This window comes from Undibacterium sp. RTI2.2 (assembly GCF_035018705.1).
Taxonomy (GTDB): domain Bacteria; phylum Pseudomonadota; class Gammaproteobacteria; order Burkholderiales; family Burkholderiaceae_D; genus Undibacterium.
On sequence record NZ_JASJXN010000030.1, the window covers coordinates 1 to 54270 of the forward strand.

General features: G+C 44.6%; 50 protein-coding genes and 1 tRNA gene. 44 read left to right on the top strand and 7 right to left on the bottom strand.

Annotation, left to right across the window (positions count from 1 at the left end):
- Window positions 1–295 precede the first annotated feature (295 nt).
- The 14 genes from gspG (at window position 296) to QN395_RS15335 (ending at window position 13990) form a co-directional block, all read left to right on the top strand.
- Window positions 296–775: a type II secretion system major pseudopilin GspG gene (gspG, locus tag QN395_RS15270; RefSeq protein ID WP_322119108.1), complete on the top strand. Its 480-nt coding sequence runs from the start codon at window positions 296–298 to the stop codon at window positions 773–775.
- Between the two features lie 8 nt (window positions 776–783).
- Window positions 784–1257 carry a GspH/FimT family pseudopilin gene (locus QN395_RS15275; protein WP_322119107.1) on the top strand — a complete coding sequence of 158 codons (474 nt, stop codon included), beginning with the start codon at window positions 784–786 and terminating at the stop codon, window positions 1255–1257.
- A 2-nt stretch (window positions 1258–1259) separates the two neighbouring features.
- Window positions 1260–1664 (top strand): type II secretion system minor pseudopilin GspI, encoded by a 405-nt coding sequence (gene gspI / locus QN395_RS15280; RefSeq protein WP_322119106.1) that lies wholly within the window; start codon window positions 1260–1262, stop codon window positions 1662–1664.
- A complete protein-coding gene (locus QN395_RS15285; RefSeq protein WP_322119105.1) occupies window positions 1654–2358 on the top strand; it encodes a PulJ/GspJ family protein in 705 nt (234 codons plus the stop codon). The genes gspI and QN395_RS15285 overlap by 11 nt, the downstream gene beginning before the upstream one ends.
- Window positions 2355–3416 carry a type II secretion system minor pseudopilin GspK gene (gene gspK, locus QN395_RS15290; protein ID WP_322119104.1) on the top strand — a complete coding sequence of 354 codons (1062 nt, stop codon included), beginning with the start codon at window positions 2355–2357 and terminating at the stop codon, window positions 3414–3416. The genes QN395_RS15285 and gspK overlap by 4 nt, the downstream gene beginning before the upstream one ends.
- A gap of 50 nt (window positions 3417–3466) precedes the next feature.
- Entirely contained in the window at window positions 3467–4798 is a 1332-nt protein-coding gene (gspL, locus tag QN395_RS15295; RefSeq protein ID WP_322119103.1) for a type II secretion system protein GspL, read from the top strand.
- Window positions 4795–5298, top strand: coding sequence for a type II secretion system protein GspM (gene gspM / locus QN395_RS15300; RefSeq protein ID WP_323492674.1), 504 nt, complete (start codon window positions 4795–4797; stop codon window positions 5296–5298). Before gspL ends, gspM begins: the two co-directional genes overlap by 4 nt.
- Window position 5299: 1 nt before the next feature.
- Window positions 5300–6079 (top strand): type II secretion system protein N, encoded by a 780-nt coding sequence (locus QN395_RS15305; protein WP_322119101.1) that lies wholly within the window; start codon window positions 5300–5302, stop codon window positions 6077–6079.
- 29 nt (window positions 6080–6108) lie between these two features.
- On the top strand, window positions 6109–8262 hold the full coding sequence (gene gspD, locus QN395_RS15310) for a type II secretion system secretin GspD (protein WP_323492675.1): 2154 nt from the start codon (window positions 6109–6111) through the stop codon (window positions 8260–8262).
- Window positions 8263–8266: 4 nt separating this feature from the next.
- The gene (gene gspE / locus QN395_RS15315; RefSeq protein ID WP_322119099.1) at window positions 8267–9697 is read left to right on the top strand and encodes a type II secretion system ATPase GspE; all 1431 of its coding nucleotides are present in this window, start codon (window positions 8267–8269) and stop codon (window positions 9695–9697) included.
- A gap of 6 nt (window positions 9698–9703) precedes the next feature.
- Complete coding sequence (gene gspF / locus QN395_RS15320) at window positions 9704–10924, top strand: type II secretion system inner membrane protein GspF (protein WP_322119098.1); 1221 nt, start codon at window positions 9704–9706, stop codon at window positions 10922–10924.
- Window positions 10925–11062: 138 nt separating this feature from the next.
- Window positions 11063–11647: a type II secretion system protein N gene (locus QN395_RS15325; protein WP_322119097.1), complete on the top strand. Its 585-nt coding sequence runs from the start codon at window positions 11063–11065 to the stop codon at window positions 11645–11647.
- Between the two features lie 65 nt (window positions 11648–11712).
- On the top strand, window positions 11713–12510 hold the full coding sequence (locus QN395_RS15330; RefSeq protein ID WP_322119096.1) for a uracil-DNA glycosylase: 798 nt from the start codon (window positions 11713–11715) through the stop codon (window positions 12508–12510).
- Window positions 12511–12721: 211 nt separating this feature from the next.
- A complete protein-coding gene (locus QN395_RS15335; protein WP_322119095.1) occupies window positions 12722–13990 on the top strand; it encodes an HD-GYP domain-containing protein in 1269 nt (422 codons plus the stop codon).
- Between the two features lie 394 nt (window positions 13991–14384).
- On the opposite strand, the gene QN395_RS15340 is transcribed toward QN395_RS15335, so the two are convergent.
- Window positions 14385–15365: an NADPH:quinone oxidoreductase family protein gene (locus tag QN395_RS15340; RefSeq protein ID WP_322119094.1), complete on the bottom strand. Its 981-nt coding sequence runs from the start codon at window positions 15363–15365 to the stop codon at window positions 14385–14387.
- Between the two features lie 108 nt (window positions 15366–15473).
- Here QN395_RS15340 and surE point away from each other — a divergent pair, with 108 nt between their 5' ends.
- The 22 genes from surE to trhA all read left to right on the top strand — a co-directional run bounded on the left by surE (window position 15474) and on the right by trhA (window position 38582).
- Window positions 15474–16223, top strand: a complete 750-nt coding sequence (gene surE / locus QN395_RS15345) for a 5'/3'-nucleotidase SurE (RefSeq protein WP_323492676.1) — start codon at window positions 15474–15476, stop codon at window positions 16221–16223.
- The gene (locus tag QN395_RS15350) at window positions 16220–17107 is read left to right on the top strand and encodes a protein-L-isoaspartate(D-aspartate) O-methyltransferase (protein ID WP_322119092.1); all 888 of its coding nucleotides are present in this window, start codon (window positions 16220–16222) and stop codon (window positions 17105–17107) included. Before surE ends, QN395_RS15350 begins: the two co-directional genes overlap by 4 nt.
- A 43-nt stretch (window positions 17108–17150) precedes the next feature.
- Window positions 17151–18128 carry a peptidoglycan DD-metalloendopeptidase family protein gene (locus tag QN395_RS15355; RefSeq protein ID WP_323492677.1) on the top strand — a complete coding sequence of 326 codons (978 nt, stop codon included), beginning with the start codon at window positions 17151–17153 and terminating at the stop codon, window positions 18126–18128.
- 126 nt (window positions 18129–18254) lie between these two features.
- The gene (gene rpoS / locus QN395_RS15360) at window positions 18255–19304 is read left to right on the top strand and encodes an RNA polymerase sigma factor RpoS (protein ID WP_322119091.1); all 1050 of its coding nucleotides are present in this window, start codon (window positions 18255–18257) and stop codon (window positions 19302–19304) included.
- A gap of 165 nt (window positions 19305–19469) precedes the next feature.
- Window positions 19470–20804 carry a 23S rRNA (uracil(1939)-C(5))-methyltransferase RlmD gene (rlmD, locus tag QN395_RS15365; RefSeq protein WP_322119090.1) on the top strand — a complete coding sequence of 445 codons (1335 nt, stop codon included), beginning with the start codon at window positions 19470–19472 and terminating at the stop codon, window positions 20802–20804.
- Between the two features lie 349 nt (window positions 20805–21153).
- Window positions 21154–21579 (top strand): nucleoside-diphosphate kinase, encoded by a 426-nt coding sequence (ndk, locus tag QN395_RS15370; RefSeq protein ID WP_322119089.1) that lies wholly within the window; start codon window positions 21154–21156, stop codon window positions 21577–21579.
- Between the two features lie 65 nt (window positions 21580–21644).
- Window positions 21645–22802, top strand: coding sequence for a 23S rRNA (adenine(2503)-C(2))-methyltransferase RlmN (gene rlmN, locus QN395_RS15375; RefSeq protein WP_322119088.1), 1158 nt, complete (start codon window positions 21645–21647; stop codon window positions 22800–22802).
- On the top strand, window positions 22799–23599 hold the full coding sequence (pilW, locus tag QN395_RS15380; protein ID WP_322119087.1) for a type IV pilus biogenesis/stability protein PilW: 801 nt from the start codon (window positions 22799–22801) through the stop codon (window positions 23597–23599). The genes rlmN and pilW overlap by 4 nt, the downstream gene beginning before the upstream one ends.
- Window positions 23592–24611, top strand: a complete 1020-nt coding sequence (locus QN395_RS15385; protein WP_322119086.1) for a RodZ domain-containing protein — start codon at window positions 23592–23594, stop codon at window positions 24609–24611. The genes pilW and QN395_RS15385 overlap by 8 nt, the downstream gene beginning before the upstream one ends.
- Window positions 24612–24613: 2 nt before the next feature.
- Window positions 24614–25879 carry a flavodoxin-dependent (E)-4-hydroxy-3-methylbut-2-enyl-diphosphate synthase gene (ispG, locus tag QN395_RS15390; protein WP_322119085.1) on the top strand — a complete coding sequence of 422 codons (1266 nt, stop codon included), beginning with the start codon at window positions 24614–24616 and terminating at the stop codon, window positions 25877–25879.
- Between the two features lie 38 nt (window positions 25880–25917).
- Window positions 25918–27279, top strand: coding sequence for a histidine--tRNA ligase (gene hisS, locus QN395_RS15395; RefSeq protein WP_322119084.1), 1362 nt, complete (start codon window positions 25918–25920; stop codon window positions 27277–27279).
- A gap of 12 nt (window positions 27280–27291) precedes the next feature.
- Complete coding sequence (locus tag QN395_RS15400) at window positions 27292–27957, top strand: tetratricopeptide repeat protein (protein WP_322119083.1); 666 nt, start codon at window positions 27292–27294, stop codon at window positions 27955–27957.
- A 12-nt stretch (window positions 27958–27969) separates the two neighbouring features.
- Window positions 27970–29118, top strand: a complete 1149-nt coding sequence (gene bamB, locus QN395_RS15405; protein ID WP_322119082.1) for an outer membrane protein assembly factor BamB — start codon at window positions 27970–27972, stop codon at window positions 29116–29118.
- Window positions 29119–29124: 6 nt separating this feature from the next.
- Window positions 29125–30468 (top strand): ribosome biogenesis GTPase Der, encoded by a 1344-nt coding sequence (der, locus tag QN395_RS15410; protein ID WP_323492603.1) that lies wholly within the window; start codon window positions 29125–29127, stop codon window positions 30466–30468.
- 142 nt (window positions 30469–30610) lie between these two features.
- The gene (gene hfq / locus QN395_RS15415) at window positions 30611–30847 is read left to right on the top strand and encodes an RNA chaperone Hfq (protein ID WP_322119080.1); all 237 of its coding nucleotides are present in this window, start codon (window positions 30611–30613) and stop codon (window positions 30845–30847) included.
- 38 nt (window positions 30848–30885) lie between these two features.
- On the top strand, window positions 30886–32010 hold the full coding sequence (gene hflX / locus QN395_RS15420; RefSeq protein WP_322119079.1) for a GTPase HflX: 1125 nt from the start codon (window positions 30886–30888) through the stop codon (window positions 32008–32010).
- 62 nt (window positions 32011–32072) lie between these two features.
- Window positions 32073–33362, top strand: a complete 1290-nt coding sequence (gene hflK, locus QN395_RS15425) for an FtsH protease activity modulator HflK (RefSeq protein ID WP_322119078.1) — start codon at window positions 32073–32075, stop codon at window positions 33360–33362.
- Entirely contained in the window at window positions 33362–34273 is a 912-nt protein-coding gene (hflC, locus tag QN395_RS15430; protein WP_322119077.1) for a protease modulator HflC, read from the top strand. The genes hflK and hflC overlap by 1 nt, the downstream gene beginning before the upstream one ends.
- 133 nt (window positions 34274–34406) lie before the next feature.
- A complete protein-coding gene (locus QN395_RS15435; protein WP_322119076.1) occupies window positions 34407–35558 on the top strand; it encodes an ATP phosphoribosyltransferase regulatory subunit in 1152 nt (383 codons plus the stop codon).
- Window positions 35559–35561: 3 nt separating this feature from the next.
- Window positions 35562–36875 (top strand): adenylosuccinate synthase, encoded by a 1314-nt coding sequence (locus QN395_RS15440; RefSeq protein ID WP_322119075.1) that lies wholly within the window; start codon window positions 35562–35564, stop codon window positions 36873–36875.
- Between the two features lie 37 nt (window positions 36876–36912).
- A complete protein-coding gene (locus QN395_RS15445; RefSeq protein WP_322121577.1) occupies window positions 36913–37452 on the top strand; it encodes a phosphoribosyltransferase in 540 nt (179 codons plus the stop codon).
- Window positions 37453–37964: 512 nt separating this feature from the next.
- A complete protein-coding gene (gene trhA / locus QN395_RS15450) occupies window positions 37965–38582 on the top strand; it encodes a PAQR family membrane homeostasis protein TrhA (protein ID WP_322119074.1) in 618 nt (205 codons plus the stop codon).
- Between the two features lie 383 nt (window positions 38583–38965).
- On the opposite strand, the gene QN395_RS15455 is transcribed toward trhA, so the two are convergent.
- Window positions 38966–39050, bottom strand: a tRNA-Leu gene (locus tag QN395_RS15455).
- 175 nt (window positions 39051–39225) lie between these two features.
- Here QN395_RS15455 and rnr point away from each other — a divergent pair.
- The 3 genes from rnr to cysE all read left to right on the top strand — a co-directional run bounded on the left by rnr (window position 39226) and on the right by cysE (window position 43580).
- Window positions 39226–41700: a ribonuclease R gene (rnr, locus tag QN395_RS15460; protein WP_322119073.1), complete on the top strand. Its 2475-nt coding sequence runs from the start codon at window positions 39226–39228 to the stop codon at window positions 41698–41700.
- Window positions 41701–41922: 222 nt separating this feature from the next.
- A complete protein-coding gene (rlmB, locus tag QN395_RS15465; RefSeq protein ID WP_322119072.1) occupies window positions 41923–42666 on the top strand; it encodes a 23S rRNA (guanosine(2251)-2'-O)-methyltransferase RlmB in 744 nt (247 codons plus the stop codon).
- Between the two features lie 170 nt (window positions 42667–42836).
- Window positions 42837–43580: a serine O-acetyltransferase gene (gene cysE / locus QN395_RS15470; RefSeq protein ID WP_323492604.1), complete on the top strand. Its 744-nt coding sequence runs from the start codon at window positions 42837–42839 to the stop codon at window positions 43578–43580.
- A 239-nt stretch (window positions 43581–43819) separates the two neighbouring features.
- Here cysE and QN395_RS15475 read toward each other — a convergent pair whose 3' ends face one another.
- From QN395_RS15475 to QN395_RS15495, 5 genes are all read right to left on the bottom strand, one after another.
- Window positions 43820–44629, bottom strand: coding sequence for a UDP-2,3-diacylglucosamine diphosphatase (locus tag QN395_RS15475; RefSeq protein WP_322119071.1), 810 nt, complete (start codon window positions 44627–44629; stop codon window positions 43820–43822).
- 29 nt (window positions 44630–44658) lie between these two features.
- Window positions 44659–45147: a peptidylprolyl isomerase gene (locus QN395_RS15480; protein WP_322119070.1), complete on the bottom strand. Its 489-nt coding sequence runs from the start codon at window positions 45145–45147 to the stop codon at window positions 44659–44661.
- Window positions 45148–45205: 58 nt separating this feature from the next.
- Window positions 45206–45877 (bottom strand): peptidylprolyl isomerase, encoded by a 672-nt coding sequence (locus QN395_RS15485; protein WP_322119069.1) that lies wholly within the window; start codon window positions 45875–45877, stop codon window positions 45206–45208.
- Window positions 45878–45893: 16 nt separating this feature from the next.
- A complete protein-coding gene (locus tag QN395_RS15490; RefSeq protein WP_322119068.1) occupies window positions 45894–47078 on the bottom strand; it encodes a L,D-transpeptidase family protein in 1185 nt (394 codons plus the stop codon).
- A gap of 83 nt (window positions 47079–47161) precedes the next feature.
- Window positions 47162–48142 carry a tetratricopeptide repeat protein gene (locus QN395_RS15495; protein WP_323492605.1) on the bottom strand — a complete coding sequence of 327 codons (981 nt, stop codon included), beginning with the start codon at window positions 48140–48142 and terminating at the stop codon, window positions 47162–47164.
- 260 nt (window positions 48143–48402) lie between these two features.
- Between QN395_RS15495 and cysS the strand changes: the two genes are divergently transcribed.
- From cysS to dnaQ, 5 genes are all read left to right on the top strand, one after another.
- Window positions 48403–49794, top strand: a complete 1392-nt coding sequence (gene cysS, locus QN395_RS15500) for a cysteine--tRNA ligase (protein WP_323492606.1) — start codon at window positions 48403–48405, stop codon at window positions 49792–49794.
- Window positions 49791–50447 (top strand): DNA-3-methyladenine glycosylase 2 family protein, encoded by a 657-nt coding sequence (locus QN395_RS15505; RefSeq protein WP_322119065.1) that lies wholly within the window; start codon window positions 49791–49793, stop codon window positions 50445–50447. The genes cysS and QN395_RS15505 overlap by 4 nt, the downstream gene beginning before the upstream one ends.
- A gap of 72 nt (window positions 50448–50519) precedes the next feature.
- Window positions 50520–51494, top strand: coding sequence for an acetyl-CoA carboxylase carboxyltransferase subunit alpha (locus QN395_RS15510; RefSeq protein WP_322119064.1), 975 nt, complete (start codon window positions 50520–50522; stop codon window positions 51492–51494).
- Window positions 51491–52888 carry a tRNA lysidine(34) synthetase TilS gene (tilS, locus tag QN395_RS15515; protein WP_322119063.1) on the top strand — a complete coding sequence of 466 codons (1398 nt, stop codon included), beginning with the start codon at window positions 51491–51493 and terminating at the stop codon, window positions 52886–52888. The genes QN395_RS15510 and tilS overlap by 4 nt, the downstream gene beginning before the upstream one ends.
- A 326-nt stretch (window positions 52889–53214) precedes the next feature.
- On the top strand, window positions 53215–53943 hold the full coding sequence (gene dnaQ, locus QN395_RS15520) for a DNA polymerase III subunit epsilon (RefSeq protein WP_322119062.1): 729 nt from the start codon (window positions 53215–53217) through the stop codon (window positions 53941–53943).
- Window positions 53944–54270 lie beyond the last annotated feature (327 nt).

Genomic DNA, 54270 nt, shown 5'->3' on the forward strand with positions numbered 1-54270 from the left:
GGCCGCTCCTTTCTCATCTATTTTGCGCTTCTCGCAATAAAATTACTCTCCGGTGTTTCGTTTTGCAAGAACCTCATATATTTGACGTAATATGCAATACTTTTGAGGTACAGTAAATTCGCGTAAATAAATGTGACAAATCTAGGTGCATTGATTTTCGTGACGCATAATGTATTTTTGAAATTAGTCTTGGCAGTAATCAGCAGTATTGATTGCTCTCAAAATTTTGATCGATTTAATTTATTGCCAATGCGCTAAAGCATTAGCAAGTAGAAATGAGTTATCTTTATATAACATGAGCTATTCATCTTCGTCCCAACAAGTTCAAATTCGCCAAACTAGTCAAGTTCGTAAAGTCATTGTGCGAGGCTTTACGCTGATTGAAATCATGGTTGTTGTTGTCATCATGGGGATCTTGGCAGCTTTAGTAGTACCTAAATTAATGGGACGTACAGATGACGCTCGCATTGCAGCTGCCAAGCAAGATATTTCGACCTTAATGCAAGCCCTCAAACTATATCGCCTTGATAACCAACGTTACCCAACCACTGAGCAGGGCTTGCAGGCTTTAATCGTAAAACCAACTTCCGGCCCCGCTGCCAACGGCTGGAAAACCGGTGGTTACATCGATAAACTCCCGAAAGATCCTTGGGGTAATCCTTACCAATATCTATCGCCCGGCATTAGAGGGGAAGTCGATATCTTTTCCTTAGGTGCAGATGGTCAGCCTAACGGTACAGGTAACGATGCAGATATCGGTTCGTGGGATCTGTAAGTTTTTCTGTGTCGCGCTCTTCTCGCTACAACTCTGGTTTTAGTCTACTAGAGTTGCTGGTGGTGCTAGTGATCGCTGGCATTATGTTAGGTGCCGTGTCATTTAATGCGATGCAAAGTAGCCGTCAGCGGTTGCAAACAGACGCACAACGTATTGCTTTGCTATTGCAATTAGCCCGGGAAGAAGCAATTGTCCGAAACCGTCCTATTGCATTCGAGGCAGATCAAAATCGGTACCATTTTTTAGTGCGCAACGATCTGACATGGGAACCAATCCTTGATGTTGATATGTTGCGCGAACGCGAGTTCGCCATGAGTCCAGTCCAGCTAGCTATCGATCCAGTATCACTCGCCAGCACGACCGACCTGCGCATTGTATTTGGTCGCGAACCAGTCGATAAGCCATTTGTCCTGAGCATGATTGTCGGGGAAGACAAGATAGTTATACGTGCAGATGGCATTGGCCATTTTGTGGTGGAGTAGGTATGAAGTTGAGTACGTATTGCGCGACGCCATATCAATTGAAAAAAACTTCAGGCTTTACTTTGCTTGAGGTTCTGGTTGCGCTAGTGATTGTCGGGACTGCATTGGGCGCAAGTTTGCGTGCGATAGGAAGCCTGACTCAAAATAGCAATGATTTACGGGCTGCAATGATGGCTAGCTGGTCAGCAGAAAACCGATTGGCGCAAATCCGGCTTGGTTCTGAATGGCCTGCAGTTGGTGAACGTTCTTTCCCTTGCCCTCAGGGTGAATTGAATCTGGTTTGCGAAGAGCACGTATTGGCAACGCCAAATCCTTTGTTTAGACGAGTGGAAGTGTATGTATTTGATGCCAATCATCCAGAACGAAGGATTGTTAAATTAACGCAGGTGGTGCCCAATGCCATCTAATAAAAATCGCTTCAAAATTTCGACCAACATTGCTACTAATGGCAGACCAAAACAAGTAAAGACAATAGTTGGTTTTACTTTGGTTGAACTACTCGTTGCAATTACTATTTTGGCGATTGTCGCTGTTCTGGGCTGGCGTGGTCTAGACAGTATCGTCAGGGCGCGTATTACTTTGACCAACGAGCTAGAGCAATCTCGCGGTACGCAGATTAGTTTTGCTCAGCTAGAAAACGACAGTGCTCATCTTGCAGGGACGGATTTGCTTGCTACCCATGAGAGTCTGCGAGCATCACCTCAAGGCCTGTACATGATACGTACAGTGTTTGATGATAACCAACCTTTGCGCTTGCAAATCGTCGCCTATCGCCTGAAAGAAGGCATTTTGAGTCGCCGGGAATCTATCGCTACTCGAGACCTAAAAACGATTGACGCTGATTGGCAAAATGCTCTTAACGAGACCGACAGTATGCCCATCGTTGTACTCCAAACGGAGGTCGCATCCATTTCTATGCGTACCTGGACTAAGGACGAGAATACTTGGCGGGTGGCAGGCACTGATATTGATACATCACAAAATGCCAAAACGGGTTCTGCAAGTAAGCCTATTCCTCTAAAAAGTGGGCTTGAGGTGTCACTCCAGCTATTGGGGCGCGAGAATGTCATCTTAAAAGTATTCTTGCTGGGGGCGGCGTGAAAAAACTGCCACAGCATCAATCTGGCGTCGCCGTTGTGACCGCGCTATTGCTAACGACGCTTGCTATTACGATTGTTGCTAGTTTATTTTGGCAACAGCAAGTTCAGGTTCGCTCAATTGAAAATCAACGACTTCAACTGCAAAAAAAATGGGTGCTTCGTGGCGCATTGGATTGGGCTCGTCTGATTTTGCGCGAGGACGGTCGTGGACGTAAAGTTGATCATCTTAAAGAGGCTTGGGCGACGCCTTTGGCAGAAACTAGACTTGACGAATATGTAGAGAACGGTCGTGCGGATACAGAGGCTTCTGACGCGACTTTATCCGGCCAAATTACGGATGCCCAGTCGCGTTTCAATATAAATAATTTGGCTACGAACGGTATCGTCAACCCGAAAGAGGTACTCGCGTTTGAGCGCTTGCTGACCAATGTAAAGTTAGATCCCTCTCTCGCTGCTGCGACAGCCACAGCCGTTGCTAATTCTCAAACAAAAAAAGTCTCTGCTAATGCAAGCGGGCCTGCCACTGTGATCGGTGCGGTAAGCGGTTCTAATGCTACGGATGCGTCTATTCCGACTGTACCCAATACAACAGATGCTTCAAAAAGTACGAGCAATGCGAATCAGGCGTCAACTGACACAATTCCTGAAGTACAATTCCTGCGCTTTACTCAGATCGACGATGTGTTGTCGGTGCCAGGATTTACTTCAGATATGTTGTTAAAGCTGAGGGACTTTGTGACGGTGCTTCCGCATGCCACGCCCATCAACGTGAATACTGCATCGGCAGAAGTACTATCGGCAAGAATTACTGCGCTCTCTTTGTCAGATGCAGCCGCAATTATTGCCAGTCGTGACCGGGCAGAGTTTTTGGATATAGCTGATTTTAAGCAGCGCTTCCCTGATAAATTAACGGATATCTCTGCTAACGACGTATCGGTTGCAACTGACTACTTTATTGCGGCAGGTAAAATAAAATTAGGAAGATCAACACTGAATTTTAGTGCTTTGATCGAGCGAATCGATATAGTGACAAAAATTATCTGGATAAGAGAGCTTTGATAGTCGTCATACAGGTAAATTTTGTATCGCACTAAAATAGAAAATTGAATATGGCAAGTACACTATATATACTATCACCGTCAAAAATCACTGTCCAAAATGGTAACGATTGGACGACTCAAGCTCGTCCATTTGCATTGGTTTCTAATAATGGCACAATAGAGCAACAAGGCCATCAAACGCTAGTTCAATTAAAAACTATGATTAGCATGGCGCGCCAAGTCATATTGTTGTTGGCCGCTAGCGACGTAAGTGTGTTGCAAGCTAAAGTGCCACCAATGTCAGCCGCAAAACTGCGCCAGTCTTTACCAAATTTATTAGAAGATCAGTTGGCAACCGATGCTTCAGATGTAATTCTGCAATCGACTATGGTCATTAATGGCATGTGCTCAGTTGCTGTGGTTGACAAAAGTTGGATGGAGTCACTTGCCAAAAGTATGCTGCAACTTGGTGCAAAAAAAATCTCTGCATACCCCGTGCAAATGGCGATGGAGCACAACAACGATAGTGCCACCGTCATGTACGAACAAGATGGCAATATGCTGGAGTTTGCAGCCTGCTGCCTTGACGGTAATTTTTTAGGTTTAGGTTTGAGTGTTGACGAGATAGCTCAGCGCTCTGATGTGAATGAGAAATTGGACGTTGAGCTAAACACGGTTTTACAGACTTTGAAGTTATTTCTGTCAGAAGATAGTGTTGTTGTTTATCTTGAGCCTAAAAAAATAGAGGCTTATCAACAAGCCATACAAAAAGATATAGAGCTTGCCCAGAGAATTACCTTGCAGCCAATTCAATGGAAAAACCGGATTGCTGGTCTGACTCCGGCCAGCCCAGATCTGATGGCCGGCGTAGCTTTGGCAAATCCGTCGGCGATTGATTTGTTTGCATGGCGTTGGCCAATAGGTTTAGCTGCTGCGGTTCTAATCATCAATTTGATTGGCATAAATTTTGAGTGGTTTTCGCTCAAGCGCGAGGCTCAGCAACTGAGTTCGTCACTAGTGCAATCTTATCGTGCCGCTTATCCTAAAGAAACCGTCATCATTGATCCGCTAGCGCAAATGCAGCAAAAAATCAGTTTATCTAAAAAACTAGCTGGACAATCGGTGCCAGACGATTTTGTTGTTCTCGCTGCCCAGTTCTCTCAAATATGGGACAGAATCAGTGGTGCTTCCCCAGGAGCTAGCGTGCTCAGTATGGAATACCGCGAACATAGTTTGTTTATAAAAACACGCTCGTTTAATCAGCAGGATCAGCTTAAAGCTGCGTTACAAGAGCAATCTTTGACTTTAGTATCCTCTAAAGATGGTTTGTTACAGGTCAAGACTGGTCTTAGTCTTGATGCTAAAAACAATACTGCCGCAAACTCAGGGGGCTTGAAATGAAAAACTCGATTCTGGTAGAAAGCTTATCTTTGTTTTGGCAGCAGCGTGTGCCGCGGGAGCGCTGGATGTTGTCGTTAGCCTTGCTTGCGATAGTTTGTGCTTTAATTTATGTGATTGGCATTAATCCCGCTTTATCAGGTAAGCAGAGTTTACAAAAAGCCATACCGCAATTAAGACAGCAAGTTGCAGAAATGGATTTAATGAGTAAGCAAAGCGCGCAACTCGGCAACGCTATGTCTGAAAATATAGATACTGTGTCGCGTGAATCGATTGAGACATCTTTGGCTCGCCGTAGCATTAAAGCGCAAAATTTATCTGTGAATGACGATGTTGTCAGATTTCAGATTGCTACCGTTGCCTATGCCAATTTGATGGAATGGTTACTCGAAGCGCAAAAATCAACGAGATTAACGGTCGAAGAAGCGAAGTTAGCAGCGTTGCCAGAGAGTGGTCAGGTCAGTGTAACGATCACCTTAAAGCAGCAAAAGAATAATCTCTGATATGTTTAAGATTAGTCGATTGCTTTGGGTTTTTGCAGCTATTCTCAGCATGGTATTTACAGTGTTAATTTTTTTGCCGGCAAGTTGGTTAGCTCTGTTGGTTGAGAAGCAAACGATGGGACGTATTAGTTTAGGGGATGCCCAAGGTAGTTTTTGGCGCGGCTCTGCATTTATTGGAGGGGCTCCGAATGGAAATGCTCCGCTAACTCCCTTGCTTCCAGGACGTTTTACCTGGCGTATTTCACCCTCAATAATATTGGGGCAGCTTGATATAAATTTGGATAATCCGACATCTTTATCTCAAGCTATAAAATTAGAAGGTAATCTGGGTCAATGGAGCGTTAGTGGTTCAAGTTTGATTGTGCCGCCGGAGCGGTTGGAGGGGCTGGGAGCTCCGTTAAATACGATAGGTCCGTCCGGTCAATTGCGTTTGTCTTGGAATAGTTTGCAGTTCATAAGACAGGGCGTGAAATTGGATATTATTGGCACCATGCGTTTAGAAATGAATGAAATGGCGTCGCGTTTATCACCCATAAAACCATTAGGTAGTTATTTGCTGACGATGGATTGGAAAGGCTCTACAGCGAACATTACATTGACCAGTATCAAGGGACCAATGTTGCTAAGTGGAGCGGGGAATTTGCATGATGGACATATGCAATTTTCTGGGCGGGCAATGGCAGAGGCAGGGCAAGAAGACAGGTTGGCAAATTTATTGAATTTGCTTGGACAGCGCCGTAGGGACGGCAATAAAGATGTGATAGCGTTAGAGTTCAAATGAGAAAAAATCTATTGAAAGTAAGATCTGCCATGAGCGTATCAGTACAGAATGTGTTGCATCCCCAACAGAGTCGGCAAACTAATTTGAAGCGATTGCCGATAGCCGCATTCATAACGGCCGCCTGTTTTACGCTAAGTTTGTGTCCCGCGTATGCGCAAGATCCATCGCAAAATACTGCTGCGCTTAATTTTGTCGGCGCAGATATTGAGTCTGTGATCAAGGCAATTGGTCACTATACTGGTGTGACATTTATTATCGATCCACGAGTAAAGGGACAAATTAACTTAGTCTCCGAAAAGCCTTTAAGTAAGGATCAGGCGTTCAAACTACTGACTTCTAGTTTGCGCTTGCAGGGATATTCGGTAGTCACCGGGGACGGTTATACAAAAGTGGTTCCTGAGTCAGATGCCAAGTTGCAAGCGGGACCAACACAAGCTGAATCGCTAAAAGGTGATCAGATTGCTACTCAGATTTACCGCTTAAATTATGAGTCGGCAAATAATATCGTTACTGTTCTGCGTCCATTGATTTCACCCAATAACACGATCAATGCCAACCCTGGGAACAATTCCGTAGTTATTACAGATTACGCTGATAATTTAAAGCGTCTTACAAAAATAATTGGCGCATTAGATGTGCCCGCATCAAATGATGTCGACGTCATTCCAGTTAAAAATGCAATTGCTAGTGATATCGCAACGATGGTCACTCGTTTAACTGAAAGTGGTGGCGCATCTGCTGAAGGTGGAAAAGCTGTTCTGTTGGCAGATTCGCGTACTAACTCCATTATGATTAAAGCGCCTTCAGCAGCGCGAGCCAATTTAATCAAATCCTTAATCGCTAAATTGGATCAGCCGACTACTTTGCCAGGTAACGTGCATGTGGTTTATCTGAAGAACGCAGAGGCAGTGAAGTTAGCTCAAACCTTGCGTTCGATTATTACTCAAGACAGCTCATTGCCGTCCAGCGGAAATTCTTCTCTATCTTCAAGTAGTAACGGCGCGAGTTCTTTGGGTAGCAGCACTAACTCTAATGCTAGCCTTGGCGGGTCATCGACGAGTGGCTTATCCTCTGGATCGTCCACTGCTAGCTCTTCTCAAAGTAGCTTGTCGAGTGGTGGTGCAGGTGGTTTTATTCAGGCAGATGCAGCAACTAATACTTTGATTATTACTGCAAGTGAGACCGTTTATCGAAATTTGAGAACGATTATTGACCAGTTAGATGCACGCCGTGCCCAAGTATATGTTGAGGCTTTAATCGTTGAAATTAAAGCGAGTAAAGAGAACGATTTTGGTATTCAATGGTTGGGATTATCTGGTAATAGCAATAGCGATTATCGCGTTGGCGGCGGTACGTCATTTCAAACTACCACGAGCAATAACATTGGTGCGCTAATCGCAGGCAATGGATCGGCACTGCCTGGCGCTGGTTTGACCTTGGGATTGTTTAAACAGGTAAATGGCCAGCTTGGCTTAGGTGCGCTGGCGCATGCTCTTGAATCCAATGGCAATGGGAATGTTCTCTCAATTCCAACTTTGATTACTCTTGATAATGAAGAAGCGAAAATTATCGTTGGTCAAAACGTTCCCTTCATTACTGGTCAATATGCGACATCTGCTTCTGCTGGCGGTAGTGCTGGCGTAAATCCATTCACTACGGTGGAGCGTAAAGATGTGGGTTTGTCTTTAAAAGTCAAACCACAAATATCTGATGGTGGCTCAATCAGAATGTCGATTTATCAGGAAGTATCAAGCGTAGACAACACGACGACGAATAGTGCAGGTCTAATCACAAACAAGAGCGTGATCGAATCTAATGTGTTGGTCGATGATGGACAAATTATCGCACTTGGTGGTTTGATGAAAGACTCGATCGAAGATTCTAGCGAGGGCGTACCTCTGCTAAGTAATATTCCTGTACTAGGTAATTTATTCAAATATCAAACTAAGACCCGCGGTAAAACAAGTCTGATGATTTTTATACGGCCAGTCGTGATTCGTAATGCAGAACAAAGCGGCAATGTATCCTTGGATCGCTACGACTATATGCGTACGCAGATTGCCCCGGTAAAAGGAACTGATATGAATAGTCTGTTGCCGGAAATTGAAAAAGGTAAGTTATTTAAAACGCCTGTTGTAAATCCGGGTGATAAATCTGCGACGGAAAGCAAAGAGAGTAAATAACAGCATGCTAGAGAACCGATTATTGTCGTATGCGTATGCCCGTGACTTTTCAGTACTTGCTTGTCGTGATTTGAACGATTCAGCGGCATGTGTAGAACTAGCTGTATCCACCGAAACTAAACCTGCCGCTATTGCTGAAGTAGGGCGCCGTTTTGGCCGCGTTAAATTAAACGTGATGCCGCATGCAGACTTGCTGGAAATGATCGCCAGAACCTATGCAGGATCTGGTGGTGATGCTGCTGACGTAGTTGGTGAAGTAGAGTCTGATCTAGATTTGGCGAAGCTGATGCTGGATATGCCAGCGATTGAGGATTTGCTGGAGTCTGCCGATGATGCACCAGTCATTCGAATGATTAACGCTCTGCTGACGCAAGCATTGCGGGACGGTGCATCAGATATTCATATTGAGCCGTTTGAGCAAATTTCGATAGTGCGTTTTCGTATTGATGGTTCATTGCGTGATGTAGTGCGTCCGAAAAAAGCGATTCATGCCTCATTAGTATCGCGAATTAAAATCATGGCGCAGCTAGATATTGCCGAAAAGCGATTACCACAAGATGGACGTATTACTTTGCGTATTGGTGGTAAACCGGTTGATGTCCGCGTCTCCACCTTACCAACAGGGCATGGCGAACGCGCAGTATTACGTCTGCTTGATAAAGAGGCAGGTCGGTTAGATCTGAGTACCTTAGGGATGAGCCCCGATGTGCTGCCACAGTTTGATAAATTGATCGCGCAGCCACACGGTATCGTGCTGGTCACCGGGCCTACTGGCTCAGGTAAAACGACTACGCTGTATGCGGCATTGTCACGTTTAAATGCGGGTAAGACCAATATCCTGACAGTAGAAGATCCGATTGAATACGAACTTGCTGGCGTGGGACAAACTCAGGTTAATGCGCGTATTGATATGACGTTTGCCAAGGCACTTCGCGCTATCTTGCGACAAGATCCCGACGTCATCATGATCGGCGAGATTCGCGATTTAGAGACAGCGCAAATCGCGGTGCAAGCGTCGTTGACTGGGCATTTGGTGTTAGCGACTTTGCATACGAATGACTCTGCGGCAGCAGTCACTCGCTTGCTTGATATGGGCATAGAACCGTTCTTGCTGTCATCGTCTTTACTCGGTGTTATCGCACAACGATTAGTGCGTAAGCTCTGCACCCGTTGCAAACGTTTTGATGGTCAGGACTGGCATTCAGTCGGCTGTGAGCATTGTGGTCATACCGGGTATCAAGGACGAGTAGGGGTTTATGAATTGTTGCTGACGACAGAAGAAATTCGCTCGCAAATTCATCATCAGGCTTCCGAGGCAGAAGTCCGCACGGTAGCGCAGCGTGATGGCATGAAAACGATGCGTGAAGATGGCGATCGTTGGTTGACGGCAGGCGTTACCACCCGGGAAGAATTATTGCGAGTAACGAAAGAGTAAACCATCGTGCCAGCATTCAGATATGAAGCCATTGATCCAGATGGACTAAGCAAAAAAGGTGTGGTCAACGCAGATAGTGCGCGCGCAGCGCGTGCCGATTTGCGTAGCCAGAATTTTTTACCCATCACTGTTGAACTGATTGCCAATCAACTCGATGCGGAAGGTAAGAAGCGACGCAGTATTTTTGGCGAGCATTTATCTACAGTAGAACTTGCGCTATTTACCAGACAGTTAGCGAGCTTGTTAGAAGCAGGCTTACCCTTAGAGCAATCGTTGTCAGCCTTGTTAGAGCAATCAGAACGCAGTTATATCCGTGATTTGATTGCATCTATTCGCTCAGAAGTGATGGCCGGCGCGTCTCTGTCTGATGGTCTGAAACAGCATCCAAATGACTTTGCCGATATCTATTGCGCACTGGTTGCTTCCGGCGAGCAAATCGGTCATTTGTCGCGTGTATTATCGCGCTTGGCAGATTATATTGAGCGCCGCAATGCCTTGGTGCAAAAAGTCAAATTAGCCTTTACTTACCCGGCCATTGTCACGGTCGTTGCGTTTGCGATTGTGATATTTTTGTTGACCTATGTGGTGCCGCAGATCGTCTCTGTTTTTGCCAATACAAAACAAAAATTACCTTTCTTAACCGTGATGATGTTGGCGATATCTGATTTTGTGCGTAGCTATGGATTGTTCGTCGGAATCGTGATTGCAGTTGCGTTCTGGAGCTGGCGCATGGCGCTTAAGAATCCAGATGTCAAAATGCGCTGGCATACCTGGTTGTTAACGGCACCCTTATATGGCAAGTTTGAACGTAGTTTGAATACCTCACGCTTTGCCAGCACTCTGGCGATTACTACTGGCTCTGGCGTACCTATTTTGCGTGCTTTGCAAACCAGTCGGGAGACCTTGTCTAATGTCGCAATGCGCCAGCAAGTGGAAGATGCGACCGCCAGCGTACGTGAAGGTGTGGGCTTAGCGCGCGCGTTGTCAGCACATAAGCACTTTCCTCCTATGTTAATTCATATGATACGTGCAGGCGAAGTCACCGGTGAGCTGCCAGCGATGCTGGAGCGTGCATCTAATGCACAAGAACAGGATTTAGAGCGCCGTGCATTGACGATGGCAGGTCTGCTGGAACCCGCATTAATTCTGGCAATGGGTGTAGTTGTGCTACTGATTGTACTTGCCGTGTTGATGCCAATTATTGAAATTAATCAACTGGTTCGCTGACAACTTAATCACCAATATTGCAAACACTACCAAGCTATTGATCCTGACTAATCAGGCCAATTTATTGGGTAGATTAATCAAGGCGATTAACTTAGATGATTAACTAAGTTGAGTTATCTGCCATAAGCAAGGAATGAAATGAAGCGTGCCCCATTAATAGTCAGTTTTTTGATGTTTATTGCCTTATGTATGTCCCTTAGTTTTTGGGGTATCCATCTATTTAAACCGCAAGCACGTGCTGTAGCCGTACCGATGCAGTCTGCTGCATTTGAGCCAGGTGCTGGCCAGTGGGGTAGTGTATTTGGTCAAAGTCAAGTAGCACAAGCGGCTAGTAATTATCAATTAAAAGGCGTGATACTCGCTGTTCGACAAATAGAAAGTGTCGCCATCATCAGCGCCAATGGCAGGCCAGCTCAAGCTGTTGGGATTGATCAAGAGTTATCTCCAGGGGTCACGCTGAAGGCCGTTTATGATCAATATATTTTGATTTCTGAAAACGGTATTTCCAAGCGAGTTGAGCTGCCACCATCAGCAACTATTACCAGCGCACCGATCAGTCCAAATGGTGCTGCTACCATGGCTCCGCCAAATCCAATTGCGTTCCCATCAAACAGTCGTCAGGTTTTTAGTGGAAATAATCCTGGTATTTCTATTAGTGGTGGCGTACCTGTTTTAACGCCGCAACCAGCCTCTACACCAACGCCTCCAGATAATCAGCAATAACTGAAGATTAGTCTCAATACGGCTCAATCAGGCCGGTAAGTCTTCTAAGTCTATTAAGCCTATTAGTGAATACACTTCCTCAATTTTTACAAGATGCCTTGGCTCAGGCTCATCCATCCTGGCATCCAGCTTTGCACCAAGGTTTGGCCGCAGTAAAAGCGGCAGATCCAGAGTATTTGAGTAATCTGTCAGGCTCCCATTTTTTACCTACCGCGGGACGTTTATTTGCTGCATTTGCCATACCTATTGATGCGGTACGTTATGTGCTGGTAGGTGAGGGTCCTTATCCTCGGGAAGACAGTGCTACCGGATTTTGTTTTATGGATGGTGCCGTCACAGATTTATGGTCGCAAGAGACTGGCGGCGGCTTATCCAAAAAAGTGAATCGTGCAACATCGCTACGTAATTTCATCAAAATGTTATTGGTTACGGGCGGCTATTTGACGCTAGAAAACACTTCTATTTCTGCGGTTGCTGAGGTCGCAAGCAAAGCGAGAGCGACTGATTCTGTCTTCATTCAATCTCTGCCAGAGTTGCAAGATAATTTGCTCGCACAAGGATTTTTGTTATTGAATGCGTCATTGGTGTTTCGATCCGATGTTGCACCTGCCAAAGATGCAAAAGCCTGGCTGCCATTTCTTCAATCCATTTTTTTGGCATTGAACGATCAACAGCAAACGACAGTAAAGCCCACCATTCTGGTCTTATGGGGCAAAATTGCTGAACAGTTACAGCAGATGTCAGTGGTATCTTTATTTCAACAACAGATTGCTGAGCATCCGTACAACTTGTCATTTATTGGGAATAAAAATATGCAAGATTTTTTTGCCCCGATGAACTTGTTGCATAAACGTCTTGCATAAATACCTCTACTCATTCTGATCGTTAGCTAGATTTACCATTACGATAAATAACCGTAATAAAAATACTTAGGATACTGATTCAAATCTTCAATTGTGGAATAAACTAAGAACTGAAAATTTGTTGCTTTGTATCGCATAAAATTGCTTCAGTCTAAGCTACCGAAGATAAGGTCATCGCCAGTCGAGATAATCAGTGTAACTAAGATCAAACATGCTGAAAAAAATAGAAACTAATCAACTGCGAGTCGGAATGTACGTGCAGGAGTTATGCAGTTCCTGGATGGACACTCCATTTTGGCAAAAATCTTTTTTGCTAGAAGATCAAAATGTATTAAATAAGGTACTCAGCACAAAGATCAAAGAAGCTTGGATTGATACGATAAAAGGACTTGATGTTTTTCATCCCGCGGAAGATAGCGATGAAGAGCCTGAAGAAATTGTTGCAGAACCAACAGTTGCTAAACCAGTTGAGCCGGCTGAAGCCGTCCAGATGCAGTCGTTTAAAGAGATACGAAGTGTCTCAATGGATGAAGAGCTAGGACGTGCAGCAAAAATTGTTAGCAAATCGAAGCAAGCTGTTTTTTCGATGTTCCACGAGGCACGCATGGGCAATGCTGTTGATGTCGAGAATGCCTTGCCATTAGTTGAGGAAATTGCCTCTTCAGTCATGCGTAATTCTGGTGCTTTAATCGGCTTGGTTCGCCTCAAAACAAAAGACGATTACACCTACATGCATTCCATCGCGGTGTGTGCATTGATGATCGCGTTATCTAAGCAACTCGGGTTGAGTGATGCCGAAATACGCGATGCTGGTCTGGCCGGTTTATTACACGATATCGGCAAGATGATGGTTTCGTCTGATATTTTAAACAAGCCAGGCAAATTGACAGACGATGAATTTATATCGGTGAAGGAACATCCGGCAGCTGGTTATAAAATGTTGTTAGAGGTAAAGGGAATTAGCGACGTTGCTTTGGATGTTTGTCTGCATCATCACGAAAAAATGGACGGCAGTGGTTATCCCGATCGTTTATCGGGTGAGCAGATTAGCTTGTTTGCGCGTATGGGCGCTGTGTGCGATGTCTATGATGCCATCACATCTAATCGCCCCTATAAACAGGGCTGGTGCCCGGCGGAATCGTTGCGGAAAATGGCGGAGTGGAGCAAAGGTCATTTTGACGAAAAAATATTCCAGGCTTTCGTAAAAAGTATTGGCATCTTCCCAGTCGGAACATTAATCCGGCTGGAGTCTGGACGGCTTGGCGTGGTGGTCGAGCAGCAAGTCGGTAAGTCTTTGTTGTTACCTAAAGTGCGCGTTTTTTTCTCCATCAAATCTCTAGGTTATATTGTGCCGGAATTGATTGATTTAGCCCGGGCTGGTTCACAAGATAAAATTGTAGGCCGTGAGGATGCTAGTAAGTGGGGTTTAAAAGACATAAGTCGTTATTGGCTTGGTGATGCGACTTCCCCCACTGCTTGATTGGCATTTGAAAAGACGATTCTTAATGGTTGTTGCGACATGAATAAGCACTCATTTTGATTGCTTTTTTATTTGGATTGCTATTCAAGGTAAATATAATACTCATGATGAGTATATTTTAGTCGTCCAGAGATTAACTGGGCAATAAGGCATATTTTTTAAAAATATTGGGGAGTATATTGATTTTCGGCGTATTGAACTTGCGCTAGATTAAGCGGGGAATCTTATCCGTCTCTTTTATGATGGATGAGTTTTGCACAAGTTCTGCGTCGATATCTTTAATTAAGACTTACACAAAATTGTCCCAGTAAAGCGCAGCAACGAAGAAATTACTTTAGTGCTGCAAGAAGCTGGGCGGCTTTGCGTAAGTCTTATGCATGCAAAAAACTGAAAATTACTTCTCTGGCTGTATAACAACTTTGCCGGTAACTTTGCGAGCGGCTATATCGTTCAACGCAATCGCCGTATCTTTTAATGCATAGCGCCCAGAAATTCGTGGTTTGATTTTGCCTTCAGCTAACCAGCCAATTAATTCGCGCATTGCTGCCAGATTTGCTTTAGGTTCGCGTTTGGCAAATTCTCCCCAAAACACACCGACTAAAGAAGCACCTTTGAGCAGCGTTAAGTTTAATGGCAATTTCGGGATTTCACCATTTGCAAATCCCACGACCAGATAACGTCCGCGCCAAGCAATGGAGCGGAATGCAGGTTCTGCATAGATGCCACCAACCGGATCGTAAATAACATCTGGCCCTTTACCATCTGTTGCCGCTTTGATTGCCTCACGCAGGTCTTGTGTACTGTAGTTGATCGTCAGATCGGCGCCATGTTCTTTGCAAATAGCGAGCTTCTCATCGGACGAGGCCGCGGCGATTACGCGTGCCCCTAATGCTTTGCCGATTTCAATCGCTGCCAGGCCAACGCCACCGGCAGCGCCTAGCACCAACATCGTTTCTCCGGCTTTTAACTGAGCACGATCGACTACCGCGTGATGCGATGTGCCATAGGTGAGAGTAATCGCTGCTGCAGTATCGAAATCCATTCCAAGTGGCATAGGCATCACCGCTTGCGCAGGTGCTACGACCTGCTGTGCGAATGCGCTGTGACCGATGAAGGCAATTACTTTATCGCCGACCTTGATATTGCTGACTCCATCACCGACGGCCCTCACCACTCCAGACAATTCGCTGCCCGGGGTGAAAGGCAATTCTGGTTTAAATTGATATTTGTTTTGGATGATCAGAACATCTGGGAAGTTAACCCCGGCGGCTTTTACATCAATCACCACTTGTCCAGCGCTTGCAACAAGATCTGGCAACTCTTCTACGACCAAGGTATCTGGTAAACCCCATGCTTTGCAAAGTACGGCTTTCATGTATTTGTCTCCTCTTTAAAATAGTACGACCGTTTGATTTTGTGATTATGCCGCAAAAATCCGACGCTTGTCTCAAATTACAATGTTGCATCGGTTAAAATGTTTCTTATGAAAATCCTGATCAGTAATGACGATGGTTACCTCGCTCCTGGCATTGTCGCTTTGGCCGATGCTTTAGCATCTATTGCCGACATTGTCGTGGTCGCGCCTGACAGCAATCGCTCCGGTAGTTCTAACGCCTTGACATTGGATCGACCCTTGTCAGCTCAGCGCGCGTCGAACGGTTTTTATTTTGTGAATGGCACTCCCTCTGATTGCGTGCACATTGCGCTGACATCAATCATGCAGGAGAAGCCTGATTTGATCGTTTCTGGTATTAATCAGGGACAGAATATGGGGGACGATACTTTGTATTCCGGTACGGTAGCCGCCGCGACTGAGGGATATTTATTTGGCATACCCGCCATCGCTTTTTCGCAAGTCGATAAAGGATGGTCACATCTTGAGGATGCGGCAAAAATAGCACTGAACATGGTCAAGCAAGGTTTTACCGCGCTGCCCATACCCTATTTGTTGAATGTGAATATCCCTAATTTGCCTATGCCGGATATTAAAGGGATCCGTGCTGCGCGCCTGGGCAAGCGCCATATGTCCGAGCCTGTGATTAAAGCGCAAGATCCACATGGTCGTGATATTTATTGGATAGGCCCACCAGGTAAAGCAAAAGAGGCAGGCGAAGGCACAGATTTTTTTGTGACAGCGCAAGGCTATGTATCGGTCACGCCTTTGCAAATTGATCTGACCAATACAAAACAACTATCGCAATTGCAAGACGATTTTGGTGTGGGTGAAGCATGACCAAAAATGAAAAACGTTTTCCCTTGCAATTGTCTTCCGTGATGGATAGCGCTAAGCAGCAAACGCATCGTCAATCTACTTCAGCGCATTTGGTAAAAACGGCGACACCCCAGACCGCGACGCAAAATGCCGCCAAACATGGAGCCACTAAACAAAATGCCGCAAAAAATTCGCTCCGGTCATCGTCGCTTAATCCTAATCCAACGACAAAATCTGATCAGACATCGTCCAGCGTAGTGAGCTCTCGTCCTTTAGTCTCGGACGGTGTGCGGCGTGCAATGGTGGCACGTGTTGCTCAGCAAGGTGTTAAAGATCGCTTAGTATTAGCTGCGCTGGAGGCAATTCCACGCCATCTTTTTATTGAGCCTGGTATGTCAAGTCAGGCCTATGTTGATGCTTCGCTTCCTATTGGGCATCACCAAACGATTTCACAGCCTTATATCGTGGCGCGCATGATAGAAATTATGCGTAATGATGGCAAACTCAATCGTGTTTTAGAAATCGGAACTGGCTGCGGCTATCAGGCTTCCGTATTGTCCTTGGTGGCAAAAGAGGTGTATTCGATTGAACGGATTAAAGCGCTGCACGAACTCGCTAAAAACAACCTGCGCCCCATGCGAATTGCGAATATTCGATTGCATTATGGCGATGGTATGTTGGGCTTGCCTCAAGTTGCGCCATTTGACGGTATCATCTTGGCTGCCGCAGGTATGGAAGTGCCAAAGGCATTATTGGAGCAGCTAGCAATTGGTGGCCGCCTGATCGCACCAGTGGGTGGCGCTAAACAAGTTTTACAATTAATTCAGCGTACCGCAAAACATGAGTGGCAAAGTTCGATACTTGAGCAATGTCATTTCGTCCCTTTACATCAAGGCGTCATCTAAATTTGATGAATCCATTATTTAATTAATTGAATCTGCAATGAGTATGAAGAAATTAAAGTTATTAATCACATTAGTCCCCGCAGTTGCTCTATCAGGTTTTATCACTGCGTGTAGTACCACGCCCAATAATGCCCCGGTGATTGATCGCGGAAGTGACAGCATAAAAGCAGACTCCAAAGGTGTTACGGACGTATCAAAAGTCGCGCCAAAACCAGCCGATACTCGCGGGACTTATGTTGTTAAGCGTGGTGATACTTTATTCAGAATTGCGTTAGACAATGGGCAAAGTTATAGCGATCTGGTCGCATGGAATAACTTAAAAAATCCTAATGACATTAAAGTAGATCAAGTTTTGCGCGTAGCGCCGCCAGATGGAACCGCCTCTGTGCAAACAGGCAGTGTCAACACCAGTGGCGTAGAAGTGAGATCGCTTACGGCGGCACCAATAAATCCATCAACCAATAAGACCAGTCCACGCGGTGATAAGCGTCCATATTCAGACGCCAATTTAGCTGAGCTACAAAAGCTTGATTCGACTGGTGCAGTGAGTCCTGCCACTCCGGTTGTTGCTAAATCAGATGTCGTGCCTCAGGCTGCGGTAGTTGCTGTTCCTAAGCGAGATAAACCAATTGACGCTGCAACTCCAGACAGCGATGTGGTGGATTGGATCTGGCCAGCAGAGGGGAAAGTAATCGCCGGATTTGATGATGCAAAAAATAAGGGCCTCGATATTTCAGGCAAACTGGGACAGAGTGTCATGGCTGCTGGCGCTGGCAAAGTAATGTATGCCGGTAACGGTATTCGTGGATATGGTAATCTTGTGATCATCAAGCATACAAGCACCTTGCTCTCTGCATATGCTCACAACAAAACCATTTTGGTCACTGAAGGACAGACTATTGCAAAAGGGCAGAGAATTGCCGAGATGGGTGATTCTGATAGTGATACTGTGAAGTTGCATTTTGAAATCAGGCAGCAAGGCAAGCCAGTTGATCCGTCTAAATTTTTGCCGCATCAGTAATTAGTAATCGGTTACTAGAAACAATGCTAGAGCCAACGCTAGAATCAAGAGCAATCATTATTTAATTTTGGTTAGAAAATAATTAGTCAGTAAGTTCAAAATAGGATAAGTCGTTTAACTCACACTATGCCCAATACTTCAACTAAACATCAACTGCAATCGCCTGAAACGGACGACGATCAAGATCAAGATGGTCTGGTTGATGCCAACGCTGAACGATCCAACTCATCAGATTTTTCTGAAGATGAGGTTGAAGAGGCTGAGGATGGGCAAAACGATAATCCGATTTCTTTAATCGTTGCTCCGATTGATGAGCTGAAAACAGTATTAGCCGCTGAGTTGTCGACCGATACGACGCAGCATTATCTGAATCAAATCGGCACTCGCCCATTGTTCTCTGTCGCAGAAGAATTGCACTATGCAACTTTGGCCAAGCAAGGTAATTTTGAAGCACGCCAAAAAATGATCGAGCACAATTTGCGGCTCGTCGTTTCCATCGCTAAGCATTACATCAATCGCGGCGTCGCCTTGCTCGATATGATAGAGGAGGGTAATCTGGGGTTGATGCATGCGATTGATAAGTTCGAGCCTGAGCGCGGCTTCCGTTTTTCGACTTACGCCACATGGTGGATACGCCAGAGTATTGAGCGCGCCATCATGAACCAAGCGCGCACTATCCGTTTGCCTGTGCACATGGTGCGTGAACTGAACCAGATTTTACGTGCCAAATATCATCTGGAATCACAGCAGCATGATGGTCGTGATGCTGCGCTAGAAGATATCGCCCATTTGGTCGACAGACCGCTGGATGAGGTGCAAGATATTCTTGCTTTGTCTGAGCATGCAACATCGCTCGATACGCCTCTGGATAATGATCCGCAATCTAGTTTGATGGACATGCTGCCAGGTGATAGCGATGACACACCGGATATTCGTGCAGAGCAGCATGAGATGACTATTTTGGTCAGAGATTGGTTGTCTAAGCTGCCGGACAAGCAACGTATCGTCATCGTGCGTAGGTTTGGCCTTGATAATGATGATCCCGCAACGCTAGAGACCTTGGCGGATGAAATGGGTATCACGCGTGAACGTGTGCGACAAATCCAGCAAGAGGCGCTGATTAAGCTCAAGCGATCCTTCTCGTCGCGCGGCGTAGAACGTGATGCACTACTGTGATTTACCTGACTGATGTGCTTTGGGCTGCACTGTAAGTAAGGTAATTTCTAGCTGGTTGTGAGCCTGCTCCCAAGTTTCTACGCGCTTTCTCCGTAGTTTCTCCTATAATCCCGTTTTCTGAATTAAACCTGATCGGCGTGATCTGTGCATCACGCCGCAATTATTATGAATACTATTAATATCCGTTCTTTCGACATGGACGCACGTGGCGTTGGTCATCTGGAAAATGAAGATGGCACTCCAGGAAAAGTTGTTTTTGTTGAAGGAGCTTTGCCAGGTGAGGTAGTTGGCTTCAGTACATTCAAAAAGAAGGCGACCTGGGAAGCTGCCAATATGACGCACTTGGTGCGCGAGTCGTCACAACGGGTTAAGCCTAAATGTGAATTTTTTGGCGTATGCGGCGGTTGCTCTATGCAGCACCTGGAGTCAAATGCACAAGTGGCGATGAAGCAGCGCGTGCTGGAAGATAATCTCTGGCATATTAGCAAGGTGAAAGCAGAGACGATGTTGCGACCGATTTATGGTCCGACTTGGGGCTACCGTTATCGCGCCCGGCTTTCTGTGCGTAATGTACATAAAAAAGGCATAGTCTTAGTCGGTTTTCATGAGAAAAAATCTCGCTATGTCGCCAATATGGAAACCTGCGAGATTTTACCGCCGCATGTGTCTGCAATGCTCATGCCATTGCGTGATCTGATTTCGTCTTTATCGATTATTGAGGCGTTACCACAAATCGAGCTAGCGATAGGCGAGGACGTAACCGCAATGGTATTACGCATCATGGAGGCACTGACTGCCGAGGATGAAGTAAAGCTGAAGGCTTTTGCAGATCAATATCAAGTCCAATGGTGGTTGCAAACCAAAGGGCCAGAAACAGCCACCCCGTTTTATCCAGAGCAAAGTGAATTGCATTATTTATTGCCCGAGTTTGGTATAAAAATGCCATTTAAGCCGACTGATTTTACTCAGGTTAATCATCATATCAATCGAGTTCTGGTCGAGCGTGCTCTGCGTTTGCTGGATGTGCAAAAAGACGAACGCATTGCCGACTTGTTCTGCGGTTTAGGCAATTTCACGCTGCCGATTGCAACTTTAGCAAAAGAAGTTGTGGGGATCGAGGGTAGCTCCACGTTGACAGAGCGGGCAATGGAGAATGCTCGTGCCAACGGATTAGAGGCGACGACTTCATTTGGTACGCGTAATTTGTTTGAAGTTACTGCGCAAGATTTCGTTGCCTTGGGTAAGTTTGATCGTTTTTTGGTCGATCCCCCACGCGATGGTGCGATGGCAGTTTGCCAAGCCCTGATCGATTTGGGCAGCTTAGCGCCAGAGTTGAAGCCTAAGCGTATTGTGTATGTGTCATGTAGTCCATCCACGCTAGCACGTGATGCTGGCATGTTGGTCAATCAGGCCGGCTATCGCTTGAGTTTTGCTGGCGTCGTCAATATGTTCCCACATACTTCTCACGTAGAATCGATGGCAGTTTTTGATTTGGATTAGTTTAATACTGGGCGGGTGTATTTAAAATTATCCATAGAAATGCTGGATAATACGGCTAATTATGCATATACTCCCCGTAATTCAGAAAAATTTCTAGATTAAATGTTGATTTAGTTAACCGGGCTGATCGTCGCATATACCATTTTGCAGTTTTTACACTCGCGTTTGGAGATAAACAACTGATCTGATTGGTGCTTTCGGCGACCAAGTACTTATTTAAAAATAATTCTTGCAAGTAATTGTCTTTATTGGCAACTTACCTCAGATTGGTCGCTTTTATGATAAAATAGAGGGTTAGACGAATTATTGAAATTTTGTCTTAACCCTTTCATTTTATTGGAGTTTTTAGATGGCTATCGAACGTACATTGTCTATTATTAAGCCTGACGCAGTTGCAAAAAACGTTATCGGTCAAATTGTTAGCCGCTTTGAAGCTGCTGGCTTGAAAGTAGTCGCTGCCCGCTTGACACAATTGTCCCGCGCTGAAGCAGAAGGTTTTTATGCAGTTCACGCTGCACGCCCATTCTTCAAAGATCTGGTTGATTTCATGATTTCTGGCCCAGTTTTTGTTCAAGCATTAGAAGGCGAAGGCGCGATTTTGAAAAATCGTGATCTGATGGGTGCAACAGATCCAAAGAAAGCAGAAAAAGGCACAATTCGTGCAGATTTCGCAGAATCAATCGACGCAAATGCAGTACACGGTTCCGATGCAGCTGAAACAGCCGCCATCGAAATCGCTTACTTCTTCCCAGCGTTGAACGTGTACTCACGTTAATCACAGTTTGTAATATCGTCTTGTTTTGATAGTGATACTTAAGCAGGATGTGAAGGAGGATGCATATGACGGCTCTCACCAATTTGTTGGACCTAGATCCCTTGCAACTCGTCGCTTATTGCGGTGAGTTGGGTGAGAAGCCGTTTCGCGCCAAGCAATTGCAGCGCTGGATACACCAGTTCGGTGCCAGTAGTTTCGAAGAGATGAGCGATCTCGCAAAATCGCTAAGAGAAAAATTATCTACGCGAGCCTTTATTGCCGCTCCTGCGATCATTAGCGACCATACGTCAACAGACGGGACGCGCAAATGGTTGTTGGATGTGGGACAGGGCAATGCTGTAGAAGCAGTATTTATCCCCGAAGAGAATCGTGGAACCTTGTGTATCTCCACCCAGGCCGGTTGTGCAGTCAATTGCCGCTTTTGCTCAACGGGTAAGCAAGGATTTAATCGTAATTTAAGCGTTGGTGAAATTATTGGTCAACTTTGGATGGCTGAGTTTTTATTACGTAAAACTAAAGGTATAGCGCCGGGACCAAAAGGCGAACGTCAAATTACTAACGTAGTAATGATGGGGATGGGCGAACCTTTATTGAATTTTGAGCCAACGGTCACCGCTTTGCGTCTGATGTTAGATGATAATGCCTATGGTTTATCACGTCGTCGTGTTACGTTGTCTACCAGCGGTGTGGTGCCGATGATTGATAAGTTGTCCCAAGAGTGTGCAGTGGCGTTGGCAGTGTCTTTACATGCCTCAAACGACACTCTGCGCGACAGCTTAATACCATTAAATAAAAAACACCCGTTGCATGAATTAATGGCGGCTTGCAAGCGGTATTTGGATTATGCTCCACGTGATTTCGTGACATTTGAATACTGCATGTTGGATGGCGTAAATGATACCGATCAACATGCTCGTGAGCTGGTGCAATTAGTTAAAAATGTTCCCTGTAAGTTTAACTTGATCCCGTTTAACCCTTTTCCGGAGTCGGGTTTAAAACGTTCGGCCAATCCTCGTATAAAGGCTTTTGCCCAAGTGCTGATGGATGCGGGATTAGTGACAACCATACGTAAGACGCGAGGCGATGATATTGATGCCGCCTGTGGGCAGTTAGCAGGTGAGGTTCAGGACCGAACACGAGTGCAAGAACGTATGCAAAAAATGGCGGAATATCAAACCAAGTTCGGTAAAAATTTTGGCAAGATCGTGGAGATCACTCAGTGAAAATTTTTGGATTGCACTATCGTTTTTTATCCGGCGTCGTACTGGCGCTGATGTTGTCCGCATGTGCAAGCAAAAAACCTGAGGGGTTTAAGCCTGAGAGTAACCCGCCAGCTGAAAGCGTCGATTTGCAAAAGAGAGCAGCTATTCGCATGGAATTGGCGATTGGCTATTATCAGCAAGGACAATATAAAGTCGCACTGGATGAAATTAGGCAGGCGTTGATCATGTCCCCTGATTTAGTTGATGCCTATAGCGTCAGAGCTTTGATATACATGGATACTGGTGAGAAGCAGCTGGCGGAAGATGATTTTCAACGTGCTTTAAAATTGACTCCCAATAATTCGGATATAGCAAATAACTACGGTTGGTTCTTGTGCCAAAATGGAAAAGAAAAACAGGCAATGACTTACTTCGATAAGGCATTGAAAGATCCTACGTACTCGAATCCGATTAAGGTGCTTAACAACGCTGGTGTTTGTAGTTTGCGGCTAAAAGATACTGCCAAAGCAGAGGGATATTTTATGCAGGCATTTCGGGCTGACCCATCTAGTCCAACCATAAATGCAAATCTTGCAAAAATTTACTTTGATCGGGGTGAGTACGAGAAAGCCAAGTTTTATATAAACCGTGTACTCAAAGCGGATGTATTTGCTGCAGATGTCCTTTGGTTGGCTATTAAAATAGAAAATAAACTGGGTGATCAGTCGGCTGTCAACGGTTTGGGCGTGCAATTGCGGCGACGTTACGCCAATTCTAAAGAATACGCTCTGTTTCAGCAGGGAGCTTTTAATGAATGATGCTGGTGTGAGTTTGCCTGAAGATCAATTAAATTTATCTATAGTTGCCGATGATGTAGTAATTGACACATCTACAATCAAGTCTGCAGGAGCTTTTCTTGCATTGATGAGGCAACAAAAAGACTTTACTGTCCAGCAAATAGCGGATCAGTTAAAGCTTTCTGCAAGGCAGATAATTGCATTAGAAGCTGATCAATTTGATGCTTTGCCAAAAATGGTAATAGTTCGAGGTTTTATACGGTCTTATGCTAAGTTACTTAAAATAGACGGAGAACCAATTTTGGCATTGTTGCCGAAAAATTTGGAACCTCCAGTGCAGTCCGCGTATTTGAGACCTGCACTGACAACTCCGTTTCTTGAATCCAGATTGCCTTTAATGGGACGTCAGGACGCAAATAACAAAAAATACGTGTGGGGAGCCATTGTTCTTGCTGTGTTGGCGATTAGTTTTTTTGTGATGCAAAAATATGAACGCATCAGTTTTATTCAAAATTTAATATCTTCTAAATCCTCATCCAGTTTGGGGACAACGACCAGGATCGCGATCCCGTCAGATTTGGCGCCCCCCGTTGCCTTAGACACTCTAACCACTCAAAAGAGCTCAGATGGACAACTTCAAATCCCGTCTTCTGATACGGCGCGGGCTAAGGTTGCGCAGTCTGATCAAGGCACAGTTGCGGATGTCTCTCCAGTGCCACCTTTAAATACTAACGTGTCTGATCAGCAAGCAACTATTTCCGCTCAATCTACCCTGCCTGCGGTAGTTAATTCACCAAATAATTTAATAAAATTTAAATTTCGGCAAGATTCTTGGATACTACTAAAGCGTGAAAACGGTAGCGTATTAACGTCCCACATGGCAAAGGCCGGAACAGAAGAGAGTTTTGATGTAAAAGAAGTTTTGCAGATAAAAATTGGCAATGCAGCTGGTGTTGATGGGACATTACGTGGCGTTTCTCTAAATATTGCGCCGACAAAAGAAAGCAACGTTTTTAACCTAAGTGTGAAGTAAGTATGACATCTTCTTTTTCTGGCATAGCATCTGGACCATTTATACGCCGCTTGAGCCGGAGTACAAAAATTGTATATGGCTCGCGTCAAGTTATCGTTGGTGGTTCTGCGCCAGTTGTGGTTCAGTCGATGACAAACACGGATACCGCTGATGTAATCGGTACTGCCATTCAAATTAAAGAGTTAGCAAGAGCTGGTTCTGAACTTGTTAGGTTGACTGTTAATAATGCGGAAGCTGCGGCAGCAGTGCCAGCGATTCGTGCGCAATTGGATAAGATGGAAATAGATGTTCCCTTGGTTGGGGATTTTCATTACAACGGACATACGTTGCTAAAAGACTTTCCTGATTGTGCCCGGGCTTTATCCAAGTATCGTATCAATCCAGGCAATGTAGGGCAGGGCGCAAAACGCGATACTCAGTTTGCACAGATGATAGAGATGGCATGTTTCTACGATAAGCCTGTTCGTATCGGAGTGAACTGGGGGAGTCTCGATCAAGCTTTACTCGCGCGTATTATGGATGAAAACGCACAGCGTGCAGAGCCGTGGAGTGCGCAAACGGTGATGTATGAGGCGTTGATTACATCTGCAATAGAAAATGCACAACGAGCTGAAGAGCTAGGTTTAGCTGGCGATAAGATTATTCTGTCTTGCAAGGTTTCAGGAGTGCAGGATTTAATTGCTGTGTATCGAGAACTTGCGCAGCGCTGTGACTTTCCTTTGCATTTAGGCTTGACAGAAGCAGGTATGGGCAGCAAAGGTATTGTGGCATCGACAGCCGCACTATCTGTGTTGTTGCAAGAGGGGATTGGCGATACGATTCGTATTTCTCTTACTCCTGAGCCAGGCGGTGATCGTTGTAAGGAAGTCGTAGTTGGGCAAGAAATTTTACAGACGATGGGTTTAAGAAAATTCACTCCTATGGTGATTGCTTGCCCAGGATGCGGGCGTACTACTTCTACTGTATTCCAAGAATTGGCAGATAGTATTCAAACCTTTTTACGCGATCAGATGCCTGTTTGGAAAAAACAATATCCCGGCGTGGAAAGCATGAATGTTGCGGTGATGGGCTGTATCGTAAATGGTCCCGGAGAATCCAAACATGCCAATATTGGGATTAGCTTGCCTGGTACCGGCGAGTCTCCTGCCGCACCCGTTTTTATTGATGGAGCAAAGGCGCTCACTTTGCGAGGCGATAATATCTCAGAAGAATTCCAAGCTATCGTATTGGATTATGTGAAGAATCATTACACTCCCTCTAATGTGTAACCAACGTATGCGGCTAATAAATAATTAGGTTGTAAAGTATGTCTGAAAATAAAAAAATAGAAAAAATTGTTGGTGTGAAGGGGATGAATGACCTTCTTCCAACCGATTCTCCCTTATGGGAATTGTTTGAAAATACGGTGCAGTCTGTTTTGAAGAGTTATGGCTTTCAACAAATTCGTACGCCTATCGTTGAGCCTACGGCCTTATTTGCTCGCGGTCTTGGTGAAGTTACTGATATCGTTGAGAAGGAAATGTACTCCTTTGAAGATGCAATGAATGGGGATAAATTAACCCTGCGTCCAGAGAACACGGCCGGCGTTGTGCGTGCAGCACTAGAGCATAATTTGACTTACGAAGGTCCGCGACGTCTTTGGTACAACGGACCCATGTTTAGGCATGAAAAGCCGCAACGTGGACGCTATCGTCAATTCCATCAAGTAGGGGCTGAGGCTTTAGGCTTTAGTGGCCCTGATATCGATGCAGAATTAATCATTATGTGTCAGCGTCTTTGGGATGATTTAGGTTTGCAAGACGTACGTCTTGAACTAAATTCGATTGGTGACGCAGAAGAGCGTATTCAGCATCGTGTAGCATTGATTGCCTACTTTGAACATCATAAAGATATTTTAGATGCCGAGGCGCAGCGACGCTTGCATAGCAATCCTCTGCGTATTCTTGACACTAAAAATCCGGCAATGCAAGAAATGGTAAATGCTGCACCTAAGCTGCTTAGTTATCTTGGTGAAGAGTCTATGTCACACTTCTTAGGTGTTCAAAAAATATTGCGTGACAATAGTATTCCATTCACGATCAATACACGTCTGGTGCGCGGCATGGATTATTACAACCGTACAGTTTTTGAGTGGGTAACTGATCAATTGGGTTCACAAGGTACAGTGTGTGCAGGTGGTCGCTATGATTCCTTATTTAGTATTTTCGGTGGTAAACCTACTCCCGCTTGTGGCTTCGCAATGGGGATTGAGCGATTGTTGGAGTTAATGAAAGCATCTGGCGAGACACATGCGCCAGCCCAATGCGATATCTATCTTGTGCATCAAGGTAGCAAAGCACAAGAACAATCTTTCGTATTAGGCGAGCGTTTGCGCGATGCGGGGCTAGATGTTGTGTTACATTGCGCAACTGCAAGCGGTGTAGGTAGTTTTAAATCGCAAATGAAAAAAGCAGACGGTAGTGGAGCAGCCTACGCAGTCATCATCGGTGAGGATGAGTCCGCATCGAATACTGTCAGTATCAAAGCAATGCGCACGGAAGATATGGAGAATAACCAAGTCACGGTGCCGTTTGATACTGCTGTTGATTATTTGGTTGACCAGATCGCTGGGATCGGTGATGCAGGCGAATGCTGTGACGATCCAACTCATATTCATATTCATCACTAGACTTTATACAAAATGGCATACGATCTCGAAGAACAAGAGCAATTAGACACTCTCAAAGCATGGTGGAAACAATACGGCAACCTAGTTACTTGGCTGTTGGTAATCGCTTTATCTGCTTACGCTGCATGGACGGGCTGGACCAGCTATCAGCGTGATCAGTCAAGTCAGGCGTCACAATTGTATGACGTGCTACAAAAGGCGGTGCAAGCTAAAGATAATGCAAAAGTGCAGCGAGCGGCTAATGACGTCGTTCAAAAATTTTCTAAAACACCATATGCGGCAATGTCCGCAATGACAGCAGCTAAGAGTGCTTTTGATGCTGGAGATATCAAAGTAGTCAAAGCCCAATTACATTGGGTCATTGATCATAGTAGTGTGGAAGAATATAAAGCGATCGCAAAAATTCGTTTAGCAGGTATTGCCTTGGATGAACGAGCTTACGATGAAGGACTAGCTTTTTTGTCAGGTGATTTTTCGCCAGAATTTGCTGGAGATATTGCTGATCGGAAAGGCGATATTTATCTCGCTCAAAATAAACCTGTAGAAGCCCGCGCTGCATTTCAGAGTGCATTAGAAAAGACAAAAGAGAAAAATCCTGCGCGTCAGTTAATCCAAATAAAGCTCGATGCTCTTGGTGGTGCCGAGGCTAAGCTTGCAAGTAATTCAGCTAGTAAATAATAGGAGTAGTTCATGCATTTTTCTGGCAAATTGCTGGCCTCATTAGTATTGCTTTCCCTCGCGGCTTGTTCCTCTATGAATCCGTTTGCGAGTAAGTCTGAAACAAAAAATATTCCGGCTACCTTGCAGGATTTTACTGTGACCATGCCAGTGAAGACTCTTTGGTCAAGCTCGGTTGGCTCATCAGGTGAATATGTATTTACGCCTGCTCAAGTTGGTGCAGACGTATATGCGGCTGCAGTGGATGGTACTGTAGTTAGATTGGATGCTGCTAATGGTCGGGCGGTCTGGCGTATCAATGCAGGCTCTTCTTTGACTGCTGGAGTTGGTGCTAGCGCTTCTGTAATAGTTGTTGCAGGGCGAAAAGGTATGTTATTCGCTTTTGATACCGAGGGTAAGTTGCACTGGAGTGTACAAACTTCCAGCGAGATACTTTCCTCTCCAGCTGTGGCCAAAGATGTTGTGGTTGTTCGTAGTATGGATAACAAAATCGCGGCGTACGATATAGCAACAGGAACAAAAAAATGGTCTATCGAGAGACCACTGCCAATTTTGACCTTACGTACCATTCAAGGCATCGCAATCGCGGATCAGTGGGCTATAGTCGCATTGCCTGGCGGTAAGCTAGCATCTTTTTCTTTAGCTAATGGAGGTTTGCGTTGGGAGGTTGCTGTTGCAGATCCTAAAGGTGCGACTGAGCTTGAGCGAATTACCGATGTTTCTGGAACTCCGTTTATTATTGGAAATGAGGCTTGTGTTTCTGCTTATCAAGGACGTGTTGGTTGTTATGACTTAACCACTGGTGCTGCGCGCTGGGCGAAAACTTTATCCAGCGAAGTTGGTGTAAGTGCAGATGAGCGATTTGTTTTTGCCGCAGATAATTCGGGCGCTGTATCCGCTTATGCTCGTAGTACCGGTGCTAGTGTTTGGCGAAATGATAAATTAGCTTACAGGCGTTTGTCCGCACCAATTTCTTTCGGTCGAGCTGTTGCTGTTGGCGACGGTTCTGGCTTTATCCATTTTCTCTCACGAGAGGATGGTTCTTTCATCGGTCGTATTAGTACCGATGGCAGTCAAATTTTGGCAGCTCCAACTGTAGTTGGCTCGAGTTTGATCGTTCAAACCAAATCAGGGGCAGTGGTTGCATTGACAACCGAGTAATACTAAATGAAGCCGGTTATTGCACTTATAGGTCGACCAAATGTCGGCAAATCCACGCTGTTCAATCGACTTACTCGCTCTCGTGACGCGCTAGTGGCAGATCTTCCTGGTTTGACAAGGGATAGGCATTACGGTGAGGGACGTATTGGTGAACGTCCATTTTTGGTTATAGATACTGGTGGTTTCGAGCCCGTTGCCAAAGAAGGCATCATGCATGAAATGGCTAAGCAAACTAAGCAGGCTGTAGCTGAGGCTGATGTGGTTGTGTTTATCGTTGATGGACGTCAGGGTTTGACTCCGCATGATAAAACTATTACGGATTTTTTGCGAAAATCTGGACGCTCCGTGATGTTGGTAGTAAATAAAGCTGAGGGTATGAAATATAGCTCTGTTACAGCCGATTTTTATGAATTAGGGTTAGGCGATCCGTACGTCATTTCAGCAGCGCACGGAGATGGCGTAACAGATTTAGTTGAGGAGTCGTTAGACATTGCGTTTGCGCAAAGACCTCCAGAATTGGAGGAGCCAGATGATGTCGTAAGGGGAATCAAGCTCGCGATAGTTGGGCGTCCCAATGTTGGTAAATCAACTTTAGTTAACACACTATTAGGCGAGGATCGGGTCATAGCATTTGATATGCCCGGTACTACCCGTGATTCGATTGAAATTCCTTTTGAGCGCGATGGAAAACATTACACTTTGATTGACACAGCGGGTATTCGCCGCCGTGGAAAAGTGTTTGAGGCAATAGAAAAATTTTCTGTAGTCAAAACTTTACAATCGGTTTCGGAAGCAAATGTCGTGTTGCTGATGCTCGATGCGCAGCAAGATATATCTGAGCAAGATGCACATATAGCGGGCTTTATCTTGGAGTCTGGACGAGCCTTAGTTATTGGTGTCAATAAATGGGATGGCTTGCAAACCGACAGACGCGATGAAATCAAATTAGATATTGAACGTAAGCTAAATTTTTTAACATTTGCTAAGTTTCATTTTATTTCTGCTTTAAAAGCTAGCGGTATTGCCTCTTTAATGAAATCAGTCGATGCTGCTTATGCTGCAGCAACAGCGAACTTATCAACGCCAAAATTAACTCGTGCGTTGATAGAAGCTGTGGAGCATCAGCAGCCGAAGCGTAAAGGCTCGATAAGACCTAAGCTGCGTTATGCCCACCAAGGCGGTCAAAATCCACCCATTATTGTTATTCACGGCAATGCCTTGGATTCCATTGGTGATGTATATAAACGCTATTTGGAAAAACATTTCCGAGAAACCTTTTCTTTAGTGGGAACCCCTTTGCGCATAGAAATGCGCTCAGGTAAAAATCCTTTCTCTAAAACTGAAAAATAAGAATTTTCATTTGATCGTTGGTGGATCTAGCAAGCAGCGCAAGCGAAAATAGATTACAGTTACAAGGTAATCAACTATTGGGACTCTTGAACTTTTGCAATGTGTCCCCAACTCCTGATCACAACAACATATTGGAGCTGTTATGAGTAATAAAGGGCAACTGTTACAAGACCCGTTCTTGAACGCACTTCGTAAAGAACATATTCCTGTATCCATCTATTTGGTGAATGGCATTAAGTTGCAAGGTCATATTGAATCTTTTGATCAATACGTAGTTTTATTGCGTAATACAGTGACGCAGATGGTATACAAACACGCCATTTCTACTGTTGTTCCCGCACGTGCTGTGACCATCAATACTGAGTCAGAGCCCGAGTAATTATTAGGCATTTATTTTTTGAAAAATAAAATTTTTCTATGCGCGCCGTTTTAATCGGTGTGGACTTCGGTAAAGATGATTTTGCCGCTAGTTTAGAAGAACTATCTCTGCTCTCCCAATCTGCGGGGGCAGAGCCCATCACAACCATTACCTGCAAGCGCTCTAGTCCTGATGCTGCGTTATTTGTGGGCTCTGGTAAAGCGGATGAGATTGCAAATACCATTGCTGATGCTGAGCTCGATATTGCAATCTTTAATCATGCATTATCACCTGCACAACAGCGGAATTTAGAGCGACGTTTGAAAATACGGGTGGTCGACAGAACTAGTCTGATTCTTGATATTTTCGCGCAGCGTGCTCATAGTCATGAAGGTAAAGTCCAAGTCGAATTAGCGCAGTTGCAGCATCTTGCTACAAGGTTGATACGCGGCTGGACTCATCTGGAGCGACAAAAGGGTGGTATTGGTTTGCGCGGGCCTGGAGAGACTCAGCTTGAAACTGATCGCCGTTTAATCGGGGATCGAGTTAAAGCACTTAAAGCTCGTATGGGTAAGTTGCATAAGCAGCGTGAAACACAAAGACGTTCGCGTGGTAGAAGCCACACCTTTTCAGTATCTTTGGTTGGTTATACCAATGCGGGTAAATCTACGTTATTTAATTCGTTGACGAAGGCGGGTGCTTACGCAGCAGACCAGTTGTTTGCTACGTTAGACACTACATCACGACGTTTGTATCTTGCCGATGCAGGTAGTGTCGTGATATCTGACACGGTAGGGTTCATCAGGGAACTACCGCATCAATTGGTCGATGCATTTCGTGCTACTTTGGAAGAGACAATTCATGCCGATCTGTTGTTGCATATAGTTGATGCAAGTAGCCCAGTGCGCTTAGACCAAATTCAACAAGTTAATGACGTATTGAAAGAGATCGGTGCTGACCATATTCCTCAATTATTGGTTTGGAATAAGATCGATTTGGCTGGTTTGGAGCCGAGTTTGGAGCTAGGTGAGTATGATAAAATTCAAAGAGTTTTTTTGAGTGCGCAAACTGGTGCCGGAGTAGGTTTGTTGCGGCAAGCGGTTACAGAGTTTGCTAAAGACTACGCATTAAAAAGAAATAATCCAGTAGAGATCGCCCAGTTTGATGATGCGCGGTTTGTCTAAAAATTTATTCAGTATTAAGTCTATTTGTAGTTCAACTCATTATTTTATTGGATAACGACAGAATGTTCGTTTCACTTCTAAAAAAAATTGGCTTAACGATGTCGTTGAACGATCCTCAGTGGGGTCGTGGCTCTCAAAATAACGACAAGGATGGCAAGAAGCCACCTGAGGGCCCACCCGATTTAGAGAAATTATGGCGCGACTTTAATGAACGCATTAGTCGTTTCCTAGGCTCAAAAAATAATGGTAATAATGGCGGCGGTGGCGGTGGATTCACTCCTGATGCTGCCAGTGCTAAATTAGGTGTAAGCATCATCGTTGTTGTGCTGGCGTTTATTTGGTTAATCAGTGGATTCTTCATTGTTCAAGAAGGTCAAACCGGCGTTATTACGACATTTGGTAAGTTCAGCCATACAACAATGTCCGGTTTTAACTGGCGTTGGCCTTACCCGATTCAGGCTCATGAAATCGTCGACGTTTCTCAGGTACGCACCGTCGAAGTTGGTTATCGCTCCAATGTTAAGAATAAAGAGCCAAAAGAAGCACTGATGTTGACCGAGGATGAAAATATCATCGATATTCAGTTCGCCGTTCAATATAAATTAAAGAGTGCGTCTGATTGGCTGTTTAATAATCGTGATCCAGAGGGTACGATCAAGCAAGTTGCAGAAACTGCGATTCGTGAAGTTGTAGGGAAAAGTAAAATGGATTTTGTTCTGTACGAGGGACGAGAAAAGGTTGCGCAAGATGTTGGTGCTTTAATGCAGCAAATTCTTGAACGGTATCAAGCCGGTGTACAGGTTGCGAATGTCACGATGCAAGGTGTACAGCCTCCTGAGCAAGTACAAGCAGCTTTTGATGATGCCGTAAAAGCAGGTCAGGATAAAGAACGTCAAAAAAACGAAGGCCAAGCCTACGCAAACGATGTGATTCCGAAAGCACGTGGTGAGGCATCGCGCATGTTGCAAGAGTCAGAAGCATACGAGTCAAGAATTGTAGCGACCGCCGAAGGTAATGCATCGCGTTTTAAGCAAGTGTTGGCTGAATATCAAAAGGCGCCTGCAGTTACGCGAGACCGTATGTATCTTGAAACGATGCAACAAATTTTTTCCAGTACGACTAAGGTCATGATGGATTCTAAGAGTGGTAACAATATGATTTATCTTCCTTTAGATAAGTTAATTCAAGCGTCGGATAATGCCAATGTTAAGTCCTCACCTTCATCTGTAACAACGACACCGGCAGCACCAACCCCGCAAGTAACTGAGCAGATTCCGACGGTTGAGTTGCGCTACAGTAAAGACGGCAGATCCCGTGATAGTCGTGATTCTCGTGATCGGGAGGTAAGATAATGAATAAGTTATTTTCCTCGATACTTGCTCTCATCGTTGCAATAATGATTTTGTATTCCACGATTTTTGTTGTGGATCAAAAATCATATGCCATTGTTTTTGCATTAGGTGAAGTAAAAGCGGTGATTAGCGAGCCAGGCTTGCATTTCAAATTGCCACCACCGTTTCAAAATGTTTTGTTTTTAGATAAACGTATTTTGACGATAGATACTCCAGATGCAGATCGTTTCATTACGGCAGAAAAGAAAAACATATTGGTTGATGCTTTCGTAAAATGGCACATTATCGAGCCAAAATTGTATTACGTTAGCTTCAAAGGTGATGAGGGCAGAGCTCGTGACCGCTTATATCAAATTGTAAAAGCAGCCTTAAATGATGAAATCACTAAACGCACTGTACGTGAAGTCATTTCTGGTGAGCGTGGCAAAGTTATGGAAGCGATCCGCGTCAAAGTTACTGATGAGGCAAAGCAAATCGGCGTAGAGATTATTGATGTGCGATTGAAACGCGTTGATTATGTAGATCAGATCAATAGTTCAGTTTACGATCGAATGAAAGCAGAGCGTACTCGCGTGGCCAATGAATTACGCTCTACCGGATCTGCCGATTCCGAAAAAATCAGAGCAGATGCAGATAAACAAAGAACGGTAATTCTGGCTGAAGCATATCGTGAGGCTGAAAAGATGCGTGGCGCTGGTGATGCTGAAGCGTCACAAATCTATGCGCAGGCGTTCGGTCAAAATCCAGAGTTTTACAAATTTTATCGCAGCTTGGAGGCATATCGTGCCAGCTTTAAAACTAAGAATGATGTGATGGTAGTTGATCCAAATTCTGAGTTTTTTAAATATTTTAAAGCGCCTGGCGTAGGTGGCTCAAGTGGTTCAGCCGTCGCTCCAAGTAAGTCAAAGTAATTAATTTATTAAGTAATACCCGTAACTGACAAGGTGATAACGTAGGTCGTGCTATCTAATATGATGGCAGACCTACGTTTGTTGCGTTTGAGGTTTGATAATTTGTTGTTTGTTTTTATTTGATTGTAAGCTCATGCCAAATTGGCTTTTACCGGAAAATATTGCTGATGTTTTGCCATCCGAAGCACGCAAAATAGAAGAGTTACGACGTGTGTTGTTGGACAATTTTAGATTGTATGGCTACGAGTTGGTCATGCCACCTTTACTCGAATACATAGAATCCTTGCTGACAGGTGCCGGTCAGGACATGGATTTGCGTATGTTTAAATTGGTTGATCAATTATCCGGCCGAACCATGGGAGTTCGGGCTGATATGACAACTCAGGTCGCAAGGATTGATGCGCATTTACTGAACCGTAATTCTGTGACGCGTTTATGTTATGCAGGCAGTGTATTGCACACGCGCCCGTCTGGCCTGCATGCAACACGTGAGCCAATTCAGATTGGTGCTGAAATTTATGGGCATGCTGGTTTAGAGGCGGATGCTGAAATCCAGGAATTAGCGTTAGCTTCTTTAGCAATAGCAAATATCTCAGAAGTGCACCTTGACCTTTGCCATGTTGGTGTACTGAGATCTCTGTTAGAAAGTGATCCCGTTGCTAAAAAGCATGCGTCTAGTTTATTCGCCTTACTGGAAGCGAAAGACTTGTCTGCAATAGAGTTAATTTCTAAAGAGTTTAGTCCGGTCGTAAGGCAAGCTTTGTTAGATTTGCCTAAGTTATATGGAGATATCTCGGTGATTGAGCGCGCACGCGCTATATTGCCGCCACTTACTGGAATTGCTGTTGCCTTGGATGAGCTTGACTATCTGGTGAAGCTTGCCGGTAGTGCGAGAGTTACGATAGATTTGGCAGATTTACGTGGATATCATTACCACAGCGGAGTAATGTTTAATGCTTTTGTGCCAGGCTTACCAAATGCAGTTGCTCGCGGCGGACGTTACGATCATGTTGGTGAAGCTTTTGGCCGTGCACGCCCAGCGACTGGATTTTCACTTGATTTACGCGAGTTAGCGCGTCTAATGCCATCGGCAGAGCGCAAAGATGCGATTCTTGCCCCATGGAGTAAAGACCCTGCACTGCGAATAAAGATTGGTGAATTACGCAAAAGTGGAGAAATTGTTATTCAAAGTTTGCCAGGTCATGAGAGCGAACAGGACGAATTTGACTGTAATAGGGCAGTCGTATTTGATGGTAGTCATTGGATTCTTAAAAGTGTAGGTTAAGTGATGTCACAAAATAAAATCGCAAAAAACGTCGTCGTTATTGGTACCCAGTGGGGCGATGAAGGTAAGGGCAAAATCGTTGACTGGTTGACGGATCACGCACAAGGCGTAGTTCGTTTTCAAGGCGGACATAATGCTGGTCACACTTTGGTGATTGGCGGGCAAAAAACGGCATTGCAATTGATCCCCTCCGGCATCATGCGCGCTGGCACTGCTTGCTATATCGGGAATGGCGTTGTGTTGTCAGTCCCCGATTTATTACGTGAAATTGATAAACTGCAGGCCAATGGCGTAGAGGTTGTATCGCGCCTCAAAATTTCAGAAGCTTGCCCGGTAATTCTGCCTTACCACACGGCACTTGATGCAGCGCGTGAAGTAGCGCGTGGCGCGGCCAAAATTGGTACGACTGGAAAAGGCATCGGCCCAGCGTATGAAGATAAAGTCGCTCGTCGTGCGATTCGCGTTGCCGATTTGCTTAACGCAGAACGCTTTGCTGAAAAACTCAAAGAGAATCTGGATTACCACAATTTTGTGCTAACCAATTACCTCAAAGCGCCAGCCGTTGATTTTCAAAAAACATTGGATGATACCTTGGCAAATGTGCCGCGTATCCGTCCTATGGTTGCCGATGTTTCTAGCGCCCTTTATGCCGCATATAAAAATGGCGCTAGCTTGCTGTTTGAAGGTGCACAAGGTAGTTTGTTAGATGTGGATCATGGCACATACCCGTTCGTTACCTCCAGCAATTGCGTCGCGGGTAACGCTGCCGCAGGCTCTGGTGTTGGCCCAAATATGTTGCATTACATTTTGGGAATTACTAAAGCCTATACAACCCGTGTTGGCTCTGGCCCTTTCCCTTCTGAATTGCCGACGGATCAAGGTGTTGGAAAACATTTAGCTAGCGTTGGACATGAGTTTGGTACAGTCACTGGCCGCGCTCGTCGTTGCGGCTGGTTTGATGCAGCACTGCTGAAGCGTTCTGTACAGATCAATGGCGTGTCTGGCATGTGCTTAACCAAGCTAGACGTGTTGGATGGTGTTGAGACATTGAAGCTTTGTACTGGCTATATCGTTGATGGTAAAGCCGTGGATATCTTCCCGGTTGGCGCCGAAGAAGCAGCTCGTTGTGTCGCTGTTTATGAGGAAATGCCAGGCTGGACAGAAACAACCGTAGGTGCAAAAAGTATGGATGCCTTGCCATTGAACGCGCGTAATTATATTAAGCGTATTGAAGAATTAGTTGGCGTGCCTATTGATATGGTTTCTACTGGCCCGGATCGGGAAGAGACTATCGTTTTGCGTCACCCATTTCTATAATTCAGCAAATAAATAAAATAAGGGAAGTAAGATGACGTTGCCAGCTTCAACAGATAAAGATTTATGGGTTTCATGGGAGTCCTACCATCGCTCCGTCGAGCATTTGGCGTTAAAAGTATATGAGTCTGGTTGGAAGTTTGACCAGATTTTATGCCTCGCGCGTGGTGGCTTGCGTCCCGGTGATACTTTATCCCGTATTTTTGATGTGCCATTGGCAATTTTATCGACTAGCTCGTATCGTGAAGACGCGGGTACAGTGCAGGGATCATTGGATATAGGTAAATATATTTCGATGACCAAGGGTAGTTTGCAAGGACGCGTTTTAGTAGTGGATGATCTGGTCGATTCCGGTGTCACCTTAGAAAAAGTTTTGCATCATCTGCGTGAAAATTTCCCAGGTGTTACTGAGGCCAAATCAGCCGTGATTTGGTATAAGGCTTGCTCGACTGTAAAGCCAGATTTTTATCTGGATTACCTTGCAAGCAATCCTTGGATACATCAACCTTTTGAAGAGTACGACAGTATTCGACCACAGCAATTAAATGCTTGGTTAAAAAAAGGTGAGACAAAAGAGTAATCATCATGATGGGAGCAAACAAAATTTGCTCCCGTTTTTTTTGATATTGATAAGACATAGATCATTCGAATTAACAGAAATCAAGCCCCACGCGAATTCAAAACTAATTGCCCAACAGGAATACAAAATCGGTATTACCTATTGTTGAGAGTGATATTTGATCCACGGATTTATCGAGTTAAATATACTCCCCTAGATTTTCAATAAAAATGCTGTATTGTCCAATTAATCTCTGGACAATTAAAATATACTCACTATCAGTATTAATATTGTTGGAGCGTTTAGATCTATCAATGATGCTCGCATAGCTGCTTATAGTGACTCTTAGTTTGTATCTGTTCGCAGCTTGTGAATAAATATAAAGCGGTATGGTGTTGCTTGAAATTCCGGTTGTTGTACACATAACCAAACTATTCAACGATTGATTACATAGCCTAAACAATTAAGATAAATAAGCAAACAGGCAATCAAAATGATGAGTAAATTATTAACAAATAACGGACAAATAACCTATGCATTACGGTGAACGTTTCAATAGTATCAGCCATACAGTCGGCGCCGCTTTGGCTGCTATAGGCGGTACTGTCTTAATCGTACTCGCAGCAAAATCTGGTGATCCTTGGAAAATAGTTAGCTTCAGTATTTATACCGCTACCTTATTGATTCTTTATCTAGCGTCCACGCTTTACCACAGCCTGCGTGGAGGAGCTAAAAATGTGTTTCAAAAATTTGATTACTGTGCAATTTACTTATTGATTGCCGGAAGCTACACGCCGTTCACTCTGGTGACCTTGCGTGGTGCTTGGGGATGGACCTTGTTTGGCGTAGTCTGGGGCTTAGCGTTGGCCGGTATTCTTCAGGAAATATGGCTGGCTAAAGGCGCGCGCATCATGTCGCTGATCATTTATGTAATGATGGGCTGGTTGGCATTGATCGGCATTAAGCCTTTATTCACTGCGCTAGGCACATATGGTTTTGCATGGCTTGCTGCAGGAGGGCTGTTTTATACTTTAGGAATTGGTTTTTATGCTACCGATCACAAGGTGAAGCATGGCCATGGCGTATGGCATCTTTTTGTTTTGGCTGGCAGTATTTGCCACTATGTTGCAGTTTTATTTTACGTTGCTTAGTGATCGTAGGTAAAAAACTGATAGATTAAATTTCTCTAGTAATCAATATGTTATCTGAAGAGCAGATGAGATAAAAAGCTAGGAGATGTATAAATAAAACGATAGTTTTAGATGGGCTTGAGCAAAGATCGGGGTTGATCTTTAGATCGATCACATTTGCTTCGCTTGTGTCATCAATGAGTCGTGTATTCGCAGTTATAATCTTAAAACCGTTCGCTGAACAGATGAGATTTCTCCTCAATCAACTCAGCGACCAAATACTCGATGTGTAATGCATTGAGTAGAAGCTAGGAGCGGTGTTGAGCGAAAGCGAAAATGCAAACGAATTTAGTCATCCAAATAGCAAAAAGCCTCGTTGAAAAATCAACGAGGCTTAAAATACTTGGTGCCCACGGAGGGACTCGAACCCCCACACCCGAAGGCACATGGACCTGAACCATGCGCGTCTACCAATTCCGCCACGTGGGCAACGAAAGACGTGATTATAGAGTATCCGCGTACTAAGTCAATAGCTTGGCCAGTTCAGGGACGTAAGATAGAGAGTAAAGTTAGGCAATTTGCTTGCGCTCCGGTAAACTAAGTACTTCCTGTAAAAGTGACAGGAACCCATTTTTAATCATACTGAAGAAAAGATTTTCAACTCTTGAATAAACATTCCTACCCCATTCCAAGCCGCGAGGAAATTCTCGGCATCCTGCGCACCTCGAGCTCGAAGCAACAGGTGGAGACGATTGCAGACCAACTAGGCGTAAAACCTGAGGAGCTTGACGGCATGGTGCGACGATTAAACGCGATGGAAAGAGATGGGCAGGTCAAGCAAGATAAGTCTGGAAACTACACGCTTGCCAATCAGGATAATTTTATTTCCGGTCGGGTTAGTAGCCATCGCGATGGTTATGGGTTTTTAACGCCAGAAGACGGTAGCGAAGATTTGTTTTTGCCAGAAAGAGAAATGCAACGCGTATTACATGGTGATCGCGTCACCGCACGTGTTGTCGGCACAGACCGGCGAGGTCGCCTGGAAGGCGGCATTATCGAAATTTTAGAGCGTGCTAATACCCATATCATTGGACGGTTGCTCAATGAGAATGGCGTGTGGATCGTTGCTCCAGAAGATAAACGATTTAGTCAGGATATTTTGCTTGCGGGTTCGCCTGGCAAAGCTAAATCGGGACAAGTTGTTAGCGTAGAACTGACCGAACAACCGACTAAATATGCACAAGCAGTTGGCCGCATTGTTGAGGTATTAGGCGACGTTGATGATCCCGGAATGGAAATCGAAATCGCCGTCAGAAAATTTGGCGTACCGCATGAGTTTTCTGAATCAGCAAAAAAAGCAGCCAGTAAATTGCCTTCCGAGATCCGCGATGCTGATTTGGTTGATCGTGTTGATTTGCGCGATATCCCGCTGGTAACCATTGATGGTGAAGACGCACGTGACTTTGATGATGCCGTCTATTGCGAAGCCATTAAAACTGGTCGATCAAAAGGCTATCGTCTGATTGTTGCGATTGCCGATGTTAGTCATTACGTCAAACCAAATGACGCACTCGATCAAGATGCATTATTACGCAGTACATCGGTTTACTTCCCGCGCCGGGTTATCCCGATGCTACCGGAAAAATTGTCGAACGGATTGTGCTCGCTTAACCCTGATGTGGATCGATTGACTTTAGTCTGCGATATGGTGATTTCTCTCGACGGGGAAGTGACAGCGTATCAATTTTATCCATCTGTTATTCATTCTTCCGCTCGCTTTACTTACACAGAAGTCGCTGCAATTTTAGGTAATACCAAAGGTCCGGAGGCAAACAAACGTCTGACCTTAGTACCGCACTTATTGGATTTATACGACTGTTTCCAGGCATTGTTAAAAGCCCGCCATCGTCGTGGTGCAATTGATTTTGAGACGACGGAAACCTATATCGTTTGCAATGCCGCCGGCAAGATAGAAAAAATTCTGCCGCGTACTCGCAATGATGCGCACAAGCTGATCGAAGAATGCATGTTGGCTGCCAATGTATGTGCTGCTAATTTGCTGGAGACATACAAGCAACCGGGAACCTATCGCATTCATGCAGGACCGACCAAAGAAAAACTGACGCAAGTCAGAAACTTCTTAAAGCAAGTCGGCCTTAATTTAACGGGTGGGGATAAACCATCCGCCTCTGATTATGCTGAACTCATGGGCAAAATCAAAGGGCGTCCAGACTCCAGTTTGCTGCAAACCATGTTGCTGCGCTCTATGCAACAAGCGGTCTACAGCCCGGATAATATCGGCCATTTTGGTTTGTCCTATGACGCTTATGCGCATTTCACCAGCCCGATCCGACGTTATCCTGATCTGTTGACGCATAGAGCGATCAAAGCCATTTTGTTAGGCAAAAAATATGAGCCAAAAGGGATAGATACCAGCTTGCTCAATACGACGGTTTCTAATGCCGCGCGCAAACAGCAAATTATTGATAAGGCTGCTGGTAAAAAGCCCAAAGCAGAGCAAGATCTGACCATTTGGGATGCTCTTGGTGTGCATTGCTCTGCAAATGAGCGCAGAGCAGATGAAGCGTCCCGCGACGTGGAAGCCTGGCTGAAATGTTATTTCATCAGGAATAAACTCGGTGAAGAATTTAGCGGCACTATTTCGGGCGTAACGCAGTTTGGTATTTTCGTGCAATTGGATGATATTTATATCGAAGGCTTGGTGCATATTACTGAACTTGGTGCTGATTATTTTCAGTTCGATGATGCACGTCACGAGTTGCGTGGTGAGCGCACGGGCAAGCGTTATCAATTAGCAGACAAAATCAAAGTGCAGGTAAGCCGGGTTGATCTCGACGCACGCAAAATTGATTTGGCAATCGTACCAGCCAGCGGTGCTGCTGCTCGCATTGCACCAGCGGCAGATGCCCGTGGTAATTCAGGCGCTACTGAGCGCGCTAAAGCAGGTAAAGCCAGCGTAGGTAAAGCTGGCGTGAAGACAAATAAGGCAAGTGCAAAAGCGCCGAATAAAACCGCAGCTAAAGCCGCTAGTCCGGCTGCGAATTCGCGTTCCGGTAAGCCTGCAACCACCGAACGCGCACCTCGCGCAGCATCTAGGAGCGGCAAAAAGAAACGGTAAAAGAAACAGTAAAAGAAATGATCAATTCCTGCATCAAAAAGCACGTAATTGAAGGTGCTTAAGTAAAACAGATATGCACACGATATGTTGGATTTGCTGCAAATGTAGTAAGTGCGACAAACATAGTAAGTTTCTGACGTAGTAAATATTCCGTGTGATCTGTGGTACATGGAATGAACGCCCCATTTAGTTGAACAAAGAAATAAATTAAAGAAGTAAATAATGAAAAATAAAATGATTTTTGGTTTCCATGCTGTGACATCTCGTATTCGTCATGAGGCGTCCTCAGTAGAAGAAATTTACGTGGATTCTTCGCGTGTTGATGGCCGTATGAAAGACCTGTTAAGTGCAGCAAAAGCAGCAGGTGTGCGTATTATTCCGGCAGATGATCAGCGTTTATCCAATATTGTCGGCACTCGCCGTCATCAAGGTGTTGTGGCAAAAGCAGGTGAGTTATCTTTAGCACGCAATTTGGATGAATTATTGGATGCAATTGAAGGCCCACCCTTATTGCTCATCTTGGATGGCATCACCGATCCGCATAATCTGGGCGCATGTTTACGGGTGGCTGATGGTGCCGGTGCACACGCAGTCATTGCGCCAAAAGACCGGGCTGTTGGTTTAAACGCGACTGCAGCCAAAGTCGCCAGCGGCGCGGCAGAGACGGTGCCGTACATCACAGTAACGAATCTGGCGCGTACTTTGCGTGAATTAAAAGAACGCGACATCATGTTGGTTGGTACTTCTGATGAAGTGGATAAGACGATTTACGACGTTGATTTTAAGGGCGGTATTGCGATCGTTATGGGGTCGGAAGGCGAGGGCATGCGCCGCTTGACTAGAGAAACCTGCGATGCATTGGTTAGTATTCCAATGTTTGGTTCGGTTGAAAGTTTAAATGTCTCAGTTGCCTCTGGCTTGTGTCTATACGAAGCTCGTAGACAGCGTTTGCCGGGTGTCCGATAATATTCTTGTCTCTATATCGACATTTCTTTAGCGGTGCTCTGATCTCTTCATCTTAGCGCGGACTCCTCAGGAGTTCGTTTAGTGTCGGCAGGAATTTTCTGGACGCGCTAAGATGCATCTCCCTTTTGGTTTCTGCCATTCTCATTCTTTTATTTTTTACAGATCACATCATGTTTAGCCGCTTGCGCGAAGATATCGCCAACATCATCCAACGAGATCCTGCTGCCCGCAATACTTGGGAGGTCGTGACTTGTTATCCAGGCTTTCATGCAATCTTGATGCATGGTTGGGCAAAGTGGTGCTGGACTCGTGGTTTGAAGTGGCTGGGGCGTTTTATTGCCCATTTGGCGCGCATCGTGACTGGCATAGAAATCCATCCGGGCGCAACCATAGGACGCAGAGTTTTTATCGATCATGGTTTTGGTGTTGTGATTGGTGAGACCGCGGAGATCGGTGACGAATGCACGATCTATCAGGGAGTGACTTTAGGTGGGACCTCACTCTCTAAAGGCGCTAAGCGGCATCCGACTTTAGAACCAGGTGTGATTGTCGGTGCCGGTGCTAAAGTGCTAGGTGGTTTTACGATTGGTGCAGGTGCCAAAATTGGTTCTAATTCTGTCGTGGTTAAACCCGTGCCAGCTGGCGCAACTGCCGTCGGTAATCCGGCTCATATCGTAAAAAAAGAATCCGCGTCCGATGCTGGTACAGGCAATTTGTTTAGTGCCTATGGTGTAACGTCGAACGGTGATGATCCGATTTCTAAAGTGCTACATAAGTTGATCGACCATGCCGCCGCACAGCAAGAGCAAATAGAAAAATTAACCATCGCACTTGCCAGTGCAGGCATCGCCTGCGAGCAACAAGCGGCCACCGATAAGCTCAATCCAGAACAAATTAATAGTTTGGTTGATTGATCTGAGGCGATTATTCTATTTTTATAGGACTTACGCAAAATCGATAATGTACTTTTTCTTTTCTTACAGAGCTAAAATAACTTAGTCGGCCAGACCCTGGAAATATCAATCAAAAATGGCATTGAATTACATGTCGGATTGATATACTCCCCCTTAAATTCGTCAAAATAGCCATATTGACCAGGTTATTATTGGACGTTTAAATATACTGTATAGGAGTATATTTAAGATGAGAGTATTCAGCTCGCTTTAGATGGAGTGCCAATGCGTGTTCCATCAAACTGATAACTGACGAATTCTCCATTGTCGTAGAGCGCAAGCCAGCCACCACGAGCTAGCTCCGTTATGCCTACATCGCAATCCCAATCAGGTAAGACATAGCGTGTAGTTTGTCCGTGCTGGTGTATTGCAGGCCTGTGTGTGTGGCCATGAATCATGATCTTCGCGCCGGTCTCTGAGAAAAGCTTTTCTATCGCTGCTTGATTGACATCCATGATCGCAAGGCTTTTGCCTTTTTGTTCCATCTTGCTGTCTTTACGCATACCTTCAATAATAGCTTTGCGCTGTGTCAGTGGCATGTTGAGAAACTGTGTTTGCCACGCCGTTTGACGTACTTGATTGCGAAACGCTATATAAGCAACATCGTCAGTACATTGCGCGTCACCGTGGGCAATCACTATTTGCTTACCAGCCAGCGTAATCACGCTTGGGTCAGGTAGTAATTGAGCGCCGGTTGCCTCTGCAAATAGATCGCCAATTAAAAAATCCCGATTGCCAGCGATCCAGAAGATCTCTGTTCCGGTATCGTTCACTGCGCGTAGAGCGTCGACTATTTTTTGATTATAGTCATCGACAATATCGTCATCGCCTGCCCAATATTCAAACAAATCACCCAACAAAAATAATTGTTTTGCTTGAGGTGCCTGCGTTTTTAAAAACGCAAAAAAAGCCTGGCTAGTTTTTGGGAGTGATGCGCGTAAATGCACATCAGAAGCAAAAAGCGCAACCAAAGTTGGCTGCGCTTTTGAGTGGTTATGTGGAGCGATCACTATCGACTAATTTCTTTTCGTTTAATGATTTAAACGATTTCTGCTTTTTCAATCAAAACATTTTCTACCGGCACATCTTGGAACATGCCGGTACGGGTTGTTTTAACCGATTTGATTTTATCTACAATATCCTTACCTTCTGTCACTGTGCCAAAGACACAATAGCCCCAGCCATCTTGTCCAGGATAATCCAGAAAACTGTTATTGCCAGTATTAATGAAGAACTGCGCAGAAGCAGAATGAGGGTCCCCAGTACGCGCCATTGCGATGGTGTAGTGTTGGTTTTTCAAACCATTTTTTGCTTCATTTTCAATCGGAGCATTAGTCGGTTTTTGCTTCATGCCTGGCTCAAAGCCACCGCCTTGGATCATAAAGCCGTCGATAACGCGGTGAAAAATCGTGCCGCTGTAGTGGCCGGACTCGACATAGGCGATAAAGTTAGCGACTGTTTTAGGCGCTTTTTCGGCATCGAGTTCGATTGTGATATTGCCATGATTGGTGGTCAGAATAACGGCCATGATAGTCCTTGATAAGTAAAGATGAAGAGGTTTTATTAGGTAGATACTTGATTGTATATTATTTGATTAGCTTGGCAGATTCTATAATGATGGGACGATTGGGGACGTTTTCCATCATGCCTGAACTACTGGTTTCGACTGCTTTGATTTTATTCACTACGTCCATGCCGCTAATAACTTTGCCAAAAACAGCATAACCAGCGGTGGCTAACAAGGCCTCTGCACGTGGCGCTTTGGTCAGATTGCCTCTGCGACTAAATTCTACAGGATCACCTTCTGGTAATACCTGATGATTTAAAAATTCGTTATCGTTGACGTTAATAAAAAATTGGGCTGTCGCCGAATTAGGATCATTGGTGCGTGCCATAGCAACGGTGCCTACATCATTTTTCCAGCCAGCCTCTAAGGACTGACGTGCCTCTAACGCGATAGGCTTATTGGTTGATTTTTCTTTCATGTTTTTATCAAAACCGCCACCTTGGATCATGAAGTTATCAATCACACGATGAAAAATCGTACCGTTGTAATGGCCTGCTTTGACATAACGGATAAAATTTTCTACCGTTTTGGGCGCCGCTTCAGGATGTAATTCCAACACAATTTCACCCAAATTCGTTTTCAATGCCACTTTGGGAAAGTCTTGCGCGACGGCGAATGTGGTATTTAAAGCCAGAACGGATCCAGCCAATAAAGATAATAAAGAGAGGGCGCGACGGCGGTTGTATGACATAGTTTTCCTTGGCTGGTTAAACTTGCGCTTCATAGATAATTCTCCACTTGGCAGCTTCTTTGATCCAATACTGACGTTTACGTACGCTACTTTTACTTTTACCTGCAATCGTTTCCTGAGTAAAGGTACTGACGATTAACTCATCTTTGCCTGGGTAGCGGAATTGCGTTATCTCTTTCAGCTTGACAGACAAATGCTGTAAGCCCTCAATCGCTTGTTGCTGTTTTGGAAACCAGGCGTTGAGATTGTCGCCCTGCATGGTCTTAAAATTTCTTGAATAATTATTCAGCAGACGATTCGGATTTTGACTTTCTAAATCCGAACGCCAGTCTTCTAACATTTTACTGGCAGATTGTTTCTCTACATTCCATTTTGCTGCTGTCAAAAATTCTAATTGCTCGCTGATGATCACAGGCGTTTTGCCGATGTCGATCATGGCAGCGATTTTTAAAAAATCAGGATTAGTTAAAACAACGCAGCCATCAGATGCCATAGGCGGTCGACTAAAATTTTCTGATGGAACACCGTGCAGCCAAATGCCTGATCCGCTGCGGCCATTGATTTTATCCCATTCGTTTGGATAGTTAATTGGTAGCGCGCCAGGGCCATAAAAGTCAGGGAGTTTAGAGCCCGACAGATGACTCGTAATGTAATAGACACCTATCGGCGTTTTTTGATCGCCTTCTTTTGATTTATTGATGCCAAACTTGCCTTGGCTGACATAAAAATCGGTGAGGAATTTAAGTTGACCGTGTTCGTTTTCATATAAGTACAGGCGTGATTTTTTTGCGTCAACTAGTAATACTTGTTTTTGATCTTCTCTGAGTTGCAGAATATTTCGTGGCATTAGACTAGGATCTGGTTTTTCACGAATTGCTTTTATTCGGACAATCGCTTCGTCACGCAGATCTTTGAGTTTTTCTGCCGATCCGTTTGAGCTGCCACCAAAGCTATTCACCGAGCGGGTATGCATCAAGAGTAAATCGCCGCGTATCAAATGCCCTAATTGGAAATTTGGATAGGCTTCTATCAGATCATCCGCTTTTAACTGCGCCTCTTGCAAGTGATTCGCGGCAAGACTTTTATACACTTCAATTAATAAAATATCTGGATCAGGCAGGTGCTGAGTGGCATCGGCAGACGCTGTTTTCTCAGCGCGTGACTTAGCATGAAGTAATGATGGCACTGTGAAAAGTGACATCGTTATCAACAATAAAAAACTCAAACAAAAGTATTGTCTAACTTTGAGCAGACGAGAATAAAAAAACACAGCAGAGCGATACATCAGCTACCCGCACGCTCCTGCTTGATGAGCCATTTCCCATCCTGTTTTACCAGCGCTAAGGTTTTGCGACTATTGGCTGTCAGTTGGTCAGAGCTATAAATTTGACGGAATTTTACGGTCGCATTGTTACCATCAATACTGACTTTAGCTGATTCAATCTTGACGTTAATATGACCTTTGCCCTCAATCCTGGCGCGACGTTCTTCGGCCCAAGCTTTGCGGGTTTCACCTTTGGGAGTATCGAAGTCTTTGGCGTAATGGGCAAGATATGCACTGGTATCTTTACTACTCCATGCTTTTGCCCAGCTTTCTACTACTTTCAAAGCGTCATCCTGATCATTATTTGTTGCGGTGACAACCGGTTTTGCTTCTACTTTTGGATCGGTTTTTGGAACCGCTTTAGTCTCAACTTTTGCTGTTTTAACCGGGTCTGGTTCTGCTTTAGCCGGCGCGACTTTAGTTGGATTTGCTGCAGCGACGGCAGACGTGCTGCTTGCTGCTTTAGGATTGGTGCCGCCTGTCGTATTGCCAATCAGATTTTTGACCAGCGTCAGTTTTAGTTTCGCACCGCTGTTTGCAGAATCAAGTTGCAAGGCTTTATCGTAAGATTGACTTGCTAATTTCGCGTAGACATCACCTAAATTCTCATGCGCTGTGCCATAAGTAGGATTGGTCCGAATCGCCATTTCTAACGATGCTCTGGCTTTATCGTATTGTCCTGTGGAGGCATACAATACTGCCAGATTATTATAAGGTTCTGGCAACTCAGGGTAATCGTCGGTCAACTTGGAAAATACCGCAATCGCTTCTGATGATTTATTTTGATCAGTCAGAATCAAACCTTTAAGAAAGCGTAATTGAGCGTCTTTAGGGCGTTGGACTAATAATGCGTCCAGTTTTGCAGAGGCCTCTACCGTTTGTCCAGCACGAAACATTTTAGAAATATCCGATGCGTCATCCGCAAAAGATGGCGATGACATCAGCGCCAAAGACAGGCTTGATAACGCAAAAACACTTTTAAAGATGTGGCGCATAGTAAATGGACTTGGTTTCATTAGTGAACAGAGGAACATCGCTTCGGCAATGTTATACTGAGTATAAAGCGACATCTTAACAAAGATGCGCACAAAATGGGTTTTTGACACGCTTTAGCTTTAACAAGTAAACATGCCGACAACGGAGTTTATTTGCTTAATGCCATTGCGCGCAATCATCTTGCAAAACAATTTACACGCAGCTCATGACTAAACAAAAAATATACAACACCCTGACTCGCGAAAAGCAAATCTTCGTCCCGATTGAACCTGGCAAAATTCGTATGTATGTATGCGGTATGACGGTTTATGACTATTGTCATTTAGGGCATGCGCGCGTGATGGTCGTATTTGATATGGTGCAGCGCTGGTTGAGAAATTCTGGTTTTGATGTGACCTATGTACGCAATATCACAGATATCGACGACAAAATCATCAAACGCGCAGTTGAGAACGGTGAAACAATTTCACAACTGACCGGTCGTTTTATCAATTATATGAATGAGGATGCTGAGGCCTTAGGTGTGCAGGCACCTGATTATGCGCCGCGGGCAACGCAATATATTCCACAAATGCTTAATTTGATTGGCAAGTTGGAAGCAAATGGTTTGGCGTATAAAGCAACTGATGGCGATGTTAATTATTCTGTTCGTGACTTTGCTGGGTATGGCAAGTTATCGGGTAAGTCATTAGACGATCTGCGCGCTGGTGAGAGAATCGATATTAATACCGGTAAACGTGACCCTTTGGATTTCGTGCTTTGGAAGTCCGCTAAAGAAACCGAACCTGAAGAAGTGAAATGGCAATCGCCATGGGGAACGGGACGACCGGGCTGGCATATTGAATGCTCAGCAATGGCAGGCGATTTATTGGGTGAGCAATTTGATATCCATGGTGGCGGGCAAGATTTGCAGTTCCCTCATCATGAAAACGAAATTGCCCAGTCTGAGGGCGCTCATCAGCATACTTTCGTTAATTATTGGATGCATAACGGGTTTGTGCGTTTGGACAACGAAAAAATGTCTAAATCGTTGGGCAACTTTTTTACGATCCGTGATGTTCTAAAAAAATATGACCCGGAAGTGGTTCTTTTCTTCATATTAAGAGCGCATTATCGTAGCCCACTAAATTATTCTGATGCGCATTTGGATGATGCAAAATCAGCTTTGACTCGTTTGTACAATGCTTTAAAAGAAATACCAGGTGACGCATTACCTCTGGATCTGAGTGATGCCTACGCCGAACGTTTTGCTGACGCAATGTTGGATGATTTCAATACGCCAATTGCAATCTCTGTCTTGTTTGACTTGGCAAATGACCTGAATAAAACGAAATCCCCTATACTTGCGCGACAATTAAAAGCCTTAGCTGGAACTATAGGCTTGCTACAACGCTCGCCAAGCGAGTATTTGCATGCATCTCCCCAAATTTTGAATGACAACGATATGACCCAGATCCAGTCAAGGATTGATGCGCGTACTGCGGCTAAAATAGCAAAGAATTTTGCTGAATCCGACCGGCTTCGTAACGAACTTTTAGCTGAGGGCATTATTCTTGAGGACAAAGCTGGTGGTTTGACCGAATGGCGCAGGGCATGAGTGTTATCGAAAAAATAGGTCTTTCATCTAAAGATATGCCGCAAGTACCAGCATATTGGGAGAGTGCAAAAGTTGAGTTGATGAAGCGCGATAGAATTATGCGCAAATTGATCCCTCAATTTGGCGATTTGTATCTAATTGGTCGCGATGACCCTTTTACAACCCTCACTCGCTCTATTTTAGCTCAGCAAATTTCGGTAAAATCCGCAGATGCTTTATGGCAACGCTTTCTCGAACTTTGCCCAAAATGTACATATGTACAAGTGTTGAAAGTCGGGAGCGATAAATTGCTTGCCTGCGGCTTGTCCAAACGCAAAACAGAATATATTCTTGACCTTGCTGAGCATTTTAAAGAGAAAAGACTGCACGTCGATAAATGGGCGGAGATGGCCGACGAAGACGTCATTTCAGAGTTAATACAAATTCGGGGCATAGGACGCTGGACAGCAGAGATGTTTTTGATATTTAATCTGCTCCGTCCGAATATTTTGCCTTTGGATGATCCCGGATTACTTAAAGGCATTAGTACTAACTATTTTTCCGGTGAGCCCGTTTCTCGCAGTGATGCAAGAGAGGTGGCTGCAAACTGGGGCACTTGGTGCACGGTTGCAACTTGGTATTTATGGCGCAGCCTTGATCCGGTAGCAGAATAATATTTTAAAGTTAAGAAACAGCGGCTTGGTTTTGACTAATGTTGAGATCAATGTTGTCAATTGGGAGTCACAATGACTAAAACGACATTTCTGGGGTTTGAGCAATCTATTGCAGAGCTCGAAACAAAAATTGAAGAATTGCGCTTTGTGCAAGATGATTCTGCAGTAGATATTTCTGAAGAGATCGACCGGCTCTCTAAAAAGAGCCAGATGTTGACCAAAGATATTTATGCAAAACTCACTCCTTGGCAAGTTTCACAAATTTCTCGTCATCCGCAACGTCCTTATACGATGGACTATGTGAATCAAATATTCACGGATTTCCATGAGTTACACGGCGACCGTAGTTTTGCAGATGATCAGGCAATTGTTGGTGGATTGGCTCGTTTTAACGGACAGTCTTGCATGGTAATCGGGCATCAAAAAGGACGCGACACAAAAGAACGCGCAATGCGTAACTTCGGTATGCCGAAGCCAGAGGGCTACAGAAAAGCCATGCGTCTGATGAAGCTGGCTGAGAAATTTAATATTCCCGTATTTACTTTTATCGATACCACGGGTGCCTGGCCTGGGATTGACGCTGAAGAACGCGGACAGTCTGAGGCTATTGGCCACAATTTGTATGTGATGGCAGAGTTAAAAGTGCCACTGATCGCAACTATTATCGGCGAGGGTGGTTCTGGTGGCGCGTTGGCATTGGCGGTTGGCGATGCAGTATTGATGCTGCAATATGCAACTTATTCAGTGATTTCGCCTGAGGGCTGTGCTTCTATTTTATGGAAAACTTCTGACCGTGCTGCGGATGCGGCTGAGGCATTAGGTCTTACAGCGCATCGATTAAAAGCGATGGGTTTGATCGATAAAATTATCAATGAGCCTTTAGGCGGCGCGCATCGCGACCCTAAGCAAATGTGTGCTTTCGTAAAGCGTGCATTAGCAGATACTTTGCGTCAATTTCAAGGTGTTAAAACCAAAGATTTATTGGCAGCACGTCATGAAAAATTGATGAGCTATGGTAAGTTCAAGGAAACTAAACTGTCAGAATGACGGCGACCAAAAATGAGCGTACGTTGGCTTATCATTTTGAACGCACGCTTAACGAGATACTTTCTAAAAATGCGTTGTCTTTGCCGGAACAAGGCTTGGCTGTCGCTTATAGCGGCGGTTTAGATTCTTCAGTCTTACTCGCTTTGGCAAATCAGTTTTGCCAGAAGCATAAAATCCCACTTTTTGCATTTCATGTACACCATGGTTTAAGCATTAACGCCGATGCTTGGCTCAGACATTGCGCATCGGTTTGTGCTTTGTCAGGTGTTACTTTTGCTGGCGTCAAAGTCATAGTGGATCGGCAAAGCAAGGATGGTATCGAATCCTCTGCACGTGAGGCACGCTATAAAGCGCTAGGTGCTTTATGCCAAGAACGACAACTACCTATTATCCTGACGGCGCATCATCAAGACGATCAGGCCGAAACTGTATTGCTACAGTTATTACGTGGCTCTGGTGTTGCTGGGCTATCCGGGATGGATTTATCTAATAAAGCACCTAAATTGTTAGGGTCTGATACCGTCATGTTGGCCAGGCCCTTGCTTAGAGTGACGCGACAAAGCTTGTTAGACTATTCCGAGGAAGCAACGATTGCTTATGTCGACGACGAATCTAATGCAGATCAGCGTTATGCCCGAAATGCCTTACGACATCAGGTGATGCCCGTCTTATCGGTGATTTCGCCAGGCTACACTGAACGCTTGGCAAGAAGTGCCTCCCACGCCCAGTCAACAAACCGATTACTGACGGAATTAGCGCGGCAAGATAGAAGTGTCTGCGAAATAGATGGCGCATTGGATATTAATTTGTTGCGCAATTACAGCGCTGACCGCATCGATAATTTATTGCGATTTTGGCTGGGAGAGCAGGGCGTGCGCATGCCAACCACCGCCAGGCTAACAGAAATGCGACATCAGCTTTTTGATGGGCGAGACGACGCAAAAATTAGTGTCTTTCACGATACGTTGGGGATTCATCGATACAAGAATAAGATTTACGCTTCCCCGAAAGATGTTGTAAAAGGCAGTGAGATAACTCCAATACAATTTAGTTGGAATGGCGAGCCCAGCATCCCATTTCTCAGTTACGGTGGAACCTTATATTTTGAAGAGTGTTCTACGGGAGTTGATCTGACTTGGTTAAAGCAACAAGTTTTGACTATACATCCTCGCCAAGGTGGTGAGCGCTTGAAGTTGGCATTTAATCGGCCAACCAGAGATATCAAAAGTCATTACCAAACCTTGAAAATCCCATTTTGGCAACGAGAACGTTTGCCATTTATATCTGCTGGAAGCAAACTCTTGTTTGCTGCTGGTGTCGGCATGGAGTCCGCATTTTTCACAGACGATGCAAACGTAAAAATCTGTATCAAGTGGGAATCTGATGCTAATTAACCGAGCACGTAAAAGAATCAAAGTTTAAGAGTGAGGTACCAAAATATACGCGGTGTTTATTCTGGTTTATGCTGTCGTCGATGCGTAAATTTAGATGATTATATTTATACTCCCGGTATGTATATTAGGTCGTCCATATAATCATTGAGGTAGCAGCCATTTTTTGGAATTATGATGGGGAGTATAGTTAGTTTTCCTTAGATTTAATGCGAGAAAGTTATCTAAATTTTCCTGATCTCATCTAATTGATTTAAAAAAAATTACGTAGTTTTAAATACTATTGCTATCAATTAGATAATATTAATAAAAATAATGACGAGTATGAAATGACAAATATCAAGCGACAAATTGTTTTAGATACGGAAACAACAGGACTCAACGCCAGAACTGGCGACAGAGTGATTGAGATTGGTTGCGTAGAATTAGTTAACCGCAAGCTAACTGGCAATAATTTTCATCGCTACATTAATCCTGAACGTGACTCGGAAGAGGGCGCGTTAGCCGTTCATGGATTGACAACAGAGTTCTTAAGCGACAAGCCTAAATTTGCAGAAATTGTCCAAGAGTTTTGCGCTTATATTAAAGATGCAGAAGTTGTTATCCATAATGCACCGTTTGACGTCGGTTTTCTTAATGCCGAGTTTCTCCGCCTTAATTTGCCTGTCTTTACCGACTATGTAGAGCAAGTTACTGACACATTAGTGCAGGCAAAGGAGTTGCATCCAGGAAAGCGTAACTCTCTCGATGCCCTCTGTACTCGCTATGACGTTTCTAATTCGCACCGAAAACTCCACGGAGCATTATTAGATGCCGAGTTATTGGCGGATGTGTTCCTGGCGATGTCTCGTGGGCAAAATAGTTTTGCTATAGAGACTGAAGTGGAAGAAAAAGTGTCTGTGGTAGAGGAGATACTTCCAGACATTCCGCTGCAAGGCGTTATTGTTGTTTGCGCCTCTGATGATGAGCTTGCTGCACATGAGACCTTGTTGGTCGGTTTAGGTAAAGAAGTGCGTGGCCAAAGTATTTGGCATTCAAATAGTCAAACAGCAGAATAAATCTCTGCATTGACTGCAATTTTTAATTGCACATGATTATATTTTCAACTTTTGTCAGTAGTTCATCCCTCCACAATTCCAAATCCATACAAATTAATAATAAAAAATCATTGATTTGTATGGTTTTCGGCATGTTTTGTTGCAAGCAAGCGATTTCTTCCAAAATATTTTTCAATTTTTTACTAAAGTTTTGGATTTTTGCGTCGTTAAACAAACATAGATAAATAAAAAAATATTTTTAATAAACCCTAAAGTTATTGATTTCGGTGCCGTTAATAGTATTGAAGATAGAGCAAAGTATATTAATTTTTTACCTAAGTTCTTGAT

What these genes read in the sequence shown, in the direction of transcription:
- gspG (WP_322119108.1), top strand. Translation starts at nt 296, where the DNA reads ATGAGCTATTCATCTTCGTCCCAACAAGTTCAAATTCGCCAAACTAGT.
- gspI (WP_322119106.1), top strand. Translation starts at nt 1,260, where the DNA reads ATGAAGTTGAGTACGTATTGCGCGACGCCATATCAATTGAAAAAAACT.
- QN395_RS15285 (WP_322119105.1), top strand. Translation starts at nt 1,654, where the DNA reads ATGCCATCTAATAAAAATCGCTTCAAAATTTCGACCAACATTGCTACT.
- gspL (WP_322119103.1), top strand. Translation starts at nt 3,467, where the DNA reads ATGGCAAGTACACTATATATACTATCACCGTCAAAAATCACTGTCCAA.
- gspM (WP_323492674.1), top strand. Translation starts at nt 4,795, where the DNA reads ATGAAAAACTCGATTCTGGTAGAAAGCTTATCTTTGTTTTGGCAGCAG.
- QN395_RS15305 (WP_322119101.1), top strand. Translation starts at nt 5,300, where the DNA reads ATGTTTAAGATTAGTCGATTGCTTTGGGTTTTTGCAGCTATTCTCAGC.
- gspD (WP_323492675.1), top strand. Translation starts at nt 6,109, where the DNA reads ATGAGCGTATCAGTACAGAATGTGTTGCATCCCCAACAGAGTCGGCAA.
- gspE (WP_322119099.1), top strand. Translation starts at nt 8,267, where the DNA reads ATGCTAGAGAACCGATTATTGTCGTATGCGTATGCCCGTGACTTTTCA.
- QN395_RS15325 (WP_322119097.1), top strand. Translation starts at nt 11,063, where the DNA reads ATGAAGCGTGCCCCATTAATAGTCAGTTTTTTGATGTTTATTGCCTTA.
- QN395_RS15335 (WP_322119095.1), top strand. Translation starts at nt 12,722, where the DNA reads ATGCTGAAAAAAATAGAAACTAATCAACTGCGAGTCGGAATGTACGTG.
- QN395_RS15340 (WP_322119094.1), bottom strand. Translation starts at nt 15,365, where the DNA reads ATGAAAGCCGTACTTTGCAAAGCATGGGGTTTACCAGATACCTTGGTC.
- surE (WP_323492676.1), top strand. Translation starts at nt 15,474, where the DNA reads ATGAAAATCCTGATCAGTAATGACGATGGTTACCTCGCTCCTGGCATT.
- QN395_RS15350 (WP_322119092.1), top strand. Translation starts at nt 16,220, where the DNA reads ATGACCAAAAATGAAAAACGTTTTCCCTTGCAATTGTCTTCCGTGATG.
- QN395_RS15355 (WP_323492677.1), top strand. Translation starts at nt 17,151, where the DNA reads ATGAAGAAATTAAAGTTATTAATCACATTAGTCCCCGCAGTTGCTCTA.
- rpoS (WP_322119091.1), top strand. Translation starts at nt 18,255, where the DNA reads ATGCCCAATACTTCAACTAAACATCAACTGCAATCGCCTGAAACGGAC.
- rlmD (WP_322119090.1), top strand. Translation starts at nt 19,470, where the DNA reads ATGAATACTATTAATATCCGTTCTTTCGACATGGACGCACGTGGCGTT.
- ndk (WP_322119089.1), top strand. Translation starts at nt 21,154, where the DNA reads ATGGCTATCGAACGTACATTGTCTATTATTAAGCCTGACGCAGTTGCA.
- rlmN (WP_322119088.1), top strand. Translation starts at nt 21,645, where the DNA reads ATGACGGCTCTCACCAATTTGTTGGACCTAGATCCCTTGCAACTCGTC.
- QN395_RS15385 (WP_322119086.1), top strand. Translation starts at nt 23,592, where the DNA reads ATGAATGATGCTGGTGTGAGTTTGCCTGAAGATCAATTAAATTTATCT.
- ispG (WP_322119085.1), top strand. Translation starts at nt 24,614, where the DNA reads ATGACATCTTCTTTTTCTGGCATAGCATCTGGACCATTTATACGCCGC.
- hisS (WP_322119084.1), top strand. Translation starts at nt 25,918, where the DNA reads ATGTCTGAAAATAAAAAAATAGAAAAAATTGTTGGTGTGAAGGGGATG.
- QN395_RS15400 (WP_322119083.1), top strand. Translation starts at nt 27,292, where the DNA reads ATGGCATACGATCTCGAAGAACAAGAGCAATTAGACACTCTCAAAGCA.
- bamB (WP_322119082.1), top strand. Translation starts at nt 27,970, where the DNA reads ATGCATTTTTCTGGCAAATTGCTGGCCTCATTAGTATTGCTTTCCCTC.
- der (WP_323492603.1), top strand. Translation starts at nt 29,125, where the DNA reads ATGAAGCCGGTTATTGCACTTATAGGTCGACCAAATGTCGGCAAATCC.
- hfq (WP_322119080.1), top strand. Translation starts at nt 30,611, where the DNA reads ATGAGTAATAAAGGGCAACTGTTACAAGACCCGTTCTTGAACGCACTT.
- hflX (WP_322119079.1), top strand. Translation starts at nt 30,886, where the DNA reads ATGCGCGCCGTTTTAATCGGTGTGGACTTCGGTAAAGATGATTTTGCC.
- hflK (WP_322119078.1), top strand. Translation starts at nt 32,073, where the DNA reads ATGTTCGTTTCACTTCTAAAAAAAATTGGCTTAACGATGTCGTTGAAC.
- hflC (WP_322119077.1), top strand. Translation starts at nt 33,362, where the DNA reads ATGAATAAGTTATTTTCCTCGATACTTGCTCTCATCGTTGCAATAATG.
- QN395_RS15435 (WP_322119076.1), top strand. Translation starts at nt 34,407, where the DNA reads ATGCCAAATTGGCTTTTACCGGAAAATATTGCTGATGTTTTGCCATCC.
- QN395_RS15440 (WP_322119075.1), top strand. Translation starts at nt 35,562, where the DNA reads ATGTCACAAAATAAAATCGCAAAAAACGTCGTCGTTATTGGTACCCAG.
- trhA (WP_322119074.1), top strand. Translation starts at nt 37,965, where the DNA reads ATGCATTACGGTGAACGTTTCAATAGTATCAGCCATACAGTCGGCGCC.
- rlmB (WP_322119072.1), top strand. Translation starts at nt 41,923, where the DNA reads ATGAAAAATAAAATGATTTTTGGTTTCCATGCTGTGACATCTCGTATT.
- cysE (WP_323492604.1), top strand. Translation starts at nt 42,837, where the DNA reads ATGTTTAGCCGCTTGCGCGAAGATATCGCCAACATCATCCAACGAGAT.
- QN395_RS15480 (WP_322119070.1), bottom strand. Translation starts at nt 45,147, where the DNA reads ATGGCCGTTATTCTGACCACCAATCATGGCAATATCACAATCGAACTC.
- QN395_RS15485 (WP_322119069.1), bottom strand. Translation starts at nt 45,877, where the DNA reads ATGTCATACAACCGCCGTCGCGCCCTCTCTTTATTATCTTTATTGGCT.
- QN395_RS15490 (WP_322119068.1), bottom strand. Translation starts at nt 47,078, where the DNA reads ATGTCACTTTTCACAGTGCCATCATTACTTCATGCTAAGTCACGCGCT.
- QN395_RS15495 (WP_323492605.1), bottom strand. Translation starts at nt 48,142, where the DNA reads ATGTCATCGCCATCTTTTGCGGATGACGCATCGGATATTTCTAAAATG.
- cysS (WP_323492606.1), top strand. Translation starts at nt 48,403, where the DNA reads ATGACTAAACAAAAAATATACAACACCCTGACTCGCGAAAAGCAAATC.
- QN395_RS15505 (WP_322119065.1), top strand. Translation starts at nt 49,791, where the DNA reads ATGAGTGTTATCGAAAAAATAGGTCTTTCATCTAAAGATATGCCGCAA.
- QN395_RS15510 (WP_322119064.1), top strand. Translation starts at nt 50,520, where the DNA reads ATGACTAAAACGACATTTCTGGGGTTTGAGCAATCTATTGCAGAGCTC.
- tilS (WP_322119063.1), top strand. Translation starts at nt 51,491, where the DNA reads ATGACGGCGACCAAAAATGAGCGTACGTTGGCTTATCATTTTGAACGC.
- dnaQ (WP_322119062.1), top strand. Translation starts at nt 53,215, where the DNA reads ATGACAAATATCAAGCGACAAATTGTTTTAGATACGGAAACAACAGGA.